The organism is Streptomyces sp. HUAS TT7, assembly GCF_051550175.1.
Classification (GTDB): Bacteria; Actinomycetota; Actinomycetes; order Streptomycetales; family Streptomycetaceae; genus Streptomyces.
The window spans coordinates 1-45,882 of sequence record NZ_CP196179.1 but is presented as its reverse complement, the minus strand read 5'-3'; the positions used below and the strand labels follow the sequence as shown (position 1 = coordinate 45,882).

The following is a 45,882-nucleotide window of genomic DNA, read 5'->3' as shown; positions in this document are numbered from 1 at the left end:
AGGGCGCCAACGTGCCGGACCGCATCGTGAAAATCCTGATCCCAGCGGCCATCGAGAACCCCATGGGCGTATTGGTCATCGCCCTGACCGTGCTGGCCGTCGGCGGCATCCAACTGGTCATGCTGTTTCTTCGCCAGGCGTCCATTCCGATTCAGGCTTTGTTGTTGCCGATCGCGGGGGCCGGGCAGTTGGGCGGCGAGAGCTCGCGTCAGTGGCTGCCCCGGCTGTTCACCGCCATCATGGTGGTGATCATCTACAAGCCCATGGCGGCGTTGATCATGGCCGTGGGGTTCACGGAGATGGCCAACGGCTCGGGCATCGTCGACTTCATCCGTGGCGTGGTGACCCTCGCCCTGTCCGTCATCGCCCTCAAATCCCTCCTCGCCCTTTTCGCGCCGCTGGGCATGTCGATGGGCAACGCCGTGTCGTCGGGCGGAGGTTTCGCCGGGGCGCTGTCCCTGGCCGGGAGCGCGCTGGGCGCATCGCTCGGCAGCCGCGGCGGGGGCGGTGGCTCCTCGACGTCGGCCGCCGACCACGCCAAGCACATGGATCGCAACGGCCCGGGCGGGGGCGCGCCTCAGGCTCCGTCGCCCTCCCCGCAGGACGGGAGCAGCGCGATTCAGCAGCAGTCCGGCAACATCCCCCCGCAGCCCAGTTCCAACCCCGAGTCCGATACAGCGGCCCCGCAGGCCACCGAGACCGCAGCACAGACAGCAGCGGCCGGCGCGCAGTCCACGGCCACCACTGCGGCCAAGACAGCGGGCGGGCCGGTCTCCATCGCCCTGGTCGCCGCAGAAACCGGCCAGGCGGCCATCAACAAGGCGGGTAACACCGTCGGCGGAAAGGAGTAGGCATGGCCACCACCGAGCAGCCCCTGTACGGGGGTTGGCGGCGCTCGCGCACGATGGGCATCGCCTCCCTGAACACCTCTCAGACGATCATCGTCGTCGGTGCCATGCTCATCCCCATCATGGTCGTGGCGTTCGGCGCCAGTCCCTCCACCCTCCTGGTGACGGCGCCCATCGCGCTCGTCGTCATCGTCCTCGCGGTGTGGCAGCGTCACGGCATGCCGCTGATGTCGTACGTCGTCGGCCGCATCCGCTGGCAGCTGGCCCACCTGCGCGGAGAGACCTCCTACCGCTCGGTGTTCCTGCCCTCCCCGGAAGCGCTCGACCTGCCAGGCATGGCCGCCCCCACCCGCCTCATCCGTGCCGAAGCGGCCGACGGGCGCGGCCCGGTAGGGCTGGTCTGGAACCAGCGGACCGGCGACATGACGGCCACGTTGCTGCTGTCGCCGTCCGGGTCGCTGCTGGCCTCCACCTCCACCGTCCTGTCCAACGTGAGCTCGTGGGGTGATGCGCTCGCCCGGCTCGCCGATGAGGACTCCGTGATGGCGGCCTCCGTAACCCTTCAGATCACCCCGTCATCCGGTGCCGCACTGTCCGATCACGTCGCCGAGCGCGTCGACACGGCGGCGCCGCGTCTCGCCAAAGACGTGGTCGGCGAGCTGGTCGGCCGGGCCCCCCGGGCCAGTGCCCAACTCGCGGCCTGGATGTCGCTGGTGATCGCCCCGTCCCGCACCGCCGAGAAGCCGGACAACCCGGCTGAGGCGGCCGCCGTCACGCTCGGAGCCCTGGACTCCATGGACCTGACCGGAGCGGGCGCAGACATCCTGCGGCGCGCGACAGACAGCGACATCAAACGCCTGGTGCGCGGGGCCTACAACCCCGCCGACATGGACGCCCCGACCGCCCACATCGAGGATCTGGTCTGGCACGAGACGGGCCCGGTCTCCGCTGAGGACGACTGGACCGTCTACCGGCACGACGGCGCATTCTCGACGTCCTACGTGCTGCGCGAGGCTCCCCGCCGGTCCGTGCCCTATGACGTGCTCCTCAAACTCCTTGCGGCCGGCACCTACGCCCGGCGCGTCACCCTCGCCTACCGGGTGCTGTCCACCGAGGAAGCGGCCGCGGTGGTCGAGCGTGAGGTGAACGCGAACGACGCGCGCGCCGAGTACCGGGCGCGCACCCGCCGTTCGACGACCCGACGTGAGCGGGTCGACGCCGAGCACGCCGACCGCACCGCGATGGAGGAAGCGGTGGGCGCGGGCATGGTCCAGTGGTCGATCTACGTCACGACCACCGTGGACCGCGCCGAGGATCTCCCTGCCGCGCGGCGGGAGGTCGAAAAGGCGGCCAAGACCTCCGGCAGCCTGCGCTTCAGGCCCGCATTCGGGGCGCAGGCGGCCGCGCTCGTCGTGGGCCTGCCGCTCGGCATCACCCCCCTGCTGTGACAGAAAGGCGCTGACCGTGGCACGCAACACCGCTGCACGCACGCTCAAGCCGTCCCGGCGTTCACTAGACGCCGGGACGGCCGCCGCTGAGACTACCGACAATCAATGGCGCCTCAACCCGAAGGTCATCGCGAGCCGTTGGGGATGGCCGGGAGTGGGCCGGGGCCGGGCCGCCAACCTCGACGCCGGCGCCGTCTATCTCGGCTCCACCACACAGGTGGCCGGGCTGTTCCCGTTCGTCCTCGGCGCCGGTCTGCCCCCTGAAGGGGTGCCCATCGGCCCTGACCTGCTCACCCACGAATTGGTCTGTTTCGATCCGGCGGGCTGGATCGGCAGTTTGCTCACCAACCCGGGTGTCTGGATCATGGCTCAGCCCGGAGTCGGAAAGTCGGCGATCGCCAAACGGATCGTCACCGTCTACACCGGATACGGCCACAAAGCCGTCGTCCCGGGCGACGTCAAGGGCGAGTACAGCCAGTTGGTGCGCGAGCTCGGCGGCCAGGTCGTCCGCATCGGCCGGGGACTCGACAAGTTGAACCCGCTCGACTCCGGCCCGCTGCGCAAGGTCCTGCCCACCCTTCCCGCTGGCCGTCAGGAAGCCCTGTTGGGCGAGATCAACGGGCGCCGCTCCGAACTCCTGTATGCCCTGCTGGCCACTCAAGTCGGGCTCGGGCGCAGGCCGTCGGCGACTGAGCGCAACGTGATCGAGCACGCCATCAGATTGGTGACGGCCCACCTGACCGGGGTGGACCCCGTCATCCCCGACATCGTCAAGGTGCTGCGGGACGGCCCGCGCGAGCTGCTCTCACAGCTGATGGTCGACACCGAAGAGGACTACCGGCAGCTGGTCCGTGAGGTCACCCTCGCCATGGAAAATCTGTGTGACGGGCCGTTGGCCGGATTGTTCGACGGGCCGACGACACAGCCGCTGGATCTCCATGCCCCGGCGCTGAGCGTGGACCTGTCCACGCTCCTGACCGCCGGGGACGACGTGGTGTCGGCCGGGCTGCTGGCGACCTGGGCCTACGCGTACTCCGCGATCGACTCCGCGCGGGCCGTCGGGCTGATGGACAGTCCGCTGACCATGGTCCTGGATGAGATGTGGCGGGCGCTGCGGGCCGGGCCCGGGATGGTGGCCGCGTTCGACGCCATGACCCGTTTGAACAGGTCGAAGCGGGAAGTGTCGTTGTTCATCACGCACTCGCTCGATGACCTCGCCGCGCTGCCCACGGCAGAGGACCGGGCCAAGGCGCGCGGCATGATCGACCGGTGTGACTCCATGATTCTGGGCGCGCTGTCGACCGCCGAACTGGAGCGGGTCTCTGACCAACGGCCCCTGACCGATGCGGAAATCAACCTGATCGCGTCGTGGTCGTCGTCGGCCGGTACCGGCCTGGACGGCACCAAGCAGATCCACCCCGGCCGGGGCAAGTACATGATCCGGCTGGGCACGCGGCCCGGCACCCCGGTCCGCCTCGAACTCACCGAGACAGAACACCGCCTGTACAAAACCGATCCGGCCCTGTCCAAGAGGGCGGAAGGGACAGCGGCATGAACGAGTCCAGCACAGCAGGGGCCGGGGCAGGGACCGGAACACCCCTGGCCATCCTCGGCGCCATCGTCGGCGCCTTCACTTTGTGGACCGGCGCCTACCTGGGTGGAACCCTCGGGGTCCTGGTCGCCGGGGGCGGCTGGGCCCCGCCCCCCTTCGCCATCAAGTCGGCGGCACACCTGGTCAGCGGCGGGCCCGGCCAGTTGTGGCCGGGCCACTCGACGGCGGCCGCAGTGGGCATCGTCGTGCTCCTGGTGCTCGTCGTCGCCGCCCTCGCGGTGGGCGGCTGGCTGATCTGGCAGCGGTTCTTCTCGCACCGCTCGGGCCTGGCCTCGGTGCGCGAGCTGGCGCCGCTCGGCCCCAAGGCCATGACGGAGCGGGCCCGTGCGCTGCGGCCGTCTCTCAAGGGTGTCGAGAACATCGCCCCGGACGCGACCGGGGTTCTGCTCGGCAACCTCGACGCCACGCGCGGCCCGGAGTTGAGGGCAAGCTGGGAAGACGTGGCCCTGGCCGTGATGGCGCCCCGTTCGGGCAAGTCCACGTCTCTGGCCGCACCTGCGGTGCTGCGGGCCCCGGGCGCGGTGTTCCTGACCTCCAACAAGCCGGATGTTTTCGGGGTTACCAAAAGGCGCCGGTCCAAGGTGGGGACGGTGTGGCTGTTCGACCCGCAGTCCATCACCCACTCCGACCGGGCACTGTGGTGGGACATGCTCGCCTCGGCCCGCACCATCGAGGGCGCGGGCCGCCTCGCCTCCCATTTCATCGCGGCGACCACCGACGAAAAGAGCCGCGGGGACTTCTGGATGTCGGCGGCCAAGAACCTACTTACCGCGCTGTTCCATGCGGCCGCCGTCTCCGGCGGCTCGGTCTCGGACGTGCTGGCCTGGCTCGCGACGCCCTCGGACCGCGACCCGGTACAGGCGTTGAAGGCGGCGGGCAAGGAGGCGTTGGCGCAGCAACTCGCCTCGACGGTGGCGGGCGCGTCCGACACCCGCGACGGCATTTACGAGACGGCCCGCCAGTGCGTGGCCTGCCTCCTCGACCCTGAGATCCTGGCGTGGGTGACCCCGGACCCGGCGAAGAAGGAGTTCCGGCCCGCCGATTTCGTGCACACCCGCGACACCCTGTATCTGCTGTCGAAGGATGGCGGTGGCTCGGCGGCCGGTGTCATCGCGTCGGCTGCCGACGCAGTACTGAGGGCCGCTCTCGCGGCCGCCGAGCGGGCCGGGGGACGCCTGGATGCGCCGCTGGTCGCGGTGCTCGACGAAGCGGCGAACGTGTGCAGGATTGAGGATCTGCCCGACCTCTACTCCCACCTCGGCTCGCGCGGCATTCCGCTGCTGACGATCCTCCAGTCCTACCGCCAGGGCGTGCGGGTCTGGGGGGAGGCCGGCATGGATTCCCTGTGGTCCGCAGCCACCGTCAAGGTGCTGGGTTCGGGCTTGGATGATGCCGAGTTCGCGGAAAAGGTGTCCCGCCTCATCGGCGAACACAAGGTCGCTGAGACCTCGGTCTCCCATGGCTCGACGGGCCGCAGCGTCTCCACCTCGCGGCGCCGTGAGCGTGTCATGGAAGCGGCCGAAATCCGGGCACTGCCCAAGGGCCGGGCCCTCCTGCTGGCGACCGGCGTACGTGTCGGCATGATCCGCCTGCGGCCCTGGTACCTGGAAGCGGATGCGGACGCCCTGGCCGCCGACTCAAAGGCCGAGATCGCGGACATCGCGGACCGCGCCACAAAGAAGGTGATCGCGGCATGAGCGAGGAAACACCGAGCCTCGACGGGCTCTCCGAGGATCTGGAAGACCTGCGCGCGATCGTCACCGGGTTCGCTAGTCAGTTGGAGCACAACACCAACGTCATCACCCAACTCGCAACGAACGGCGGCCAGGCGCAGGACGGCGAACCGAAGGAGAAGGAGAAGGAGAAGGAAGAGGAGAAGCCGAAGACTCCGCCGTTCATTCTGCGGCTCAGCAATCCCGAGTTCGCGCGCGAGCTGGCGGCCCTGGACGTGTGGGTGCGAACGGTCTTGGTCCCGACGTACCTCGATGAGGTCTCCTCGGCGGCGCCGTGGTGCCCAACCTGGTGGGAACACGATGGTGCCTACGCCCGGCTGCATGCCTGCTGGCTGGCCTGGCAGGCGCTGACGGACCCGGCCGTCTGCGGGCACACCGGGCCATCGGTGTGGCATAGGGACCATCTCGACCCGATGCTGTCCCAACTCCGGTCACCGAGCGGTCCGTTCGCGGGCTGCATGACCAATCCGGACCGGGTACGGCACAGCATCCCGGCCGCTCCGCCGGTCGTTGCGGTGCCCTACGTGCCGCCTCCGGCGGACAGCACGACGGTTATCTAGGGGGCGAATTGAGTGTCAGGCAAGTCAGGGAAGGTGCCTGGGGAGCCCGTGCCTGACAGATATCCGAGGGGTCGGCAGGCATGTACGTCATGTTCGTGACGTACGGCCTGGCTCCCAACTTCCTTTCGTGCGAAAAGAAGTTGGGGTGCCTCGTTTCGCCCCGATTTGTGACCTCGTTCCGATCGGAACGAGGTCACAAATCGGGCACCGCCGTCCGGTCGCGGCCAGGGCTCGGCGGCACTACTCCCCGGGCCTCCCCGCTGTTGCTGCTGCTTTCCAGTGCGGCCCGTACGTAGCCGCACGCGGCAGCGGCGTGTTACGGCCGAGGCCGTCGCCGCCGAACGGGCGTCCAGGAAGTGTTTCGGTCGAAACACTTCCGACGTCCCACTTGCCTTACGTGACTGACAGCGGATCATGCCGCCTGACCTGCGCGAAGTGCCCTGGACCCTAGATAACCGTCGAAGCGGTGGGGGCGGCCGTGGGCGCCTGATCGTCACCATGAACGGCAACGGGCCGGAGGGATTTCCCCTCCGGCCCGTTCGCATGTGCACGCGGTTTCTACGGGATGCGGCGCGGCGGACCGGCCGGGGGAGTGGGCGCCGTACGGCCCTGTCCCTGGCCTTGGTTGGCGCCCGGGTTCTTGCGGCCGGCGCGGCCGCGTCCCTGCCCAGGCGGGACGGTGGTGGACGTCGCGGTGGCGGCCGCCGCGCGGGCGTCGATGTCGGCCACGGTGTCCTCCACGGCGGCCAGGCCGTCCAGTCCGGCCGCCCGGCCCCACTCGGCCCCGGCGGTGGCGATGTCACCGGCTCCGGCCGCCTCCGCGGCGATGCCTCGGGCAGTGTCCGCGTCGCCGCGTGCGGCGTCCGCGCGGGACTGATGGTCGGCGCTGCTGCGGGCGAGCGCGGCGGCCTGGCGCTCGCGCTCACGTTCCTCGTGAGACCGGCCGGTGGTGCTGCCGGTGGTGGTCGACGCGGTGGGGCGGGGCGTCGCTGTGTCAGGGGCGGTGCCGGGGGTGCGTGAGTTCTGGTTCAACGGTCGTTCCCTCCTGGCTGGTTGCCGGTCAGCGTCCGTGCGTACGCCCCTGGCCGGGGTTTTGGACGGGGGTCGTGCTCGCGGCCTGCGGGCCGGTCTTCGGGGCCGCTCCGGGCTCCACGGTGGTGGACGTCGCGGTGGCGGCTGCCGCCCGGGCGGACGGGGGCGTGATCCGCTGGTCCGGCGACGCCTCCGCATTGATCCGGTTCGCGGCCCGCATTGTGTCGCGAACCTTGCGCATGTCCTCGGGGTGGGCCTCCCAGGCTCCCATGAACACGGCGTACTGCGCGGGGTTGGCGTTCCTCATGATCTCGGCGGACGCCCTCGACACTCCCTTTTCGTCTCCCTGCTGCTGAGCAGTGATGGCCTGCTCCAACAGACCCGAGACGCGTGCCGGGTCAGGGGGCGGAAGCGGTGTTACCTCCATGCGTCTCCTCCTTTTCTCGTCGGGCGCTGGCAGTTACTCAGCGGCCGTGCGTGCGCCACTGGGCAGGTTTGGGGGCCGGAGTGGTGCGGGCGGCCTCGGGGCCGGCGGTCGCCGTGCTGCCGGGAGCCACAGTGGTGGACTGCGCGGTGGCGGCCGCCGCTCGCCCGTTCACGATCGGTGCCGCTGCCGGTGCTGCCGTGCTCGATGCCTTCGGGGCTGCCGTTTCCGTCGTCGCTGTAGTCGACGGGGCGGCCGGCGCAGGGGAGGTCTTGGCCTGGTCGTTGAGCAATCCGCGGGCCGCCTCGGCGGGGGTGAGGTTGATTCCGGCGGCAGCGGCCTGCTGGATACGGATCGGAATTCCGGCCAGGGCCTCGCGCGGGTTGTGGCCCGCTTGTTGGAGGTCGCGCATTTGGGCTGCGATACCCGGCCATTCACGGGAGGTTACCAACTGTCCCAACGCAGTCTCGTCGGCCAGTGCTTCGCGGGCGGTGACTACCAATTTCGCGTTCTCCTGGGGGCCGATACCGTGCCTGGCCAGGTCGCCGCTTCGATCGCCGAGCGGAGGTTTCTCCTTGCCAAAGAGATTCGCCAACTTCTCTTTGACCCACTCAACGAATCGCTCCACGAGGCCGGGGCCATCACGTTCGGGCTTCTCGCCGGACGGCGCCGCGAACGGGTTGTGTGCGGTGGCAGTCAGGGAGCCAGTAGCGGTGACTCCGGGTGTCGGCGACCCTGTGCGCAGGTCCGCGTCCATCCGGGCGATGACTGGCGCAGCGTCCTTGAGGAACTGGCCCACATCGACGCCGGCGCCTTCGAGTTTCTTCAACTCATCGGCGAGCTGGGGCCACTGAGGAGCAGACACCATGGCTGCGGCCACATCGGCCGGTTGGACGGTGCCCCGGACCATAGCCGCGTACCGCTCGTGGTCGGGGTTGGGCGGTGCGGTCGGCTGCGGTGCCGGAGGTGTCGGGGTCGGGTTCTGAGCCGCCGCGGCGGCTTGGCGCTGCTGGTGTTCCCGCAGGGCCTGGGCCGTCATGACAAGTACCTGGAGTGCGACGGCGGCCGTGGACGCGGCCTGTCCGGCGGCGTGCTCCATTGGATTGATGTCGCTCACGGTGTCACCTCATTTCCTGTCGTCATGCTGTCCTCATCTCTCTGCTCGTCTCGGTCCTTTGACGCTAGCGGTGCGGACCTCGTTTCGTACGGGGTTTTCGGCGGGATGGCTCCTTTGTGAGTGGGGGTCAACGGCGGGGCCCTCGGGGCTGGTTGCGGCGTGCTGCGTCCTGAGCCGCGCGGTCGGCGGCGCTCCGCTCGCCCGGGGTCTGCTGTGGCCCGGTGGACGTGCTCGTCCGGCTGCGGTCGGTGCGGGGGAGCGGGGCCGCCGGGCCGGTTCTCCGCAGTCGTCCTTGCATGCGCCAGGTGAGTACCTGGGCCACGCTGTCGGCGTCGTCCAAGTCGCGCACGGCGACGACCTCGGCGAGCACGTCGGCCGGTGCGTGTCCGGCCCGGGCGGCGGCGGTGAGTTGGTCGGCCAGGGCCTTGGCCGCCGGGTCAGCGAGCACCTGGGACGCGTACCCGGGGACGGCGCTGCGAACGGTCGCGCCGAGCGTCGGCGCGTGGGGCCCATCGCCGAGCGGCATGTTCTCCATGGCTCCCGTGCGGGTGAGGACGGGCGGCGGTGTGGTCGGGGAGGTGGGGGTTTTCTCGCCCTCGCCCGTGCCGCCGTTGTCGGGGGTGTGGGCCGCCCCGGTGTCGGCGGCTGAGGGTGTCGGGGTCACGCTGCCCTCGGGGAGATAGGCCACGCGCGTGTGTCGCCCGTCGGGGCCTTGCTCGTGCACGCTGATGCTGTACCGCGTGGGAGTCGTGCTCTTGGCGGCGAACTCCTGGAGTTTCTGGCGGGCAAACATCTCGGGTGACATACCGTCGGGAAGTATCCCGGACCCGCTGGCGTCGTCCACGGTCACGTCCGCCTCGTTGCGGAAATCGCGGTGGCTGATCCGCCACGCCAGCACGCGGCCGCCCTCGACCCGGGGGGCGGGAGCCGGGGTCGGGGCGGTGCCGTTGCGTACGTCGGCGTCCAGCCGCTTTTGAAGCCTCCACACCAACACTTCGGACACGCTGTCGGCGTCGCCGAATCCGCGTACCTGGGCCACCTCGGCGAGCACCTGGCCGGGGTCGTAACCGGCGTTCTCCGCCTGGTGCAGGGTCGCGGCGAGCGCGGGCCATGCGGCCTCGCCGAGCGCGGTTTCCGCAAGCTCGGGGAGAGCCGCGCGCACGATCGGCGCGTACGTCTCGGTGAGGGCCTGGCGGTCGATGCCGGGTTCGGTGTGTCGCCAGGTCGCCCCGCGTCCTCGGGCGCCGAACGCCACTTCGGTGGCGGCCCGCAGGTGCGCGCCGGCTGCGGCGGCGGCCTGCTCCTGGGCCCGGTGCTGGGCGGCCTGGTGGAAGCGCATGGCGGCGGTGATGGCCAGGGCGACGGCGGCCAGAAGTGCCAGGGCGGCCCCGGCCTCTCCGCCTCCTGCGGCGAGTGCCGTAGTCATGGCGAGCATCTGCGCGGCGGTCCGCAGATGGCCGTATGCCTGGCTGGTGGTGCGGCGGCTGGTGGGCGCGCGACCGGACCGCTCAAAGGCTCGGGCGGCCTCGCGCAGTTCGTCCCGGACCTCCTGCGGGGCCTGGGCGGCGGCGACGGTCAAAAGGTCGGCGAGTGCCATCACTTCACCGGCTCCGGCCTCGTTGCCTGCACGCCCGAGAATGGCGGCCGCCTGGTGGACGTGTTCCGCGGCGAGCTGCCACGCGGCCGCCTTGTTCGGCGCCTGCACGGCCTGGGCAACGGCGGGTACTCCCGTCCAGCGCTCACGGACGCGAGGAAGGGACAGATCAGGGGCCAGGCGTGTGCCGGAAAACCAAATGGCGCGGCCGCCCCCGGTGCGGTCACCAGGGAGGGCAACCGAGTAGCCGGTGATATTCCCGTCCGGTGCCGTGCGCTTGTTCAGGCGCAGCCCGGCCCGCTCGATTCTGCCGAAGAAATCGGCATCGCTGGTCGCCAAGCCAGCGACTTCACGAACCTTGGTTTGCAGGGTCATCCGGGGCGGCTCAGCTCGCCCCTTGCGTTGAGCCTTCTCGATCTCGGCCTGTCCCGGCCACTGCTTCGCGGTCTTGTCACCGCGGTTCAAGCGGCGCAGCCCAAACCGGATCTCCAGTTCTTTGGCCTTCTCCTGCATCTTGCGCTTGTCGAACGACAGCGGGACTTTCAAACCGTCTTGCCGGGCAAGCGTCGCCACGATGTGAATATGGTCATCTGCATGCCGGATCGCGACCCACCGCGCGCCCATCGGATCGCCCTTCTCGGCGATCCCTACCGCATGCATCAACTCGCCTGCGATCTCCTTCCACTCGGCGTCTGTCAGGGTGCGGTCTTCCGGAGCCAGACGCACCGGCAAGTGGTACACGTACTTCGCCGGTGGTGTGCTCTCCAAGCCCAGTACCGGAGCATCCAACAGGGCCGCAAGATAGGGAATCGACGTGCCCTTGTCCCGGCCTGGATCGGGCACACCATCTGCCCACGCAGCCACCATGTGTTGATTGGTGTGCTCGTCCTTCTTGCCCGGCCCGTACAGATAGTGCAGTAGCCCTGATGTCCGCTGGCCGTCCCTCGCCCGCTTCACGAACACACCTAACCGCCCTTCATCTGCTGAACTAGCGTGACCGTGGCGTCATGGAGTCGTGAAACCGCCTCGTCCACGCGCGCTCTCACGGCGTTGAACTGCGGGTCGGGCACGTCGCCTCCTGCGTTCTTCACGTGCGCAATCTGGTTCCAGTTGGTACCGATCCGGTTGACTGCGATCACCGCGTCCCGCAGCTCACGCCACTGCGACTTCTCCTCGACCGGGGCCGGGGAAATCTCTTCACGGGCGACCGCCAATGCAGCCTGCGCGACGTACGCCGACACGGCCATGCCGGCCGCCGTCGCGGCCATCGTGAGGGCGGCTAGCTCGTTGTCGTTGTAGGCGACGTTCACACGGTGGCGGCGCGGTGCGTCGGTCTGTCGTTCACGGCGGCGACTCTGACGCTTCTTTGTGCTCATAAACCCCTGTTCCTCGTACGAGGGACAGCCCCTAACCATCGGTCCGTGCCCGGACCGAAAAGGCGGCCCCATCAAAGCGAGCGTAGCGAGTTGGGGCCGCCGACACGAGTTAATGGAACATTAACTCACATCTTGCTCCGACATAGGAGGCCCGGGTGGGGTGCCGCGGCAGGTGGGGCGGCACGCGGCGGAGCCGCTTAACGGGGGTGTGGGGGGCTGGCCCCCCACCACTCAACCCACAGCCGCGTGGCGGCCGTTGCCCCATGTCGCCGGGCGTCGGCAGCGCTACGATGGCGCGCATGACGACACCTCCCGCGAATACGACCGGAACTGACGCTCAGTCGCTGCTCGAAACCGCCCAAGGCCTGCTCGCCTCCCGTATGGAGGTGATCCAGCCTCTCGCCTCAGCCATCGCCGAACGCAAGCGCCTGCAAGCTCTCCTCGATGCCGCCGAAACGGCGTACGGCGCGGCTTACGCCGATGCTCAGGCCGCGGGCTGGACGGAAGGGGAGCTCAAGCAGCTGGGTGCCGAGGGACCCACGAAGCGTCCGAAGGGACGGCCCCGGACGTCGCCCCGCCAGAAGCCTCCGGCTCCACGCACGCCCAGCGCAGCCGAAAGCTCCTCATCGGCCTCCACGGGCGCCGGTGCCTGACACTCGATCACCTCGGCCCCGGCCCGTACTTCGACGGGCCGGGGCCGGCCGTTCACCCGAACAGAAAGAGGGGAGGTCCGGATGGTCGCCGGGAGGCTCAACACCTTCGTATGGGTCCACGCCGAACAGGCAGAGGCCTTGCGGACGATCGCGAGCGAGAACGCCCGGGCTGAGGCGGACTGGCTGGCCTCCGAGCGGGAACGGCTGCGGCTCCATCCAGCCGAACCGACCCCTGAACCGATCCGCCGCGAGGCCTTCCGGCTCCGGCCTCAACAATGGCCCGGGCAAAGCTACCTCGTCGAGACTGCCATGCGGGCTCGGCTCGCAGCCCCTGACCTCGCCGGGCCTTGGGCCCCGTTCACACCCGAAGAGCGCGAAATGCAGAGACTCGCCGGGCGTCGACCGGGCACACCGAACGCGCACTTCGGGGACAAGCTCGCGCTTGACCTCACCCCCGAACTGGTCGACTCCGCGCAGCTCGCGGCATATCGCGTGAGCGCGCCAACCGTCGCCAGGCTCTACGCCGAAAACCTCATCGGCCCCGGCGCCTCCCGTTCCCGCGCAGCGCGCGCTCGACGGGAGCAGCTACAGGCGCAAATCTTCACCCTCGGCCGCATCGCCCGAGAAGCAATCAACCTCATCATCGGGCCGTGAAAAGCACCCGTTCGCGGGATGCGCAATCTAACAAGGTAGTTACATACCCAACCGGGCCGCCCCGATCATGAGCGCCCAGGGTCCGTAAGCCTCCGTAGCCCACCGCGTCGGCGGGTGCGGGTGCTCGGGGCGGATCAAAGACGTCTGGCGGCGAAGGAGGGGGAGCCGGGGCCGATGCCGGATCGCGCGCTTCCCGGAGGGTAGTGGGCCGGGCGCCGTTCCCCCGCCGTCGACCCGGACGGTGCGTGAGGCGACCCGCCGCCCGGGGAGGGGCTGGCGGGGATCTGGCAGCTGCCGCGATGCGGACCGGCCGGTGTGGTCGCGCCGCTCGGTACCGGCATCGTCGTGGCCGCTCTGCGTGTCGTCCGGGGCACTCCGGACCGTGGCCACCCACCGCCCAAAGCCCGTATCGGGGAACCCCATTCGCGTGCACACGCGAACGGTTCACATGTGCACGCGAAATATCGAGGAGAGTGCAGAAAAAACACCGGGCCCGCTACCGATTCGAGAGCGGGCCCGGCACGCCGGTACGGCCTAAAAGGGGTCGGGAACCTCTGCCATTTCCTTGATGATCTCGGCGACGCGTTGGCAGTCGCCTAGGGCTCGGTGACCTCCGCCGAGCCGCTGCCACTGCCAGTCACCGTGGTAGTCGCTCCAGTCGCCCACATGGACGGCGTACGCGAGCATCGCGCATTGATCCCACCGTTGGCTCTTCATCCATGCGGCGGCCGCCGGGTGCCGCTTGCCCTCCGACAACTCCGTTGCGGGCGTGTGCTCGCGGTGGTGGCGGTCCAGCTCGTACGCCAACACTCTCTCGTCATAGTCGGCGTTGTAGATGACCACGCGGCGGCCCGCCAGTGCCTCGGTGAGTGCGGGCAGAATCTCTCCGAACCGCGGAGCGTCGCATACGTCCTCGTCGGCGATTCCGTGAATTTCTCGGGCCTCGTCGGGGATCGGGACACCCGGGTTCACGAGGGTGTCCAAGAGCATGCGTCCGGACCCGTCGGTGATGCTGATCTCGACCACCTTCGCGTCTGAGTCGAGTCCCGTCGTCTCGGTGTCCAAGATGGCGAATGCGCTCGGCTCGGCGACGATTTTGCGGGCCCACTGGCGGACCGGCCCAAGCTCGTCCCACCGTGCCCGGTCGGCGGCCCGCCGGCACTCTTCGGCCTGGCGCTTTTGCTCGGCCCGGCACGGTTGGCAGGTCCGGGGGAACTCGTGCACCCGGCCGTACGTGTCGGCAGTGTCCGCCTCCTCGATCTCGGCCTGTGTCGCGGTCCGTACGCCGCACTCCGGGCAGTGACGGCGAATCAGCCGGTGAACGACTACGTATGCCCGCTCGCGGCGAGCTTTGCACGCCGGGCATGTCCCGCTGCCCACATGGGTGTTCTCGAACCGTGTGCCGCATCCGTCGCAGGTGTGGCACCACTCGGTGTAGAGCTCCGCCAGGCAGGTTGGGCAATGCTGGTCCGGCTTGCCGGGCCAGCACGTGACGTAGTCGTTCGGGCTGATCGGCCGGGCCTGGACGATGCCGCAGCGTGCGCAGGTGCGGCGGGCGGTCTTCTGCCGTTGCTGGTGGGCCGACAGCGGCCGCATTTTCACGGCCTCGCCGGGGGAGTAGAGGGGTACCCGCATCCACCCGGTCCCGCGCCGGTAGATGCGCAGGTACGCGTGCGGCTTCTGCTCCTCGGCGAGCTTGAGGCGCTCGTTCTTGAGTTGGGTCTCTGTCCGCAGCTCCTCCGGGGCATCACCGCTCCGGAAGACGGGGAGGCCCTCGTGGTGCTCGTAGGGCTGCGCCGGAACGCGGGCCTTGGTCTTGGCTGTGGTGGCCGTCACCGCTCGGCCTCCTCGCGCTCGATGACCGCGAGCAATCGGGGGTCGACCTCGGCCCGCACGTGGACGCTGACGCTCCCGGGTTCCTCGCGTCGCTCGTACTGCTGGGAGACTTGCCGCACCTTGATGTGTGGGGCGGTTTTCAGAGCCTCGACCAGAGCCGTCACCTGGGCTGGGGTGCCCGTGTAGCGGATCTGGGCGGGCTCCTGCTCCTGGTCCTCGGTGCTGCGCTGTCGCCCGGGGCCGGCGGCGGTGGCCCCGGGCTTCGGCCCGTGGTCCGCACAGTGGACAGTCCAGCCGCCCGGCGCCTTGGTGCAGGTGCCTGCTCTGGCCGGTACGTAGGTGTCGCAGTCGGCACATGTTCCGCCGCGTTGGTTCACGATCGTTGTCGTCACGTACTGCCCAACCTTTCGACTCCGGGCGGGGGTTACTACTCCTGCGGGCTGTTCTCCGAACCGTCCTCGACGCCCGGGATGTTCATCGCTTCTTGTCCCTCGATGCGCACGGGGGCCGTGTCGTCCTTGGCGGCCTTCTTGGTGGCGCGGCGAGTCGGCTTCTTTTCCTCGGCCGGAGAGGGTGCCGCGTTGCGGAGTGCGTTCAGCTCTCCTCGGAGTTCTCGTACCTCCTGGTCCCGCTCGTCGATCCGCTGGCCGAACTTCCGCAGCTCCTCGGCGAGCTTGTTGAACTTCCGTTCCCACTCCTCTGCGTGCTTCTGGGCATCGGCCGCCTTCTGCTCGGCGGCGCCAAGCTCGCGATCCGTCCTGCGGTGGGCCTCCCGTTCGGTGGCAAGCTGGGCGTTCACATCCCTGATGTGGGTCTCCGCGCGCGCCTCGGCTCGGTCGGCTCGGGCCTCGGCGTTCCCGGCGCGTTCATCGGCCTTGTCCGCACGCTTCTCCGCTTCCGCCTGCTTTCGTGCGCTCTCCGTGGCCCGGTCGTTCGCCGCGCTGGCCGCGCGCTTGGCGTCCTTGGTCTCGTCCATGGCCTTGGCGTATCCGGCCGTCACCTCCTTCAACTCCCGCTCTGCCTTGGCCTGGGCGTCGGCGGCCTTACCTGCGGCCGTCTGGGCAGCGTCGGCCGCGCGGCGGGCGTCGTCCCGTTCGCGCTCGGCCTTCTCCTGGGCGCGTACGGCTTCCTGGCGGACGCGCTCGGCTTCCTCGGCCGCGTTCTCGGCCTCGGTGGCGCGGGTCTTGGCGTCGTCGGCCAACGCCTTTTCCGCGGCGGCCTCCTGGCGGGCCTGGTCGCGCTCCTCGACGGCGTGGGCCCGGTCGTCCTCGGCCTGGGCGGCGGTCTGCTCCGCCTGTTCGGCCCGGCCGGTCGCGGTGTCGCGTTCCTGCTCGGCATGCTCCTGGGCGGTCTTGGCGTCGGTCGCTGCGATGCGGGCGGCGTCGCGCTCACGCTCGGCGGTCCGCTGGTTCCGCTCGGCGTCTTCCTGGGCGTCCTCGGCGGCCTGGCGTGCGGTGCGGTCGCGTTCGGCGGCGGCGTCGGCGGCCTCGCGGTCGGCGCGGGCCTGGCTCGCCTCGGAGCGCGCGGCGGCGGCGTCGGCGACGGCCTCGACGGCCTTCTGATTCGCCTGCGCAACATCGCGTTGGTTGGCCGCACGGGCGGCCGCCAACCGAGCCTCCATGCCCTCCGGCGAGTTGATTTTCACGAGCTCCAACCGCAGGTCTGCGGTGACCTGTTCGAGCCGGGTCGTCATCTCCTCGGCGCGGAGGATCTGCCCGGGCAGGCCGGGCGTGTTCCGCTCGCGCGCGCGGGCGGCTTTCTTCTCGTTTTGGCAACTGCGGTCGCAGTACTCCGGCGGCCGTCCGGCGCCGGACGGCTTGGCCTTCGGGATGAGCTTGCCGCAGTTCAGGCACGGCTCGGGCCAGTACCCGTACGGGGCTTCTTCCTCCTGGTCCTGGTCGTCCTCGACGGACGGGGCCGGCGGCTCCTCGGCCGCGCTACCCGTCGGAATACCGACACCGTGCAACCAGTCCTTCGACTCCTGGGACAGGTCGTCAGGGCTCGGGTGTTCGTCGGTCACGTGCGGGCCTTCCTGCTGGCGGGGGTGGTGCGGCGGGCGCGGGCTGGGGGAGCGCTGGCGCGCTGCAACGGCCGGGTGCGGTCCCGAAGCCGGGCCCGGTGGTCGATGCTGCCGTACCGGCGGCGCCCGATGACAATCCGCGGCCTGGTCCTGGCCCTCGACGGCACCGGCCGGGCGGCGGGCGACGCGCTGAGCTGCGGCGCGGGGGCCGCGTCGGCGAGCTCGGCCAGGGCCTCGACGGCGGCCGCCGTCACCTCCTGGTCCTCCTCGACGGCCACGGCGTCGGCCGTCTCCATCTCCGTCTCCCAGTCGGCGGCCGGTCCGTACGTCGTCACCACGTCGCCGATCTCGTCGTTGAACTCGACCGGCGCGTGGATCGCGTCGTACACCGTCGCGTACCTCGACACCCGGGCGGGCGCGGCCTCCTCGACCTCGACGGGCTCGGCGTGCACGGCGTTGGCGTAGAGCAGGGCCTCGGTCATGTGGTCGCGGACGGCCTCGGTGTCGATGCCGGTGGCGTGCGCCAGGGCGAGCGCGGGCGCCAGCCGAATCCAGTTCTCCGACCAGTCAGGCGCGTTGGCCCCGGTGACGGCGTCGTGGCGGGCGAGCGCGACGTAGCGGGCCAGGTGACGGATGTAGACGCGGCGCCAGTGCTGGCGCTCGCACCGCCATGCGGCCGTGCCGTTCTGGTCCGTCCAGCGCTGCCCGTGCGCGGAGTCCCGCAGCCACGTGGCAAGTTGGCGCAGCATCCGGGCGGCGGCCGCCTCGATCACGGCGAGCAGTCCCGGCAGGTCGGCGGCGAACCGGGCCACCTTCAACGGGTCGCCCACGATCGTGAGCGCGTGCCGGTCGAGCCGGTCGGCGAGCAGATCGGCATACACCCGGCGGGTGCGCACCCCGTAGCCGTCGAGCGCCAGGGCCTCGACCACCTCGCGGCGCAGTACGCCGTGTTGCCCGGCGTCGTGCACCCGGATCGTGAGTTCGGCGGTGCCCCGGTCGATGCCCATGCGGCCCTCGGCCTCGGCCAGGGGGCCGGTGTAGCGCGCGGCGCGTACCCGGCCCTCGACGACGTACCGGTACGCGTACGGGTCCCGGCCTGCGGTTTCCTCGGTGGTTTCTGCCATGCCCACAGTCTAGCAAATATTGGATTACTGTTTCTAGTATTCCAGAAATTATGCGTTAGCTGTCGGCCGCTAGTTTTCGGGGGGTCTACCGACTTCTCGTCGGCCGGTCGTGCGGCGGGCCTGGCGGCCCGCGTCTTCGGCGGCGATGCCGCCTTCCCTCGTTCCCGGGTCTTCCCTCCGGCGGCGGAATCTCGCTCGGCCGGTTCGCGTGTGCACGCGAATGGGTTCTCGGGTGAGGTGGCCCCGACTCGGCGGGGGCCTCGTGATGCCGGCGGGAGGCTGTCTCTCCGGCGGCCTGCTCGCGGTGCCAGGGGGCTGATGTTCTCCCTGGGGGTGCCGTTCGCTGAGGGCAACTCTACCGCGCCCAGGGGGCTGGGCGGGGCAGGTTCACTCTCCCGTGTGTCGCGCGTCGGTCCGGGCCTGGACGGTGGTGCGGCGGCGGCCTGGCCGGGCCGGGGTGGCTCCAGTCGGGCTGAGGTGCACGGGGTCGATCAACTGGCCGGTGGCGGCGAGCTCCTGGGCGTGCATCAGGATGCCGATCGCGCCGATCCGCTGGGCCTCAATGAGGCGGGCGCGCAGGTGGTCGGGGCGGCCCTCAACGTCGCGGGGGTAGGCGCGGCCGCGGGGGTCCATGCCCGGGAACACCAGTTGGTCCGGGCCGGGGCGCTCCGGGCGCTCCTTGTACGGGAGGGAGCGGTGGGCCTCCTCGGCGCTCCACCACTCGTGTACGGCCTGGTCAATGCGGGCCGTGGTGGCGAGCTGGGCGGTTCGGTCGGCGGTGCCGGTCTCCTGGGCTGCCTCGTACAGGCTGCGGCCGGTGACGGCGTAGGTGGGCTCTCCTCGGCGGGCCAGGCCGGGGGTGACCAACTGGAGGGCCTGGAGCCGGTGCAGGTGGCGCACGGTCGTACGGCGGCTGTAGCCGGTGGCGGCCATCAGGTCGGCGAGCCTGGGCCGGTGGAGGGTCTTCAGGGCCCAGAATGTGCGCGCGCAGTGGTGCCCCAGGTGGTGCCACACGCCTGCCTGCTGGTGCGTCAGAACCGCGCGCAGGGATCCCAGAGAGGCGTAGGGGGGGCGGGGGGGGCGGGGCGTTCCACTTCTGTCAGACCCCGGGTGAACTGGTGAAACGTCGTCTGTGGGCGTGTAGATGGCGCAGCGGTGGCGGTGGTGGTCGGGGCATTCGTGGCTGGCCGCCAGAGTCACCCTGCGGGCCCTTCCGGCCCTCCGCTCGGCCTCGGCGGTAAAGACGATCCAGCCGTCCCTCTGGAGGCGCCACAGGGCCTGTGAGGCGGTCTGGGGGGTGTATCCGGCGAGCACGCCGACCCGTCGGACGGCGGCGGACACGTCGAGCGTCCCGGCCAGTTGCATGAGCCAGGCCAGGGCGAGCAGTACGGCGGCGTCGGCGGGGCCGGACTCGCGCAGCCACCGGGCGGTGCCGGCGGCCTGCATGCGGGCGAACAGGTCGGCCAGGGACCGCCGTACGTCGTCGGGCTCGTCCTGGTGCCCGTCGTCCTCGGGGCGGTGGGGCATGCGGGCGGCGTCCTCGACGGCGAGCCACCACACCCGCGCCCACAGCCGCTCGGTCTCCTCCTTCGAGCGGGGGCGGCGGGTGCCGTCCGCCCGGCGCTCGCTGCGCAGCCACTCCAGCGCGGGCGACGACTCCGCATCGCGCACCACGGCCAGGGCCTCGGCCTGGGTCCATCCGGCCAGAGCCATGGAGCGGGCCGGGGCGTGCTTCATGTCCGAGTGGTCGTCCCGGCGGCCCAGTTGGCGGCGCAGCCCGCGTACGGCCTTCTCGCCGAGCGGCCGCCACGGCATGTCCAGCCGGGGGCATCCGTCGGCGTCCTCGACGACGCTCCGAACGCGCTGGCCCCTGGCGACAATCGACGGCGGGACCTTGCGGCCGCCGTGTCCCGTGGCCCTCGGCGGTGTCCGCACCGGGCCCGGCTCGGATACTCCGTGGCTGCTGTCCTCGACGGCTCCGCCCTGGTCGTCGCCCTCGTCGGCGGCGACTTCTTCGACAGCGGGGAGGGCGGCGGCCATCGTCTCCAGCCGGACGGCCAGGCGCTCGAACGCGGCGGCAGGGGCGGAGTCGGGGCCGAGCAGCCGGATGGCCTCCCCGACGGTGTGGGCCGTCAGCGCGCTGTACCCGCCGTTGCGGTGGGCGGCCCCGGGCGGGCGTACAAGGCCTTCCTTGGCGTTGCCGAGCGGCGAGCCGTCGAGCGACGGACACAGCCGCTGAGCCGCGTCGTTGATCCGGTAGACCACGGACGGGTCTACCAACTCGGCGCATCCGGTCCACAGATGGATGCCGCCCGGCGAGCCGGACGCCACCGGTACCGGCCCGATGCCCTCGGCCCGCAGGGCCTCGCTCAGCAACGCGGCGTCGGCGGCTGCCTGGACCGGCCCGACGATCTTGGCGTCAAGGTCGAACGTGGGGAACCGGAACAGGTGGGGGCGGCCCTTGCGGCGCCACTGCTTGAGGGCGAGATGGACCGCCACCGGGCGGTCCATGTCCATGCCCCGGTGCGGCAGGTACCCGCCGAGCATTTCCGCATCCTCGCCCGTGTTGGGCGGGTACTCGTTCAGCCACGCTCCCGGCTCCCCGGCAGCGGCCCGCACCCTGCGTTCCGGGTACACCGCTGCCAGGAACGCGCGCAGCGTGCGGTGAGCCTCCGCACGCCGCATCTGGGCGCGCGTAGTGAATGCCCCCTCGAACACTGGGGTACAGGCGCGGGCGGTGGCGGAAAAAGCGTCGTCTTGTCGATAAAACGCTGATGACACACCGGGTTCAGGCATGCCGGTGCCGCCACCGTGGCTCGCTGCTACGATGGCGCAACGCTCCTCGGTGTTAGAGGACGCACGAAACCCCGCCTGCGGCCTAGGAAACCGCTAGCGCTCTTCGTGCTCGTCTTGGATCGGGAGTCTCAGCGCCTCTGGTCGCCAAACCTTTTTGAAGGCTGAGACCCCGAAGGCTCTTGGGCCGCTTGTCCGGGTAGGAAGTCCGGTCAGTCGGTAGAGCCCAGTTCGTTTGTTGAGTCCTTGGCCCCTAGCTGGCCTCCTTCAGCGCTATGGCGTCCGGCCAGCCAACCGGCTTCCCTGTCTTCGGGTCCAACTCCATGAGCTCGACCACCCGATTGAGGAACCCCGCCACCGAGATATCCAGCCGCTCGCAGATCGTGAGCAGCTTCACCGCCTCGGCGGGCTCGAAGTTGCTGCCAGGCCGGTATGTCGCTCCCTTGGTCGGGTCATACGCGGGGGCGCGAAACCTCGTTCCCTTCGCGGGCCCCAGTCGTCGCCGATCGTTCATGATGGCGATCATGCCAGACTTCGGCCCCTCTTGCTGCAAGAGTTTTGCGTGTCGCCCTATATTTCTTGAGCCCATCGGGTTTGCTGTGCCACATCGAGTGACATCCGTGCCCGGCCGTTGACTTGACGGGCCGCCAGGTGCGACGGCCGCCGGGTTCGGGTCCGGGCGCTGGCCAACAGGGCGGCGGGGCCCCGGTGCTGGCGCCCCCCGCCTTGGGCCGTCTCGGCCTACTCGTCGTCGTCCTCGTCCGGCTCTTCGGGCGCGAACTCCTCGCGGCAGTTCCCGCAGATCAGCGGCCCGTCTTCGAGGCTCTTGGGGGTGATCTGGAGGCGGCGTTGGGGCTTGTCGTCGTCGGTCCGGCACTGGCAGATCACGGCGAAGCGGCGGCCCGATCGGCGCTTCTTCTTGGGCTTGCCTGCGGTGCCTCCGTTCTCGTCGCTGTCGTCGTCGCCCTGGTCTTCGCCTCCGGTGCCGGCGCCGAGGTAGGCCCCGTTGAGGTAGGGGAGGCGGGCGGCGTCCAGTTCGGCGATGACCTCGGCGTACGTGGCGGCCGTCTCGTCGGTGATGGTGCATCCGTTCCAGCCGTGCGTAGGGATCGGCTCGGCCGGGCCCTTCAGCCCGAGTTCCTCGGCGAGTGCTACGAAACGCTTGTTGTGGTAGCGGTTCCCGTCGCCAGACGTGTCCTTGATGCCCCGGGCGAACGCAACGGCGTGAGCGGCCTCATGGATCAGCGTCTTCATGACCGCCCGTCCGCCCTGCTGGATGAGCTCTCCCGCGATGAACAGTTCGCTCGCGCGCTCGGAGTTGGCCGGGACGGCCCAGAAGTCGGCGCCGAAATGGCCCCACCTGTCGCCGCCCTTCTGCCGCGCGGTGCCGGTGATCATGACGACCTCGGGCATGTCGGGGTGGTTGGCGCGCAGGGCGGCCCATGCCGATTCCAGGGCGGTGATGATGCGGCCGCCGTGCCCCGGCTCGATGCCCGGCGCCTGGCTCCCGGCCTCCGGCTCGGTGTCGGTCTGGGCGGGAATCTTGGCGGTGGTGGTCTCGGTCATCTCGTTCGTTCCCGTTTCTCGTGTGCACGCGAATTTAGTGGGCGGAAGGGGGCCCGGGCGGGGATTCCGCCCGGGCCGGTGGTGAGTTACTGCGTGCGGCGGTCGCGCTGGGCCGGGAGGCGCGGGGCCCTCGGCTTCTTGGCGGTGATCGGCTCGGAGGCCTTGCGCGGGCCGGGGATGACCGGGATTACTCGCTCGTTGTCGCGGCTGTGGTCGTACATCGCGCTGTTCCCTTCGGTGGTGACGGGCCGTCGAGAGAGCGGATGCCGACCGCCCTTCCCGACACAGCGAACGTTACAGCAACAGGTAACAACAAGCAAGTGCCTGCACGTCATTCGCGGTGTCGGTGTGTCAGTACCCGTAGGCGCTGTGGCAGAGGGCGAGCGTCGACGGGTCGACGTTTCCGGCCGCCAGGCGGCACACCATGCCCGCGTCCATGCCCGTGCCGGGCGCGGGGAGGGGCCGGGGCCTGGGGGCGCGCTGTGGAGCACTGTGCGGGGTGCGCTGAGCGGCTTTGCGGGGTTCCTGGCGGGTGTGGCTGCGTGGGGCTTGGTCCTGGTGCCGGTCGGCGACGGGTGCCGCTGCGGGGGCGGGTGCAGGGGCGGGGGGTGTGCCCATGGGGACCAACTCGGCGCGGGCGGGGGGCTGTTGGGGGCTGGGCCAGGGGGCCGGGGGCCGGGTGGTCCGTACGGCGGCGGGGGCCGGTGTCGGCGGCGGCTGTCCGTGGGTGGGGACGGCGACGCATCCGGCGGTGGTGAGAACGGCGGTGAGCAGGAGGGGCAGGTACCGATGCATGTGCTTACCGTGCCGTACGGCTGGTCCGGATGGCGCCGCTCAACGGGCCTGATGGATCAGGCGTTTTGCCCCTGCCGGAGTGCGCGGGCGTCGGCCAGGATGCGGGCGCCGGTGGTGCGGGTGACCTGGTAGCGCTCGGCGAGCTCTGCGGCGGTGGGCTCCTGGCCGGCGGCCAGGTCGGCGGCGACTTCGCGGGCGCGGCGGGCCGGGGCTCCGGTGGAGCCGGGGGCTCGGCCGGCTCCGGTGCGCTCGGGGTGGCGGCGCTGGTCGCCTGCCTCCCGGCGCTCCAGAAGGGGGCCACGGCGCCACCAACGGCGGCCGTGGTGTTCCTCGCCCTCCTCGATGTATCCCGTCTTGGCGTAGGCGCGCACGGTGCTCGGGTCCACCCCGAGCACGTCGGCGGCGGCCCGGTCGCTGAGCAGGTCATCCGGGTGCGGCTCGAACGTGTCGGGCCGGGCGGGGAGGGGCTTGCCTGCGAGGAACGCGCGGGCCTGCGCCTGGTCGTACAGCTTCAGGCGCTCGCCGGGGTTGATGACTTCGACGCGGGCGCGGAAGTCCGCGCCGTGGCGGCGTCGCCAGGTGTGGAGGGGGGTTCCGGCCTCCTCGGCAATCTCGGCTTCGCTGATCGCGGGGTGCCCGTGGGGAATGATCATGTGCGGGTGGTGTCCTATCTGGCGGGCGCCGTGCGTGAGTGGTGCTGGCGCTAGACTGCCGTACATGTCGCGCTCCTCCTTCGGGTGGGGTGTTGACGGGTCGGGGCCGGTGGATGCCGCCACCCTCACGGGTGGACCGCCGGCCCCTTTTGCTGCCCACGTACGGGGGCCCGGCGGGTGCGTGCGCACTTTGGGGGGCTTCGACGGCATTGCGGCGCTCGACGGCGGGCGGTACGGCGGCGGTGCGCCGGTCGGGGCCCGACTGCGGCCATGCGTCGGCGACCGCGCGGCCGGCTCCCTGCCGGCACCCCGCCCCAAGTGCTGTGCCGGCGTCGAGTTGGGCCGGAGCGGGGCCCCGGGAAGGGGTCTTCCCGGGGCCTGACGGGGGCTTAGAGAGGCTTAGAGGTGTTCGCGGGCGGCCTGGATGATGTACACCCGCTCGGCCTCGGCGTCGGCCCAGAATTCGGCTTCGGCCTCGTCGGCGAAGTAATCCTTGTCCTGCCCTGCGGCCTCGGCGGCTCCCAACAGGTCACCGATCACGGTGGCCAGGACATCGAGGCTGCGCGGGTCGCGCGGCTCGGCGAGGTCGGGCACGTAGGGGGCGGCGTAGGCGGCGCCGATCACCACTTCGGGGCGGTGCCACCCGTCCGCGTAGTGCAGTACGTCGACGATCGCCCTCGTCAACCGGCGCTCCAGCTCGTGTTGGTGGTAGGCCGGGCTGGTGCGGTTGGTCGCGGCCTGGTGGTGGATGTCGGCGAGCGCAAGGCCGCGTTCGTCGCGCTCGGCGATGGTGGGCGGCGCCGTGTCGGTGCCGGGCTTCGGGGTGGCCTGGTGCAGCCATGCGGCCACGGTGGCGCGTCCGGCCTCGGCGCGGCGGGTGCCGACGGTGGAGACGATCGCGCTCGCGTGCACGGCGGCGTCGCTGGTGCTCTCGTCGTGTCCGGGCAGGTGGTACAGGGCGAGCCGGTACCAGCCTCCGGGCTCGGCGGCGAGGCCTTCGTATCCCACGTCGAACGTGGTCAGGTCGGCGAGTAGCACCAACAGGCTCCGGCGGGCTGCGTACGCGGTCTTGGCCTGGGCGTCGGTGGAGGGGGCAGGGACGTAGGCGGGTCCGGCGCGGCGGATGCCGTGTACCTGGCTTGCCCGGCTGATCGCGCTGGTCTTGTCGAGTCGGAACGTCAGGTGAGTGGCGCCGTGCCACATCGTCTCGGCCTGGTGGGCGATGTCGGCGGCCAGGCCCCGGGCCAGGTCGATGGCGTCCGGGCCCAGGTTGATCAGGACGCGGCCGCCGGGGTGGCGGTCGGCCAGGTCGGCGGCGCACGCCTCAACGAGACGGACGCGGGCGGCCGCATCCTCGTGCGCGGTGAGGTCGGGGCGCTTGGGGGCGGGGCGGGCCTGGGCGTCGCGGACGGTACCGACGCGGGCGCGGCCGTCGTTCCATTCGACGGGCACCAACACAGGGTCGGTGTAGAGGGCCTGGGCTGCGGTGCGGATGCGGTCGTACATGTCGTGTCGCTCCTGGGGTGGGTGCCGGGCCGGATGCCGACCGGCCCGGCGGTGACGGGTCGTTGGGGAGCGGCCGGGCCCCGTGCCGGGGCCCGGCCGCCGTGTCACTTGCTCTTCGCCTTGGCGGCCTTGGTCGTGGTCGTGGCGGGGCCGTACGCCGGAATCAACGCGCGGATGGTGGCCTCATCGAGACACCCGGGGTGCCGGTAGGGCGACGGCGGAGCCCCGTTGCGTCCGCGCTGGTGGGAGGGGTAGACGGCGACGGTCTTACCGCAGGGCACGCAGTAGAGCCACTGGTGGTTGTCGCTGCCCGCGTAGCCGCTGACCGGCCGCCACCCGAACCGGTCGTAGTGGGCATTGACCGCCATGGCCTTCGCCCGGTTGGTGCGGGTGTTGGGCATGCGGGGGTCGAGCAACGGGGCCGGGCCGTGCGGGTGCACAACCTCGGTCACCTCGTCGGCCTGGATGGAGGTAATAACCCCGGTCCGGTACAGGTCGTACAGCCACTGGGCGGCGTGCTCGGCGCCGCTCTTGCCGACGGGCGGGCGGCCCACACGGTGGGTCCCGATGCTCGACACCGCGTCCCATTCACGGTGCCACCTGGACACGTAACCGATGGTGGTGTTCTTGCCGACGATGACGGGGTATCGGCATTGCGGGTCGAACTGGCCGAGCCGGAACGGCAGTTTCTTGGCCGGGGCGGGTGTCTTCTTGGTCTGGGTGCTGGTGCTCATGTCGCTCTCTCGCGTTCGGGATGGCGTGGGGCCGGGCCGTGGGCCCGGGGCGGGCGGTCCCGCCCCGGGCGGCGGGCTAGCGCCCGGTGGGGACCGGGTGGCGGCCTGCGGCGGTGTCGCGGGCGTCGCGGATCGCACGGAACCGAACCTCTTCGGCCTCGACCCAGAAGCACGCTTCGGCGGCGTCGGCGGCGTCCTCGGCGCACTGCCCGTACAGGGCGGCGGCGGCGAACAGGTCGGCGATGGCTCCGGCCAGGGCGTTCAGATCGCGAGTGGTGAGGCCCTGCGGCGGGACGTAGGGAGCGCGCCTGACGAACGGCCGGTACTCGGCGGGGTAGGCGTCGGCCCACCCGTCGGGCAGGTCGTCGCCCCAGTGCAGCCCGAACGCCTCAAGGATGACCGTGCGGGGCTGGTGCCATCCGTCGGCGTGGTGCAGCACGTTGGCGATGGTGTCCGCGATCCGGGCGCGCTCCTCCTCCTCGGGCATCGTTCCGTCGCCTCCGCCGGAGCGCTCGTGGTGGTTGACCAGGTGGAGGCCTCGGTGGGCCCGGTCCTCGCCGCTGAGCGGGGGCGTGTTGTCGCCCGGGGCGGGGGTGGCCAGGCGCAGGTACTCGGTCACGACTGCCTCGCCGAGTGAGGCCAGGCGCATGCCCTGGTCCAGCACCACGTCACTGGCCGGGTAGGCGGCAGCGTCGGGCTGGCCGGGCACCGGGTACAGGGCGAGCCGGTACCAGCCTCCCGGCTCGCTGGCCAGGGCCTCGCAGCCGGACGCGGTGGCCAACAGGTCCTCCAGACGGTGGGCGAGCTGGGCGCGGACACCGTCACTGGCGGGTGCGCGGTGGGAGGCGACGGGCACGTATCCGGTCCCGGCGCGGCGCAGTCCGTGAGCGCGCAGCGGGGACAGAATCCCGGTGCCGGGGACGAACGTCAGGTGCGTGGGGCCGTCCCACAACTGCACGGCCAGAGCAGCGATTTGAGCGATGTCGTTCATGAACTTCCGCTTCCTTCGGTGGTGTTGACGGGTCATCGGGGGGATGGATGCCGACCTTCCCTTTCCGACATCACTAACTTTACAGCAACTAGCTACAGATGGCCAGTGGGAAGACTGACGTTTCCGCAGGTCAGGGCCTTTTTTTGGCGAGTTTCCCGGGCTCGCGCCCGATGTGCGTGTGCATGCGAAACGGGGTTCCTGGGACGGGCCTTGGGCGGTGGGTGTCCACGGTCCGCACCGCCCCGGACGACACGCTGCTTAGCCACGACGATGCCGGTACCGAGCGGCGCGACCACACCGGCCGGTCCACATCGCGGCAGCTGCCAGATCCCCGCCAGCCCCTCCCCGGGCGGCAGGTCGCCTCACGCACCGTCCGGGTCGACGGCGGGGGAACGGCGCCCCGCCCACCAGGCGCCGGGAAGCGTGCGGTCCGGCATCGGCCCCGGCTCCCCCTCCTTCGCCGCCAGACTGTTTGATGCGCCCCGAGCCGCCGCGGACGCCGACGGTCGGGCCACGGAGGCTTACGGACCGTGGGCGCCCCAACGGCGGCTCGCAGGTGTCGAGTTGGCTGGTGGGGTATCCGGTCATGGGGCCGCAGGTTCGCGGTTCGCGTCGGCCGGGAATCAAGGGTTAGCGGACGATCGAATCCGCACCGCTGCGGCGGTGCGGCCGGTTGGGGTGGTGATCGGATGGCCCGTCAGGAGCGGTGCGCGGAACTGAAGTGCGGCGAGCTGCTGCCGCCGGTCGTCCCGGGGCGGGGTGGGCGGCCGCGGCGGTACTGCTCGGAGCGCTGTGGACGGCGGGCGCGGCGCCGGCGGGAGCGGTGGGCGCGGGAGCGGGAGGCCCCGCTGGTGCTCTGGGAGGACACCGCGGACGTGCGGCACGACGTGCAGTCGGCGGCGTACGGGGTGGCGGCTGCGGCTCGACGGCTCGCAGCCGAGACAGCGGCCGAGACTGAAACCGAGCCGGACCCTGCACGGTGGCCGCCGCTGCCGCGGCAGCGGCGGGAGGTCCCGGCCGGGTACACCCTGGCCGCGCGTGACGTGCTCGCCGCGGTGGACGTGCTCGTCACCGCGGCGATGGCTGCCGACCGCGCGGCGGGCCACACCTGGGCGGTGATCGGGGCGGCGCTCGGTGTCAGCGGGGACACGGCGGCCCGCCGGTACTCCGCCGGAGGGTCACGCCCGGGGACGGGCCCACCGCTCGGTGATGCTGGCGATGAGCCAGACGGGGGCAGTCAGCGTGAGCGCCATGAGGCCAAGGCCAGCGGCAATCGCGAGCAGTGAGCCGACCAGTCCGCTCAGCAGCATGAGGGGCGACGGCAGTACGTCGGCCAGGGCGAGAGCCAACAGGCCGTAGCTGGCGGCCCCGGCCATCGCGGTCAGAGCCACGACCCCGAGCACAAGCGCGGGAGTGTGGTAGCCCCGGCGGACCAGGGGGTTCATCAACAAGCCCAACAGGCCGGGAATGGGAGCCGCCGGGGTGGTCTCACTCATGAAACGTCCTTACGTTGTTGGTGGGTTGATTCTCGGGCTCAAGCTTTCGTTGCGCCTGAGTACTTCGACTCATCCGCACGTCAGGCTGTTTCAGGGAGTGCCCGCACTCCGGCGCTGCGGGCCGATTCCAGGGCGTCCCGGAACGCGCTAGCCACGGCGGTAGCCTCGGCCGTCAGTCCCTGAATCTCGGCGATGGCGAGTTGGTCGGCGGCCGCGCGGGCGGCCAGGTCGAGAATTGCCCCGTCACCGGTGCTGAGCGCGTTGAGCTGCTGAAGCTCGGCGTACCGGGCGTCGGCCTCGGCGGTCTCCGACGCGTAGGCCTCCAGCCCCTGTACCCGCTGTTCGATCCCTTCGAGGATCACCGCGAGCTGACGGCTACGGATGCCGAGTACAGCGGCGGCCTGCTCGCCCTGCGGGGTGATCCGCTGCTCCCGGATCAACCGGCTGTACTCCGCGAGCGCGGTCGCGATCTCCCATTCATGGGCGGGCAGCGTAACCCCGTTGCGCTGGCGGTCCAACAGATCGAACCGGTTCACGGCGGAGCCCTGCACTCCCTGGACGGCTGCCTGAGCGCGAGCCAGCAACGGGCGGGCCTCTGCGACGAGTTCGAGTGGCTGGATGTACCGGCCGTGGAAGTCGTGGCGAAGCTGTGCGGGCCGGATTCGCGACTCTGAGATCTTTCGGACGGCGAAGGCGGCCGATCCTGCGCCTCCGAGCAGGGCAAGTGTCCCGCCACAGACCAGTGTCAGCATGGCGCCGGTGGTGTCGGCCCGGCTGCTCAGCATCAAGAGAAGAACCCCCACCACGATGGCGAGAACCTCCCCCATAGTGCGGGAGTGATCGAACTCCGCTCCCTCGCGGCGCCGCTCGGTCGGCAGCGCAGCTAGCGCCCACCACCGTTCTGCCCGCCGGTTCGGCGGAGCCGGCGGTTCCTCGGTGGAGAACGGGGGCTGATAGGGCAAGTTCTGGAGGTCGTGCCGGATCGCGGGCGGGATATCCGGGTCACAAGCCATCCGCAAGCCGTCAATGTTGCTGCCGCTATCCACGCGGGGCTCCTTCTTCTGTCTGCGAGTCGGCGAGCCCTTGGGCGTCGTGCTCGGCGAATGCCCGGTACAGGGTCGAGCGTCCCACTCCGATGTGCCGGGCAATGGAGGTCACGGATTCCTGCGGATTCCGGCGGCGGGCCAGGGCGATGGCGAACCGGTCGTCGTCGATGGCGCGCGGCCGCCCGCCGAATTTGCCGTTGGCCTCGGCGGTGGCCAGGCCCTCAAGTGACCGCTCCTGGATGAAATCGCGCTCGACCTCGGCGATGACCGCCATGAGCGCGAACAGGATTTTTCCGGAACCGCGGGGTTCGTAGATGCCGGAGAGGGGGCCTTGCAGGATCTCCAGCCGGTTCCCCCGGTGCTCGATGTCCTGCGCGCTGGTGATCAATTCCAGTGTGTTGCGGCCGAGCCGGTCCAGCATCGTGACCGTGAGAATGTCACCCGGCCGCAGTACCGCCAACGCGGCCTGGAACTTGGGGCGTTCGCGCTGACGGGTGGAGATCTGCTCTAGGTACAGCGGGTCAAGGCACCCGGCGCTCTTCAAGAGCCGCTGCTGAGTCTCCAGATCCTGGCCCCGGCTCGACACCCGCCCGTATCCAATGCGGTCGCCCGTCCGCTCGACGGCGGCCGGCGTCACGGCGGGCTCGGGGCTGGGGCGCCATACGGTCCCCGGGTTCCGGTCGGACGGCATCCGGATGGGCGGACCGGACCGCAGGACGGGAACGGCCCGGTACCGGACGGTGTGGTACTGGGTCGCCACGGTGCCCATGCGGGTACGGCACGGTGAGCCGGGCGGCACCGTGCAGCGCGGACACTCGCGCTGCTCGACCAACTCGGCGCGGGCGGCCTCGTCCAGACTCACGGCCGTGGGCCGTTCTTGATCCAGCGGACCAGGGTCCACGCCAGATCATCGGCATCGAGTTCGTCCGGGTCGACCTCGGTGAGGTAGGCCTCGACCGCCTCGCGGATCGTGTCGGCCAAGCGGGCCTCATCGACCACCACCGCCCCGCCCGGCGCCTTGGGCACGTCCTTGCCAGCTTCCTTACCCGTCGCCGCGGGCATCCACTGATCCGTCAGTTTGATGTCGGCGCCCTCGACCCGAGCCACGGCCGCATGCAGGAGCTCCAACGGGTAGCGGTCAAGCAGGGATTCGATAGCACCGGGCGGGAGCGACCCATCGGGACTGGCGTGGATGATCTCTCCGATCTCGCGTGCCGCGCGGGCAACCTGCCCGGGGTCAAGGTTCGACGTCATGTGTCACATCCAGTTCGTTCTAATGGGGCTGGCAATGCCTAGGCGAGCGCGTTGGGGGCCAGGTCGAAGGCGAGCACGCTGTACTCGGGCGGAACGCCGTTGTCCTTCTCAGCCAGCGTGCATGCGTGGCGGTACATGCCTCGGCGGGTGTCCTGGGGCATCGGGGTAAACAGGCCGTCGATGGTCACCGTCGCCTCTCTGCCCTGCTTCGCGTAGAGCACGGTCAGGTACCAGAAGTGCTCACGGTGCGACTCGGGCGCGTTCGGGGCCGTGATGAAGGACAGCACCGTGAAGCCGCGCTGCGGCACGCCGTAGTCGTGGACAGCGGTCAGGCAGGCCTCGCGATAGAGCAGCTGCCGAGTGTCCCCCGGTGCAGGGGCACGGGTGCCGTCGATGGTGCGGAACCGCTGTACGCCGTCTGCCTCATACATCACGCTCAGCGTCCAGAAGTCCTCACGCATCGGCCCGTCCTCTCTGGCGGCCCGTCAGGCGGCCGCGGGAATCCGTTCATCGCTGCAAGCGCAGCGACTCCGGACCAGTGTCCCGTAACCCTGTCCCGATTGCCAGTGGCAGGCTGGATTTTCGGGACGGGTTTCGGGACGGGTTGGTGCGGTGTGTCGGTGATCGCTCCGGGCCGTCCCGAAGTGGGCCGTTTTCGGGACGCATTCGCATGTGCACGCGAAAGACTCGACGCCGCGAGCCCCTGGCGGCCGCTCATCACGCGGTCCGCCGTTCGCCCCCGTCCCGCGTCCACTCCGCCAGGGTCGCCCAACTCCCGTCGGCCCGCTCTTCGTCGAGCGTGATGCGCACGGTCGGGTGACTGCCGTAGGTGCCAATGTCCTCCCGCATCTTGCGCTCGGCGGTGCTGGGGTCGGCCCAGTAGCCGGTCACGGCCGGGCCGCCCGGCACAAAGGTGAGCCGGACCCGGTAGAGGGCGGGGCGAGGTGTCATGCCGCCCATCATTCAGCGCGTCGCCGCCGGCGGCCGCGCCGGGCTACAGCGAGGCCCGGTCACCCGTAGTGGTGCCGGTCGCCTCCGCGCCACTCGATCATCTGCGAGTCGCTGTCGACGAGCTGCTCGGCGTCGGTCTCATCGAGGCCACTTTGCCGCAGGAACTCCACTAGATCGCGGTCATTGAAAGCCAGACCGATGATCTTGCCCCGTATGGTGACGCGCCGCCCGCCCGTGCCCCGGGAGCGGTGTACGACGATGGGCGCGGTGTCCATAGATCCACCGTGCGCCGTGCTGATCGGTTCAGCTAGCTGAATGCCCATGCGCGGAAATCGGTGCTGGTCAGGGGCCGTGTAGCACGTAGATCACGGACACCAATCCTGGCTCGTCCCCCTCGGGGTCCTCGACCCGGTAGAGCAGGGTGATGCGGTCGCCGGTGTCGGCGGCCGGCGCGGTGTCGATGCGTCGAAGTTCGGCGCTGGTGATGGGTTCGGTGGTGCTCGACGGGGGGCGCGGGTCGGCGGCGAGCTGGTCGAGCACGTCGTGAACGGCCCGTCGGCCCCCTGGGCTGATCTGTGCGAACTCCTCGTACAGCCGTGGGGGCACGACCACGGTCCAGTTGGTCACTCGGCGGCGTCCCGGCGCTCCAGGTACGCCCACAGGTCGCCGACGGGAGCCGACCGCTCAGCTCCGGCGAGGGAGGCCGCGATGGCGGCCTGGACCTCGGGCCGGGTACGCAGGGCGAGCACTCGGCGGGCGTCGGAGAGTACGGCGGCCTGTGCGCTGCCGAAAACCGCGGTGTCGTACTTCGCGTTGAACTTCACCAACTCGGTACCCGTGGGATCGGCGACGGCGAGCGCGGCCCGCAGCTCGGCGAGCGTCTGGGGCCCTTCGTGCGCCTCGACCCGGTGGGGGTCGGCGTAGGGCCGCGGGGCGGGCTCGTGGGGCAGTGCGCTCATCGTCGGGTCCTCCGTCACGTCGTATCTCCACCGTACGCCGCTGGCCTGGGCGCTGGGGAGGGGCCAGGCAAGGGAGCCGGGGCATCGGCCGTTCCCGGTCGCCGGAGTGCTGGGGTGGGGAACGGGCAGCGCCACCGTCCCGGAGTTCTGCTCCGGGACGGTGGCGCTGGGGGTGCCGGTCGGTGACGGGGGTACCGGCCGGCGCGGTTGTGGCTCAGGCCCAGAGGGAGGCCCAGAGGCGGGCGCCCCTGATGGTGCGGTCAAGCCCTGTGGCGCCCTGTGCCTGCCAGTGCTCCCAGGATCGGGCCTCGGCCCCGGTGAGGACGCGTACCCCGTCGGGGGGCGCCTCGGCGAACGCCGGAATGGTCAGGGCCCATGCTCTGGCCTGCTCGGGGGTCTGCTGTCCGTCCACCACGAGCCGCAGGCCCCACAGAGCCGCGTCGATCCATCCGGGTCCTCGTGCCGCCCATGCCCAGTCGATGAGCCAGGCCCGGAAACCGTCGCCCTCCACAAGGAAGTTCGCGGAGACAGGGTCGGTGTGGAGGAGATTGGGCCCGGTCAGGAGGGGCTCATCGTCGGGGTCGCAGTAAGAGCCCCACCGGTCCCATGGGGTCATCAGGGCGATGTCCGGCGCGGGCAGCGTGCTCAGTTCCCGAAGCACGGCGGCGACGGGCTCCAGATGGCTGCTGTCAGCCGTGAAGTCCGACCAGGGGGAGGCAGTCACGCCCTGGAACCCCAGCAACCGCCAGCCGCCGGCGGACAGGTCCCACAGCAGCCGGGGGGCGAACGCGGAGGGCAGGAGGGGGTTTACCGTGGCCTCCGCCTCCAGCTCGGGAGCGCGCTCGTGGTCGGCGGGCAGGCCTTTGACAAAGACCTTTTGGCCGTCCGGCAGGAAGAACAGAACCGCGACACCGGAACTGTCTCCCGTGACCATGTCGGTGTGCGGGCAGTCGGCCCCCACTTGGACCTCAACCGCCTGGCGGACGGGCTCGGGGAGCTCGCTGTAGGGGCGGCGCCCTACCCGCAGCTCGGCGTGCGCGAAGGGGGGGTTCGGCGGGACCGGCGGGTTTTTGTCAGGGCCGGTGGGGCCGGACGGGGGCCGCCCGGGCGGGGGGTTGGAGGGCGGGCGCCGGGGCGTCGAATCAGCATCGGCGGGCATGGCCGCATCGTAGTGGCCCGCCGCGTCCTCAATCCCATTGATCCAAGCGGGAGTTGGGGGCGCGGCGGGAGTGGCTAGCACTCCATTCACGGCGAATTCCTTCCTGTATGGCTCGGGTTCGTGCGGGTGGGGGCCTGGTGGCCCGTTGCCCTGGCCGTCCCGAACGCCGGACGGCCAGAGGCGCCCGGAGTACCGCTCTGGGGGCGGTCCGGGCGGTTCAGGGGGGCGAGCGCTCCCGTGCCGGGGTTCTCCTCACCACTGGATGCGCTCCGCCCGGGTGCCGCCGACGCAGCGGCACGGGACCTTGCCGGTGCGTCGGCATGTGGAACATCCCGTGTAGCCGCAACAGTCGGGACACCACACGCTCTCGTTCCCGGCGCACAGACCGCACAGGTACCCGGGCGGGAGGCCTTGGGGGTCCTGTGGCGTGGCCGGACGCTCGCGTGAGGGTTTCCGGGCGGTCATGAGATCAGCCGTTTCAGTCCCGCCTCGACGGCGCGCAGCGTCTCGGCGCCGGGGCGGGCCTCGAAACTGCGCGGCCACCATTCCGGGGTGAGGCGCCAGAACCCGCCCGCCTCTATCAGGGCGGCCAACTCCGCCGCGTCGTCCACGGTCGTACCGGCGGATGCCGGTTCGTCCGGGTCGCTGCTGGTGGCTGTCGCTGTCGCAGACACTGCCGTCGCCCCTTTGTCTGTGGGCTGGTGGAGGTCGAGACGGGCCCACACCCCGGCCCGCGGGGCGGTGTGGCATCCCCAGTCGGTGGCCAGGGCCTCGACCAGGAACAGGCCGCGGCCGCGTTCGTCGGTGACGTCGGCCTGGCGGGCGCTGAGGTGCGCGGGGGCGGCGTCGGTGCCCGTCACGGTGAGCGTGACGGTGTGCGGCACGTAGGCCAGGTGGACGGTGATGCGGTCGCCGGGGGCGTGCTCGACCGCGTTCGCGGCCAGTTCCGCGGTGATCTGCTCCAGCGTCTCCCGGCTCTCGGCGGGGATGCCCCAGTCGGCGAGCTCGGCGCCGACGAGGCGCCGGGCGGTGCCGGGGGTGGTGAGGTCCCGGCCGGGCAGCGTGTACAGCGCCTGCAACCCCTCGCCGGGTCCCGGCTGGTGGGTGTGCTGCCCGGTGGCAGGGACGGGCCGAAGCTGGTCGAAGGTCACCGCGCGGCCCTCCTGGGGCTGATGGGGAGAAAGGGACGCGCGGCGTGGGCGATGGCCTCGGTGACGGCTTCGCACAGTGCATCGCTGTCGGTGGTCTCAGGGACCGTGGGGCCGGGCGGAATAATCCAGTACCGGGCCGTGCGGCGGCCGCAGACAGCGGTGATGTGCGGCGGCGGGCAGCGGATCAGGCCGCGCTCGACGCACCGGGTGCCGGGCAGTGCGGGCCAGGCGGCGGCTGTGCCGCTGGGTACGAGGATCTCGACCGTGCGCCGCGGCGGGTTGTTGAGCACTGGGCCGAGAGGCACCGCGCGGGCCCGCATTCGGGCCAGGGCCTCGACGGCGACGGGTGTGGTGACCCGCAGGATTTCCCACGGTGCGAGGCCGATCGGTAGGTCCGTCTCCTGCCCGGCGTTCCACCGGCGGCGTACCTCGATGCCGGGAGCGCCCGCGGCGGTCCAAGTCAGGCTGCGGTGCGAAGAGTTCACGACTGCCCACCTCGCACCGTCACGGGGCAGCGGGCGCAGACCTTCACGGCCCACCCGAGACGCCCGCCGCTCTCGCTCTCGGTGTAGACGAATCCGCCGTCGCGCAAGCGGCCTCCCCCACCGCAGGAAACACATCGGTGCCCTTGCAGCCGTACGTCCTGATCAGGCGTTATCGCGGCCAGGTCCAGCACGATTCGGCGTAGATCGATCTGCGCTGACGACTGCATGGGATCTCCGATGTCGAGCGCGACCGTTGATCAACTGACTGTGATCCGGCCGCTACCTCACGTGTCCGGCTGCCCCTAGAGTGGCGCCGTGCGCACCTTCTGCGCAAGTGCGCAGACAGTGCACGGCACATTCGTCAACTGCTCGGGGAATATTCAGCGAGGGAGACCACCATGTGTGCAGCTCGTCGGGCTGGTGCGGCAGACTGGTCCCAGGCAAGTGCGCAGCCACGTCGACGGAAAGGGGGACGGCGCGTGACCACACCTGAGCCGAAGACGCCGACGGTCAACCGGCGGCAGCTCGGTGCCGAACTCCGCCGACTCCGCACCCTCAAGAACCTGACCATCGAGGACGTGGCGGCCCACCTGGGCACCTCGTCGACCCGCATGAGCCGGATGGAGACCGGCAAGGGGCGCGTAGTCCCCAAGCCGCAGGAAATCGAAGCGCTCTGCGAGCTATACGGCGTCCAGGACGAACGCCAAGTACAGATGCTCATCGGCATGCTGAGCGACTCACGGCAGCCGGGATGGTGGGACCAGTACCGCGAAGTCCTGCCCTCAGGGCTTGAGGTGTACTTCGGCCTGGAGACGGACGCCCTCGCCGAACGGGCCTGGGAAACGGTCCTCGTCCACGGGCTACTCCAGACACCCGACTACGCCCGCGAGATCATCCGCGCTTCGCCCAGCACCCCAGCGGCCGACATTGACGACATGGTGGCAGTCCGCACGAAGCGTCAGGAACTGCTCACCCGCAGCTCGGGCCGCAGTCCCCTGGAGTTCTGGGCCATCCTGGATGAGGCCGCAATCCGGCGGCCGGTTGGCGGCGCTGAGGTGATGCGCGCCCAACTCCTCCACCTCATCGAGGCCCAGGCCTGGCCCAACGTGACCTTGCAGATCGTCCCAGCGAGCAAGGGGGCTCACCCGGGCCTCGGCGGGGCCTTCTCGATGCTCGAATTCGAGGCAGAGCCTCCGGTCGTCTACATCGACTCGCCCGCCGGAAATCTGTACCTGGAGAAAAAGGCGGACGTCCGCAAGTTCACGAGCACATTCGATTTGCTGAGGGCGATGGCCCTTGATCCTGAGGAAACAGTGGCGTTCCTGCGTGACGCCGCGAAGGAGACGTAATGACCAGCACCAACGGGCGCCCCTCGCCCGACTTCCTGTCAGACCTTGACTGGTTCACGAGCTCCGCGAGTTCGGCCAACGGCGGTTGCCTGGAGGTCGCCTACCTGCCCGACGGCCGGGTTGCCCTGCGCGACAACGAAGACCTCGGCAACCCGCCGTTCGTCGTCACTCGGCACGTCTGGGCCTGTTTCCTCGACGGCGCCGGCAAAGGTGAGTTCACTCCGCCGACGGTCTGAACCACGAGCGCACTGAAGGGGCCGCCCAACTGGGCGGCCCCTTCGTCGTGCCCGGGGCTGATCACCCATCAACGGCGGCGTCGGCTCTGGCGCTTGGGCTGCACGCGCTTCGCCGACCGTGTGCCGCCCCTGGACGGCTTGGCGGGGCTGGCAGGCTCCTGGTGTGCCTCCGGGCCCTGCTCGTGTGCCTCCGCATCGGCTCGCTGTGCCTGCTCGGCGAGCTGAACACGCAGGGCCTCCGTCTCATCCTGTGCCGTCTGTGCCTCGGCACGCGCCGCGCGGGTCTCCTCGTGTGCCTCCTCGGTCTCCGCGTGTGCCGACTCGACGGCGTGTTGTGCCTCTTCGACGGCACGGCGGAGGTCGGCGAGCTGCGCGCGCAGGGCGCCGGCTTCGGCGTGTGCCGTCTGGGCGGTGTGCTGTGCCTGCTCGGCGAGCTGCACCGCAACGGCACGCGCCCCCTCGGCCCGCTCGATGGCCGCTTGTGCCGTCCGGGCGTCATGCTCGGCACGTTGGCGTTCCTGGCGCTCGGCGTCCAGCTCGCGGCGGAGGTCGGCGAGCTGCGCGCGCAGGGCGCCGGCTTCGGCGTGTGCCGTCTGGGCGGTGTGCTGTGCCTGCTCGGCGAGCTGCACCGCAACGGCACGCGCCCCCTCGGCTTCCTTGCGTGCCGCCCGCTCGTCGGTGAACTGGCTCCGGAGCTCTACCGCCTCGGCGTGTGCCGCCTGTGCCTTGGCGTGGGCGACGTGTGCCGCCTGCTGCGCTGCGTCGGCTTCGCGGTGTGCCGCCTCGGCTTCGGCTTCGGCCCGCGTCGCTTCGTTCCGTGCTGCTGTCGCGTCGCGTCGTGCTGTCTCGGTCTCGGCCTGTGCCGCCTCGATGGCGGCCCGGGTGTCGAGCGCGCGGCTTACGCGGGCCTCGGCGTCGGCCAGGCGCTCGCCTAACTCCGCTGCGCGCGGGGCCGGTACTGGGGCAAGGGCACGGGGCGTTGATCCGTGCCGGTCGTTTCCCTGTGCTGTGCTGGTGGTGCTGTCCATCGCTCCCCCTGCGGTCTGGGTCGGCACATCGGTGTGCCGCTGGGTGTGCCGGGGCACAGGCTGTGTGCCTGTGCCCCGGATTCAGGGCTGGGTCACGCGTGGGCCAACGCGCCATCCTCGACGCTCTCGTGTGCCTCGGTGTCGGCCGCGTCGTCGTGTGCCTGGGGTCGCAGGTCGCTGATGTATCGGTGGGCGGTGGGCCGACTGAGGGTGATGCCCTTCGCGGCGAGCTCGCCCAGCAGGGCCTCGGTGATGGCGTTGGTGTTCCGCTGGTCGTCGTCAGGGATTCGCGCGGCGTAGAGCGCTTCGAGCGCGGCCCGCTTGGTGGGGTAGCTGCGCAGGTCCCGGAGCGGCTGGGGCTCCCGGTCCCGGTCGTGTTCCTCGTCTGCCTGGTGCGGCACACGGGCCGTGATGGTGGATGTGCCGGTCTGTGCCGCCACGGACGTCAGGACGGGCTGGGGCTGTGCCTCGTCCTCGTGCTCGATGCAGTCGGCGGGCTCGTCGTCTGCCTCTACAACCTCCTCGGCACACGGCAGGGGCAACGGTGTGCCTCCGTGTGCCTGTGCCGGTGTGCCTACTTGTGCCACCACGGCGGCCTCGGCCTCGTCGGCCAGGTCCTCCATGTGCCGGGTGTGCCGCTCCAGCGTCTCGACGGCACGGGCGTACTCGTCCTCGTCGGCTGCGGCGGGCTGGTTCCACGGAGACTCGGCCTCGGTGATGTCGAGCTGGGTGGCGTACCGGCGCTGTGCCACCCGGACACGATAGAGATCGCGCTGTCCCTCGTCGGTGGCGACTCCGGCCCGGTCCTGGGCCTCCGCCAGGCGCTTGGCAATCCGCGAGGCCCTGCGCTTGCCCTTGTCCGCCAACCGGTCGTACTTGTCGGCCAGGTCCACGGCCCTGTCCAACGCGCGGTCCCGGGCGATCTCCTGAGCCGTGCGGGCACGATGGGCCAGGCCGAGACGGGCCATCATGCGCTCGCGCAGGTCCCGCATGATCTGGGCCGTGGCGGTCTGCGACTCATCGCCCGTACGGTGCCGCAGCTCAAGGCCGAGTGCCGAGTGGGCGGCCAGGGCGGCGCCGAAACTGCCGACGATGATGCGTACGAGCGTCGCGGCCGTCAGTCCGTCGCCCTCGACCCACGCGGGAATGGACGACAACGCGGCGAAAGCCCATACGGCGCTCCCGTACCAACCTCCGCTGCGGTCCTCCTCGGAGGCCAGGCGCTCGCGGGCACCCAGCACGCACATGGCCATAAGGCTCTCGTACGCCGCACACGCTAGGAAGCGCTCCACACCGCTCGTCATGTTCAGCCCGTTCACGTCCCCGGTGAACCTGTACGAGGTGTTCAGGCTGACGCTGGTACAGACGACGAACGCGATAATTGCGGCAAGAGTCCCCGCCGAAATTTTCCGGCGTCGGGTCGCCTTCTCGGTCGTCTCGGCGGTCCGGCTCGTGCTGTCGTCGGCCTGGCCCGTGCTGGCTCTGGCGCTGCGGTAGCGCTTGACCGCGATTGCACCGACGGCCACAGCCAGGATGGACGCGGCGGTGACGGTCACGAAAGAGTGCCCGGCCAACTCGGCAAGTTGGAGAGTGGCGTTCATCAGGCGCTCTCCCCCAGGGTTCCGGCCAGACTGACGGACCGTGTCATCTGCCGGTGTTCTGTGGCCTTAACGTGGTGCTGCATGGGGAGTTCTCTCCTCGTGGTTCGGGAGGCCCCGGGGTTTCGCTGTGGTAGGCACCCGGGGCCTTTCTGTGTCACTGGCCGTCGGCGATGCCGTGCGCGTTGCGTACTTGCGCGACGGTGGCGGCGTGGCGGTGGTAGAGGTACGAGATCAGGGCATCGGCGACCAACTGTTCTTCTGGCCGCGTCTCGATCGCCGCTGCGATCTTCAATGCCTGCTTCAGCCAAGGATCGACCCGGGTCCCCAGCTTGGGCCGCTCCCATGACGGGTAGTTGGTCCCTTGGTCCCTTGGTTCCTTGTCGCCTTGGGTCTTTGTTGCACGTCGAGACGAACGGGCAGTTGGCTTCTGATGTGCAGTTTCCTGCTCATCCTCCGGTGACTCCTTGGCGTCTTGCCTTCTTGTCGCCTTGTGCCCTTGCCCCCTTGGTTCCTTGGACCCGTCCTCGTCCCGGCCGACAGGGTGGCCGTCACTGGCCTTCTGAGGCTTCGGCGCATTGACTGGCGGCGTCCAGTCGTCCGCGGACTCGTCGTCGTCTGGAGGGACGGGGGCGGACACGGGCGGCGGCTTGGCGGACACGGGGTGAAAGTTCCTCTCTCTGGTCAGCTCTTGAGGTGCTCGGTCGCGATCTGGCGGAAGAGCTGGGCTGCGGGCTTGGCCTCGGGCCCGTAGGCCGAAAGCGGGGTGATGGCGCCGACTGCACGGCGGATGGCCTCGATGTCGGGAACGATGGGCTCCTTCACAAGGTCCCCGTACTGGTCTCGGAGCTCCTGGGTCCGGGCTGTGGACTCCACGCGCCCCTCGTAATAGCGGTTGATGTAGATCCCGCCGAACTCCAGGTCGGGGTTGTAGTACTTCTGAACGCGCTTGATGGTGCGGACAGCCTGGTGGACTCCCTGAATCGGCCAGAGTTCCGGGGCGGTCACGATGAACACCACGTCGCTGTCAATGAGGGCGTTGATGGTGAGCTGTCCAACGGATGGCGGGCAGTCCGTCGCCACCAGGTCGAACGCGTCGGTCGCGCCTTCGCTGACGATCTGTAGGCGGCGTTCCCGGGGAACCTGGACCTCGGGGCCGGCGTCGCCCTCGCGTGCCGCCAACGCCAGGTCGGCGGCAACGCCGTAGAGCCCGTTGGGCCATTGCTTCCCCGCTGGGCGGATGGCGCTCGCCAACGCTCCCTCGACAACTTCGCCGTCGTCGTTCGGCTTCAACAGGTCGTTCATCGTGAACTCGACCTCTTGGAGGGCAAGCGCCATCGTGACGTTGGCCTGCGGGTCCAAATCCCTGAGCAGTACCCGCGCGCCCTCCTCCGCTGCGCTGGCGGACGCGAACAGGCTGAACAGGGACTTGCCCACTCCCCCCTTCTGGTTGACGTAAGTGATCTTCTTCGTTCGGTCCCGCATCCGTGGCCTTGGCACCTTTTCACCTCTCTACCTTGACAGCTTGGGCCCAATCGCCCTTGACCACTTGGAACCATAGACCCAACAAACAGGCTGGTACGGCAAGACACATGATGACACGTTGGGGACTTGGTTCCAAGGTTCCTTGACTCCAAGTCGGATTGACTCCAGGATGGGCCACAAGAGAGGGGCCGGGCATTGCGGGCCCGACCCCTCAGGTTCGGCCTGCGGCTGGGTATGCGTCCCGTCGCCGTGGGCCTCGATCCGCTATGGAGGATCTGTCGTGACTGTAGTACGTGACTCTCGGGGTGTGTCGCGGGGCGTCGGCGGGGTGGCTGGTTGGGCGGTCCTGCCGGAGCAACCGGCGGACGGCTGGGCGGTGCTGCCGGCGCCGGTGGTCGAGTCGGCCGCCGCGTTGGAGCCTGCTCCGGTACCGGCTCCCGTGCCGGTACCGCCCGTTGACGACCTGGTGGCGTTGGCCGCTGCGCTGAACGGCGTGCCGGGTGACGGCTGCCAGGACGAGAACCATGACGGGTGCTGCGTCGCGGTGTACGTCGACCGCCGCGCCGAGTTCGGCGCTCTGGCCTGACCTGCGGCACCACGAAGGGGCTCGCCGTCTCCTCGACGGCGGGCCCCTTCTCTGTGTTCTCGTCCGGTCCCGTGGCACCAATTCGCGTGTACACGCGGACCGGTGGGGGAGTCGGGGCTATGAGCCGGGCCGGGTGGCCCCGACGTACTCGGACGATGGCATCGCCTTGTCCATATCAGCGAGCTCGACATTTTTTCCAGTACGCGGGGCGCTGAGGATCTGCCCGTTGCCCGCGTAGAGGGCGACGTGATAGATCGCGCCGGGGCCGCCCTTCGACCAGAACAGCAGGTCACCGGGCTGCAACGCGTCCCGGGTGACGGGGCGGCTGGCGGTGGCGGCGTACTGGTCGGCTGCGGTGCGGGGCAGTTTCAGGCTGGGCCACCATGCGTACTGGGTGAGGCTGGAACAGTCCCACCCGACGGTGACGCTCGCGGAGCAAGATCCGCCCGAGTAGCCGTTGGTTCCGTCGCAGAAACCGCGGCCGGGGCCTTCGGGGCTGCCGCCTCCCCAGGAGTAGGGGAGGCCTAGTTGGGTGGCGGCGCGGCGTACGGCGTCGGGGCCGCTGCCGGTGCCGAGTCCCGAAATCCCCGCGGCCGCGCTCCACTTCTGTGCGGTCTCGATGATCTCGTGTACGTAGGTGTACGTCTCGCTGCCTGCCCATGAGGCGGGCGGGACGCCGTGGAACTTGATGACGTTGCCCCACCCGGCGTTGTACCCGGCTAGGGCGAGCTCGATGGGGGTACCGCTGTATCCCGACTTCTCGGCCCGGGCGATGAGGTCGCACATGAATTTTCCCTGCGCCATGATCGCGTCGCCGGGGTCGGTGGGCCGCGCGATCCCGTTACCGTCACTGTCCTCGCCCCACGTCTGGAACGTGCCGGGGAGGAACTGGGCGATGCCGACGGCCCCCGCCGGGCTCACGATCGTGGGGTCAAAGTTCGACTCGTGGTAGTCCTGCGCGGCCAGGAGTGCCGGGGTGAGCTGCGGGCACTGCCGTGCCGATTTGGTGTACCAGGACGCATACATACGCCCGCTCTCCGGCATCGCGGCGAGCTTCAGGCCTGCGCCCCCTGCTCCTCCTAAGCTCGGTCCGCTCGCACCCGCGCCGGCGGCCGCCAGGATGAGGCCGATAGCGGCCAGTGGTACGGCGGCCGCCGCGGCGGCGGCCGCAAGGAATCCGGCTTTCACTCTGTCCCCCCGTCACTTCGCGTCTGTGACCTGATCTGTTGGCGCCGTGCCTCTCGCCCGGCCGCCCATGCCGCCTTCCACTGCCTGACGGGGACGCGGTAGGCGGCCGCCCATCGGGCGGGCTCCTTGACCCCGTACGTCCCCTGCTCCACTCTGCTGACCATTTGACTCGATACCCCCACCTGGTCGGCTACCGCGCGCTGGGTCTGCTGGGTCCGCTGGCGTAGCTGGCGCAGCGTCACCGGGCCTTCCTGCGGGGCCAGTTCGTCCACCGGCATCCCCAGGGCGTCCGCGAGGGCAGCGACCACGCGGGCGGAGGGATGGCCGCGGCCGGACTCGGCCCGGCGCACCGTTTCCGGGCTCACCTCGGCCGAGATGGCCAGTTGCTCGCAGCTCAACCCGACCGCAACACGTTGCTCACGCAAACGCTCTGGGCGAAATGTGGGCATTCCGCTGGATGGACTCATGGACCCCAACTTTTATAAGTGCGCGTTGACAGTCAGTCATGGTAGCGTCACTCTTGTGATCTAGACAGTATGGGGGGTGAAATCATGTTCCAGAGCACGGGAGTTGGCGAACCGATGACCACCGCTCGCGCCTTCTACGTCATGTCCGCCCACGGCGGTTCCGGCGCCTCGACCGTCACCCATTGGCTGGACCCTGACGGAAGTTCAGGGACGATGGAGCCCGGCCCGGATTCGCGATTGCCACTGAATTACACCCCGCTCGTCGTGGCCCGGTCCACCGGTTTCGGGCTTCAGCAAGCGGTCCGGCTGATCGGCCGGTGGCACCCGGAGGTGCCCCGCCCGTTCCTGGTGATCGTCCAGGATGCCCCGCTGCGGCTGCCGAAGCCCGTCGTTTATCGATTGACGGCCATCCGGCCCCGGGTGTTGGGGGTGGTGCACGTGCCCTACCTCGTCCGGCTGCGCGAGGCCGACAGCCCCGCCGACGGACTCGCGCACAGGGACGTGCAGAAAGCCGCAAGCCGCCTGCGGCGTGACCTTGGATTGCCTGCCTGAGAGAAAGAGGAGCACAACTCATGTCGCACTGGGTGCAGTTCGCCTCGGACGTACTCGACAAGACCCATCACACGCTCGCGGCGAGCCCGCCGCCGGGCGGCAACCCGTACGACTCCACGCCGAAAGCGCCGCCGGGAATGGAGACTGTCGGCCCGCAGTGGGTCGGTTGGGGAAAGTGGGTCGCCATCATCGCGGGCATCCTGGGCCTGATCTCCTGCGGCGTGATGATGATGATCGGTCGCCGTAACCGCTCGCACCTGTCGGCGGAGGGCGCCGGCGGCCTGCTGTGGACCGTCGCGGGCCTGTCCGTCGTCGCGCTGGCGGCCGGTGTCGTGCCGCAGATCGTGAGCTGAGTCATGACCCTGGACCTGCAAGAGGCTGCCCGGCGCCGGATGCGCCGGGCGCTCGTCGTGCTCATCGCCATAGTGCTGGTGCTCGTCGCCCTGGTCGTCGTGATGGCCCTGACCGGGGGGTCGGACGGCCAGAGCAAGGGGGCCCCGGCTCCGCAGGCCTCCGCCCCGCAGCCCTCGGCCTCGCCCGTGGTTGACGACCCGGGCGGGTACGTCGCCCCCGCGAAAACGGTCGCTCTGCCTGCCGGAACGGCCAAGTCCGGGAACCTGCCGACCGGGTTCGCCCGCACGCCGGAGGGTGCGGCCGCCATGGCCGTGGCCTCGGCCCGCAACGCCTGGAGTTTCGACCCGGCACAGATCAAGGCGGGCATCCTCACCTATGCGGCGGCCGCGGTCCGCGACTCGATGGCCCAGGACGCTGAGAGCGGCGCGCAGGGCAACCGCAAGTACGCGGGCATCCCCACCAGCGGCCCGGTGCCGGCGGGCGCCACGCTCAACGCCTGGCCCATCGGCGTCCAGTGGAACATCAAGAACACCTCGACGGTGGACATCCTGGTACTGCTGCGGGTCACGCACGCCGCGGGCACCGGGGAAAAGCAGGCAACCAACCTCGTCGTGAGCCCCACTGAGGCGGTGTGGGAGGGCTCGGACTGGAAGATCTCACCCGCTGCCGAGCCGGACACGCTGCCCGACCCGGTCGACATCGGCAGCGCGAAATTCAACTCGGACGGCTGGACCGCGATTCAGGAAGGGGACCGGCGATGACCCGCATGTACGCGCGCGCGGCCGCTGTGCTGGCCGCGCTGTTCCTGCTGGCCGGGCTCGCTGCCCCGGCCGTCGCCGCCCCCCGGGCGGTACCGGCCTCGGTACCGGGCGCTCTTCCCGCTTGGGACTGGTGGGGGCAGGCCAAGCACTGTGCGTCGTCGCTGATCCCCAACCCCCTGGACCCTTCCGGCAGTGCCAAGAAGGCGGCGAAGTGCCTGAAGGACGCCCCGAAAATTGTCGCGGGCGGGACCGTGGACGCGGCGACCGCGCCGGGCAAGGCCGTGGCGAACTCGATCTTGGGCGATGCCTCCAAGAGCATGGCGCAGTTTGCCGGGGACTTCATGAAGACGGGCATGGGCTGGTGGCTGATGACCGACTCCGTACAGGTCAAGGACAGCGGTGTGCTGGGCCCGCCGGAGGCGGCTCGTAAGGCCGCGATGGACGACAACACCCCGGAATTCAACGACAAGACACGGTCGTTGAGCCTGCACGGCCTGATGGTGAGCATCGGCATTCTGATCGCCGTGATGCTCACGATGTTCCAGGGCATCCGGATGATCATTCAGCGCAAGGGGGCACCCCTTGCGCAGGTCATTCAGGGGCTGTTCATCAACGCCTTGGTATCGGCGGCCGGGGTGGGCATCATCGACGCCCTGCTGATCGCCTCGGACCAGCTCGCCAAAACGATCCTCGATGTCGGGTTCGGCC

Annotated in this window: 49 protein-coding genes and 1 pseudogene; 15 read left to right on the top strand and 35 right to left on the bottom strand. The window is 70.3% G+C overall.

Annotation, left to right across the window (positions count from 1 at the left end):
* From ACSHXC_RS43420 to ACSHXC_RS43400, 5 genes and pseudogenes are all read left to right on the top strand, one after another.
* Positions 1-851, top strand: a pseudogene (locus tag ACSHXC_RS43420) (hypothetical protein); the annotation flags it as partial.
* A gap of 2 nt (positions 852-853) precedes the next feature.
* Positions 854-2,296, top strand: coding sequence for an SCO6880 family protein (locus ACSHXC_RS43415; RefSeq protein ID WP_438297938.1), 1,443 nt, complete (start codon positions 854-856; stop codon positions 2,294-2,296).
* A 16-nt stretch (positions 2,297-2,312) separates the two neighbouring features.
* Positions 2,313-3,851: an ATP-binding protein gene (locus ACSHXC_RS43410; protein ID WP_438297936.1), complete on the top strand. Its 1,539-nt coding sequence runs from the start codon at positions 2,313-2,315 to the stop codon at positions 3,849-3,851.
* The gene (locus tag ACSHXC_RS43405) at positions 3,848-5,605 is read left to right on the top strand and encodes a type IV secretory system conjugative DNA transfer family protein (protein WP_438297934.1); all 1,758 of its coding nucleotides are present in this window, start codon (positions 3,848-3,850) and stop codon (positions 5,603-5,605) included. Before ACSHXC_RS43410 ends, ACSHXC_RS43405 begins: the two co-directional genes overlap by 4 nt.
* Positions 5,602-6,201 carry a DUF4913 domain-containing protein gene (locus ACSHXC_RS43400; RefSeq protein WP_438297932.1) on the top strand — a complete coding sequence of 200 codons (600 nt, stop codon included), beginning with the start codon at positions 5,602-5,604 and terminating at the stop codon, positions 6,199-6,201. Before ACSHXC_RS43405 ends, ACSHXC_RS43400 begins: the two co-directional genes overlap by 4 nt.
* Positions 6,202-6,759: 558 nt before the next feature.
* Here ACSHXC_RS43400 and ACSHXC_RS43395 read toward each other — a convergent pair.
* The 5 genes from ACSHXC_RS43395 to ACSHXC_RS43375 form a co-directional block, all read right to left on the bottom strand.
* Positions 6,760-7,233 (bottom strand): hypothetical protein, encoded by a 474-nt coding sequence (locus tag ACSHXC_RS43395; protein WP_438297930.1) that lies wholly within the window; start codon positions 7,231-7,233, stop codon positions 6,760-6,762.
* Positions 7,234-7,261: 28 nt separating this feature from the next.
* The gene (locus ACSHXC_RS43390; RefSeq protein WP_438297928.1) at positions 7,262-7,660 is read right to left on the bottom strand and encodes a hypothetical protein; all 399 of its coding nucleotides are present in this window, start codon (positions 7,658-7,660) and stop codon (positions 7,262-7,264) included.
* Between the two features lie 37 nt (positions 7,661-7,697).
* On the bottom strand, positions 7,698-8,774 hold the full coding sequence (locus ACSHXC_RS43385) for a hypothetical protein (protein WP_438297926.1): 1,077 nt from the start codon (positions 8,772-8,774) through the stop codon (positions 7,698-7,700).
* A 127-nt stretch (positions 8,775-8,901) separates the two neighbouring features.
* A complete protein-coding gene (locus ACSHXC_RS43380) occupies positions 8,902-11,325 on the bottom strand; it encodes a relaxase/mobilization nuclease domain-containing protein (RefSeq protein ID WP_438297924.1) in 2,424 nt (807 codons plus the stop codon).
* 8 nt (positions 11,326-11,333) lie between these two features.
* Positions 11,334-11,744 (bottom strand): plasmid mobilization protein, encoded by a 411-nt coding sequence (locus tag ACSHXC_RS43375; RefSeq protein WP_438297922.1) that lies wholly within the window; start codon positions 11,742-11,744, stop codon positions 11,334-11,336.
* 299 nt (positions 11,745-12,043) lie between these two features.
* Here ACSHXC_RS43375 and ACSHXC_RS43370 point away from each other — a divergent pair, with 299 nt between their 5' ends.
* Together ACSHXC_RS43370 and ACSHXC_RS43365 are read left to right on the top strand one after the other, a co-directional pair.
* A complete protein-coding gene (locus ACSHXC_RS43370) occupies positions 12,044-12,397 on the top strand; it encodes a hypothetical protein (RefSeq protein ID WP_438297921.1) in 354 nt (117 codons plus the stop codon).
* Positions 12,398-12,478: 81 nt separating this feature from the next.
* On the top strand, positions 12,479-13,051 hold the full coding sequence (locus ACSHXC_RS43365) for a hypothetical protein (protein WP_438297919.1): 573 nt from the start codon (positions 12,479-12,481) through the stop codon (positions 13,049-13,051).
* A 534-nt stretch (positions 13,052-13,585) separates the two neighbouring features.
* On the opposite strand, the gene ACSHXC_RS43360 is transcribed toward ACSHXC_RS43365, so the two are convergent.
* From ACSHXC_RS43360 to ACSHXC_RS43240, 25 genes are all read right to left on the bottom strand, one after another.
* A complete protein-coding gene (locus tag ACSHXC_RS43360; protein WP_438297917.1) occupies positions 13,586-14,887 on the bottom strand; it encodes a 3'-5' exonuclease in 1,302 nt (433 codons plus the stop codon).
* Complete coding sequence (locus ACSHXC_RS43355) at positions 14,884-15,279, bottom strand: hypothetical protein (protein ID WP_438297915.1); 396 nt, start codon at positions 15,277-15,279, stop codon at positions 14,884-14,886. The genes ACSHXC_RS43360 and ACSHXC_RS43355 overlap by 4 nt, the downstream gene beginning before the upstream one ends.
* Positions 15,280-15,314: 35 nt before the next feature.
* Positions 15,315-16,907 carry a hypothetical protein gene (locus tag ACSHXC_RS43350; protein ID WP_438297913.1) on the bottom strand — a complete coding sequence of 531 codons (1,593 nt, stop codon included), beginning with the start codon at positions 16,905-16,907 and terminating at the stop codon, positions 15,315-15,317.
* On the bottom strand, positions 16,904-18,031 hold the full coding sequence (locus tag ACSHXC_RS43345; RefSeq protein WP_438297912.1) for a hypothetical protein: 1,128 nt from the start codon (positions 18,029-18,031) through the stop codon (positions 16,904-16,906). Before ACSHXC_RS43345 ends, ACSHXC_RS43350 begins: the two co-directional genes overlap by 4 nt.
* Before the next feature lie 387 nt (positions 18,032-18,418).
* Entirely contained in the window at positions 18,419-20,716 is a 2,298-nt protein-coding gene (locus ACSHXC_RS43340; protein ID WP_438297910.1) for a hypothetical protein, read from the bottom strand.
* A 361-nt stretch (positions 20,717-21,077) separates the two neighbouring features.
* Positions 21,078-21,350, bottom strand: coding sequence for a hypothetical protein (locus ACSHXC_RS43335; protein WP_438297908.1), 273 nt, complete (start codon positions 21,348-21,350; stop codon positions 21,078-21,080).
* A 215-nt stretch (positions 21,351-21,565) separates the two neighbouring features.
* On the bottom strand, positions 21,566-22,390 hold the full coding sequence (locus ACSHXC_RS43330; RefSeq protein ID WP_438297906.1) for a hypothetical protein: 825 nt from the start codon (positions 22,388-22,390) through the stop codon (positions 21,566-21,568).
* 86 nt (positions 22,391-22,476) lie between these two features.
* Positions 22,477-22,611, bottom strand: a complete 135-nt coding sequence (locus tag ACSHXC_RS43325) for a hypothetical protein (protein WP_438297904.1) — start codon at positions 22,609-22,611, stop codon at positions 22,477-22,479.
* A gap of 130 nt (positions 22,612-22,741) precedes the next feature.
* Positions 22,742-23,185, bottom strand: a complete 444-nt coding sequence (locus ACSHXC_RS43320) for a hypothetical protein (RefSeq protein WP_438297902.1) — start codon at positions 23,183-23,185, stop codon at positions 22,742-22,744.
* 56 nt (positions 23,186-23,241) lie between these two features.
* Positions 23,242-23,838, bottom strand: coding sequence for a DNA-binding protein (locus tag ACSHXC_RS43315; RefSeq protein WP_438297900.1), 597 nt, complete (start codon positions 23,836-23,838; stop codon positions 23,242-23,244).
* A 399-nt stretch (positions 23,839-24,237) separates the two neighbouring features.
* Positions 24,238-25,344, bottom strand: a complete 1,107-nt coding sequence (locus ACSHXC_RS43310) for a hypothetical protein (protein WP_438297898.1) — start codon at positions 25,342-25,344, stop codon at positions 24,238-24,240.
* Positions 25,345-25,448: 104 nt separating this feature from the next.
* Positions 25,449-26,078, bottom strand: coding sequence for a hypothetical protein (locus tag ACSHXC_RS43305; protein ID WP_438297896.1), 630 nt, complete (start codon positions 26,076-26,078; stop codon positions 25,449-25,451).
* 76 nt (positions 26,079-26,154) lie between these two features.
* The gene (locus ACSHXC_RS43300; protein WP_438297894.1) at positions 26,155-27,069 is read right to left on the bottom strand and encodes a hypothetical protein; all 915 of its coding nucleotides are present in this window, start codon (positions 27,067-27,069) and stop codon (positions 26,155-26,157) included.
* Positions 27,070-28,247: 1,178 nt separating this feature from the next.
* Positions 28,248-28,565, bottom strand: a complete 318-nt coding sequence (locus ACSHXC_RS43295; protein ID WP_438297892.1) for a hypothetical protein — start codon at positions 28,563-28,565, stop codon at positions 28,248-28,250.
* An 80-nt stretch (positions 28,566-28,645) separates the two neighbouring features.
* Positions 28,646-29,611: a hypothetical protein gene (locus tag ACSHXC_RS43290; protein ID WP_438297890.1), complete on the bottom strand. Its 966-nt coding sequence runs from the start codon at positions 29,609-29,611 to the stop codon at positions 28,646-28,648.
* Positions 29,604-30,473 carry a recombinase family protein gene (locus ACSHXC_RS43285; RefSeq protein WP_438297888.1) on the bottom strand — a complete coding sequence of 290 codons (870 nt, stop codon included), beginning with the start codon at positions 30,471-30,473 and terminating at the stop codon, positions 29,604-29,606. The genes ACSHXC_RS43290 and ACSHXC_RS43285 overlap by 8 nt, the downstream gene beginning before the upstream one ends.
* Complete coding sequence (locus tag ACSHXC_RS43280; protein WP_438297886.1) at positions 30,470-30,865, bottom strand: hypothetical protein; 396 nt, start codon at positions 30,863-30,865, stop codon at positions 30,470-30,472. Before ACSHXC_RS43280 ends, ACSHXC_RS43285 begins: the two co-directional genes overlap by 4 nt.
* A 38-nt stretch (positions 30,866-30,903) precedes the next feature.
* Complete coding sequence (locus ACSHXC_RS43275) at positions 30,904-31,326, bottom strand: hypothetical protein (protein WP_438297884.1); 423 nt, start codon at positions 31,324-31,326, stop codon at positions 30,904-30,906.
* Between the two features lie 256 nt (positions 31,327-31,582).
* Positions 31,583-31,816 carry a hypothetical protein gene (locus ACSHXC_RS43270; RefSeq protein WP_438297882.1) on the bottom strand — a complete coding sequence of 78 codons (234 nt, stop codon included), beginning with the start codon at positions 31,814-31,816 and terminating at the stop codon, positions 31,583-31,585.
* Positions 31,817-31,875: 59 nt separating this feature from the next.
* Positions 31,876-32,091 carry a hypothetical protein gene (locus ACSHXC_RS43265; RefSeq protein ID WP_438297880.1) on the bottom strand — a complete coding sequence of 72 codons (216 nt, stop codon included), beginning with the start codon at positions 32,089-32,091 and terminating at the stop codon, positions 31,876-31,878.
* Positions 32,092-32,158: 67 nt separating this feature from the next.
* Positions 32,159-32,443 (bottom strand): type II toxin-antitoxin system RelE family toxin, encoded by a 285-nt coding sequence (locus tag ACSHXC_RS43260; RefSeq protein ID WP_438297878.1) that lies wholly within the window; start codon positions 32,441-32,443, stop codon positions 32,159-32,161.
* A complete protein-coding gene (locus tag ACSHXC_RS43255) occupies positions 32,440-32,775 on the bottom strand; it encodes a hypothetical protein (RefSeq protein WP_438297876.1) in 336 nt (111 codons plus the stop codon). Before ACSHXC_RS43255 ends, ACSHXC_RS43260 begins: the two co-directional genes overlap by 4 nt.
* 214 nt (positions 32,776-32,989) lie before the next feature.
* Positions 32,990-33,934, bottom strand: a complete 945-nt coding sequence (locus ACSHXC_RS43250) for an aminoglycoside phosphotransferase (protein WP_438297874.1) — start codon at positions 33,932-33,934, stop codon at positions 32,990-32,992.
* A gap of 461 nt (positions 33,935-34,395) precedes the next feature.
* Entirely contained in the window at positions 34,396-35,085 is a 690-nt protein-coding gene (locus ACSHXC_RS43245) for an ATP-binding protein (RefSeq protein WP_438297872.1), read from the bottom strand.
* Complete coding sequence (locus tag ACSHXC_RS43240) at positions 35,082-35,570, bottom strand: hypothetical protein (RefSeq protein ID WP_438297871.1); 489 nt, start codon at positions 35,568-35,570, stop codon at positions 35,082-35,084. The genes ACSHXC_RS43245 and ACSHXC_RS43240 overlap by 4 nt, the downstream gene beginning before the upstream one ends.
* A gap of 479 nt (positions 35,571-36,049) precedes the next feature.
* On the opposite strand from ACSHXC_RS43240, the gene ACSHXC_RS43235 reads away from it, so the two are divergent.
* The 3 genes from ACSHXC_RS43235 (at position 36,050) to ACSHXC_RS43225 (ending at position 38,090) form a co-directional block, all read left to right on the top strand.
* On the top strand, positions 36,050-36,919 hold the full coding sequence (locus tag ACSHXC_RS43235; RefSeq protein ID WP_438297870.1) for a helix-turn-helix domain-containing protein: 870 nt from the start codon (positions 36,050-36,052) through the stop codon (positions 36,917-36,919).
* Complete coding sequence (locus ACSHXC_RS43230) at positions 36,919-37,155, top strand: DUF397 domain-containing protein (RefSeq protein ID WP_438297869.1); 237 nt, start codon at positions 36,919-36,921, stop codon at positions 37,153-37,155. Before ACSHXC_RS43235 ends, ACSHXC_RS43230 begins: the two co-directional genes overlap by 1 nt.
* A 161-nt stretch (positions 37,156-37,316) precedes the next feature.
* Positions 37,317-38,090, top strand: a complete 774-nt coding sequence (locus ACSHXC_RS43225) for a hypothetical protein (RefSeq protein WP_438297867.1) — start codon at positions 37,317-37,319, stop codon at positions 38,088-38,090.
* Between the two features lie 185 nt (positions 38,091-38,275).
* Here ACSHXC_RS43225 and ACSHXC_RS43220 read toward each other — a convergent pair whose 3' ends face one another.
* The 3 genes from ACSHXC_RS43220 to ACSHXC_RS43210 all read right to left on the bottom strand — a co-directional run bounded on the left by ACSHXC_RS43220 (position 38,276) and on the right by ACSHXC_RS43210 (position 41,266).
* Complete coding sequence (locus ACSHXC_RS43220) at positions 38,276-39,784, bottom strand: hypothetical protein (protein ID WP_438297865.1); 1,509 nt, start codon at positions 39,782-39,784, stop codon at positions 38,276-38,278.
* 154 nt (positions 39,785-39,938) lie between these two features.
* Positions 39,939-40,442: a hypothetical protein gene (locus ACSHXC_RS43215; RefSeq protein ID WP_438297863.1), complete on the bottom strand. Its 504-nt coding sequence runs from the start codon at positions 40,440-40,442 to the stop codon at positions 39,939-39,941.
* Between the two features lie 23 nt (positions 40,443-40,465).
* A complete protein-coding gene (locus tag ACSHXC_RS43210; RefSeq protein WP_438297862.1) occupies positions 40,466-41,266 on the bottom strand; it encodes a ParA family protein in 801 nt (266 codons plus the stop codon).
* Positions 41,267-41,546: 280 nt separating this feature from the next.
* On the opposite strand from ACSHXC_RS43210, the gene ACSHXC_RS43205 reads away from it, so the two are divergent.
* A complete protein-coding gene (locus ACSHXC_RS43205; RefSeq protein ID WP_438297860.1) occupies positions 41,547-41,852 on the top strand; it encodes a hypothetical protein in 306 nt (101 codons plus the stop codon).
* A gap of 117 nt (positions 41,853-41,969) precedes the next feature.
* Here the strand turns inward: ACSHXC_RS43205 and ACSHXC_RS43200 are convergent, their stop codons facing one another.
* Positions 41,970-43,040 carry an NlpC/P60 family protein gene (locus tag ACSHXC_RS43200; protein WP_438297858.1) on the bottom strand — a complete coding sequence of 357 codons (1,071 nt, stop codon included), beginning with the start codon at positions 43,038-43,040 and terminating at the stop codon, positions 41,970-41,972.
* Positions 43,037-43,465 (bottom strand): helix-turn-helix domain-containing protein, encoded by a 429-nt coding sequence (locus tag ACSHXC_RS43195; RefSeq protein WP_438297857.1) that lies wholly within the window; start codon positions 43,463-43,465, stop codon positions 43,037-43,039. The genes ACSHXC_RS43200 and ACSHXC_RS43195 overlap by 4 nt, the downstream gene beginning before the upstream one ends.
* A gap of 156 nt (positions 43,466-43,621) precedes the next feature.
* Here ACSHXC_RS43195 and ACSHXC_RS43190 point away from each other — a divergent pair, with 156 nt between their 5' ends.
* The 4 genes from ACSHXC_RS43190 to ACSHXC_RS43175 form a co-directional block, all read left to right on the top strand.
* Positions 43,622-44,059: a hypothetical protein gene (locus ACSHXC_RS43190; RefSeq protein WP_438297855.1), complete on the top strand. Its 438-nt coding sequence runs from the start codon at positions 43,622-43,624 to the stop codon at positions 44,057-44,059.
* 20 nt (positions 44,060-44,079) lie between these two features.
* Positions 44,080-44,412: a hypothetical protein gene (locus ACSHXC_RS43185; RefSeq protein ID WP_438297854.1), complete on the top strand. Its 333-nt coding sequence runs from the start codon at positions 44,080-44,082 to the stop codon at positions 44,410-44,412.
* Positions 44,413-44,415: 3 nt separating this feature from the next.
* Positions 44,416-45,174, top strand: a complete 759-nt coding sequence (locus tag ACSHXC_RS43180) for a hypothetical protein (RefSeq protein WP_438297853.1) — start codon at positions 44,416-44,418, stop codon at positions 45,172-45,174.
* Positions 45,171-45,882: hypothetical protein (locus tag ACSHXC_RS43175; protein WP_438297851.1), on the top strand; the 712-nt coding region annotated here is incomplete at its 3' end. The genes ACSHXC_RS43180 and ACSHXC_RS43175, both read left to right, overlap by 4 nt.

Coding starts and splice junctions, on each gene's coding strand:
- ACSHXC_RS43415 (WP_438297938.1), top strand. CDS start 854: ATGGCCACCACCGAGCAGCCCCTGTACGGGGGTTGGCGGCGCTCGCGC.
- ACSHXC_RS43405 (WP_438297934.1), top strand. CDS start 3,848: ATGAACGAGTCCAGCACAGCAGGGGCCGGGGCAGGGACCGGAACACCC.
- ACSHXC_RS43400 (WP_438297932.1), top strand. CDS start 5,602: ATGAGCGAGGAAACACCGAGCCTCGACGGGCTCTCCGAGGATCTGGAA.
- ACSHXC_RS43390 (WP_438297928.1), bottom strand. CDS start 7,660: ATGGAGGTAACACCGCTTCCGCCCCCTGACCCGGCACGCGTCTCGGGT.
- ACSHXC_RS43375 (WP_438297922.1), bottom strand. CDS start 11,744: ATGAGCACAAAGAAGCGTCAGAGTCGCCGCCGTGAACGACAGACCGAC.
- ACSHXC_RS43370 (WP_438297921.1), top strand. CDS start 12,044: ATGACGACACCTCCCGCGAATACGACCGGAACTGACGCTCAGTCGCTG.
- ACSHXC_RS43365 (WP_438297919.1), top strand. CDS start 12,479: ATGGTCGCCGGGAGGCTCAACACCTTCGTATGGGTCCACGCCGAACAG.
- ACSHXC_RS43345 (WP_438297912.1), bottom strand. CDS start 18,031: ATGGCAGAAACCACCGAGGAAACCGCAGGCCGGGACCCGTACGCGTAC.
- ACSHXC_RS43340 (WP_438297910.1), bottom strand. CDS start 20,716: ATGCGGCGTGCGGAGGCTCACCGCACGCTGCGCGCGTTCCTGGCAGCG.
- ACSHXC_RS43335 (WP_438297908.1), bottom strand. CDS start 21,350: ATGATCGCCATCATGAACGATCGGCGACGACTGGGGCCCGCGAAGGGA.
- ACSHXC_RS43330 (WP_438297906.1), bottom strand. CDS start 22,390: ATGACCGAGACCACCACCGCCAAGATTCCCGCCCAGACCGACACCGAG.
- ACSHXC_RS43325 (WP_438297904.1), bottom strand. CDS start 22,611: ATGTACGACCACAGCCGCGACAACGAGCGAGTAATCCCGGTCATCCCC.
- ACSHXC_RS43320 (WP_438297902.1), bottom strand. CDS start 23,185: ATGCATCGGTACCTGCCCCTCCTGCTCACCGCCGTTCTCACCACCGCC.
- ACSHXC_RS43315 (WP_438297900.1), bottom strand. CDS start 23,838: ATGATCATTCCCCACGGGCACCCCGCGATCAGCGAAGCCGAGATTGCC.
- ACSHXC_RS43310 (WP_438297898.1), bottom strand. CDS start 25,344: ATGTACGACCGCATCCGCACCGCAGCCCAGGCCCTCTACACCGACCCT.
- ACSHXC_RS43305 (WP_438297896.1), bottom strand. CDS start 26,078: ATGAGCACCAGCACCCAGACCAAGAAGACACCCGCCCCGGCCAAGAAA.
- ACSHXC_RS43300 (WP_438297894.1), bottom strand. CDS start 27,069: ATGAACGACATCGCTCAAATCGCTGCTCTGGCCGTGCAGTTGTGGGAC.
- ACSHXC_RS43295 (WP_438297892.1), bottom strand. CDS start 28,565: ATGAGTGAGACCACCCCGGCGGCTCCCATTCCCGGCCTGTTGGGCTTG.
- ACSHXC_RS43280 (WP_438297886.1), bottom strand. CDS start 30,865: ATGACGTCGAACCTTGACCCCGGGCAGGTTGCCCGCGCGGCACGCGAG.
- ACSHXC_RS43275 (WP_438297884.1), bottom strand. CDS start 31,326: ATGCGTGAGGACTTCTGGACGCTGAGCGTGATGTATGAGGCAGACGGC.
- ACSHXC_RS43270 (WP_438297882.1), bottom strand. CDS start 31,816: ATGACACCTCGCCCCGCCCTCTACCGGGTCCGGCTCACCTTTGTGCCG.
- ACSHXC_RS43265 (WP_438297880.1), bottom strand. CDS start 32,091: ATGGACACCGCGCCCATCGTCGTACACCGCTCCCGGGGCACGGGCGGG.
- ACSHXC_RS43255 (WP_438297876.1), bottom strand. CDS start 32,775: ATGAGCGCACTGCCCCACGAGCCCGCCCCGCGGCCCTACGCCGACCCC.
- ACSHXC_RS43250 (WP_438297874.1), bottom strand. CDS start 33,934: ATGCCCGCCGATGCTGATTCGACGCCCCGGCGCCCGCCCTCCAACCCC.
- ACSHXC_RS43230 (WP_438297869.1), top strand. CDS start 36,919: ATGACCAGCACCAACGGGCGCCCCTCGCCCGACTTCCTGTCAGACCTT.
- ACSHXC_RS43220 (WP_438297865.1), bottom strand. CDS start 39,784: ATGAACGCCACTCTCCAACTTGCCGAGTTGGCCGGGCACTCTTTCGTG.
- ACSHXC_RS43210 (WP_438297862.1), bottom strand. CDS start 41,266: ATGCGGGACCGAACGAAGAAGATCACTTACGTCAACCAGAAGGGGGGA.
- ACSHXC_RS43190 (WP_438297855.1), top strand. CDS start 43,622: ATGACCACCGCTCGCGCCTTCTACGTCATGTCCGCCCACGGCGGTTCC.
- ACSHXC_RS43185 (WP_438297854.1), top strand. CDS start 44,080: ATGTCGCACTGGGTGCAGTTCGCCTCGGACGTACTCGACAAGACCCAT.
- ACSHXC_RS43180 (WP_438297853.1), top strand. CDS start 44,416: ATGACCCTGGACCTGCAAGAGGCTGCCCGGCGCCGGATGCGCCGGGCG.